The organism is Streptococcus sp. 4155, assembly GCF_013276695.1.
GTDB classification, from domain to species: Bacteria; Bacillota; Bacilli; order Lactobacillales; family Streptococcaceae; genus Streptococcus; species Streptococcus pseudopneumoniae.
In genome coordinates, this window is sequence record NZ_VMLM01000036.1 from 1 (window position 1) to 55,262 (window position 55,262).

General features: G+C 36.5%; 50 protein-coding genes, 3 tRNA genes and 2 pseudogenes. 24 read left to right on the forward strand and 31 right to left on the reverse strand.

Annotated features, from left to right (window positions below; genetic code table 11):
- Window positions 1–326: 326 nt before the first annotated feature.
- From cbpD to HT715_RS04795, 8 genes are all read right to left on the reverse strand, one after another.
- Window positions 327–1,445: a choline binding-anchored murein hydrolase CbpD gene (cbpD, locus tag HT715_RS04760; RefSeq protein ID WP_054392556.1), complete on the reverse strand. Its 1,119-nt coding sequence runs from the start codon at window positions 1,443–1,445 to the stop codon at window positions 327–329.
- An 88-nt stretch (window positions 1,446–1,533) separates the two neighbouring features.
- On the reverse strand, window positions 1,534–1,800 hold the full coding sequence (locus HT715_RS04765) for a Veg family protein (RefSeq protein WP_001278160.1): 267 nt from the start codon (window positions 1,798–1,800) through the stop codon (window positions 1,534–1,536).
- A gap of 1 nt (window position 1,801) precedes the next feature.
- Window positions 1,802–3,154, reverse strand: coding sequence for a replicative DNA helicase (gene dnaB / locus HT715_RS04770; RefSeq protein WP_000852490.1), 1,353 nt, complete (start codon window positions 3,152–3,154; stop codon window positions 1,802–1,804).
- Between the two features lie 43 nt (window positions 3,155–3,197).
- Window positions 3,198–3,650, reverse strand: coding sequence for a 50S ribosomal protein L9 (rplI, locus tag HT715_RS04775; RefSeq protein WP_000864214.1), 453 nt, complete (start codon window positions 3,648–3,650; stop codon window positions 3,198–3,200).
- Complete coding sequence (locus tag HT715_RS04780) at window positions 3,647–5,620, reverse strand: DHH family phosphoesterase (RefSeq protein ID WP_138707177.1); 1,974 nt, start codon at window positions 5,618–5,620, stop codon at window positions 3,647–3,649. The genes rplI and HT715_RS04780 overlap by 4 nt, the downstream gene beginning before the upstream one ends.
- 135 nt (window positions 5,621–5,755) lie before the next feature.
- The gene (gene raiA, locus HT715_RS04785) at window positions 5,756–6,304 is read right to left on the reverse strand and encodes a ribosome-associated translation inhibitor RaiA (RefSeq protein WP_000599099.1); all 549 of its coding nucleotides are present in this window, start codon (window positions 6,302–6,304) and stop codon (window positions 5,756–5,758) included.
- 79 nt (window positions 6,305–6,383) lie between these two features.
- On the reverse strand, window positions 6,384–7,046 hold the full coding sequence (locus tag HT715_RS04790; RefSeq protein WP_000649947.1) for a ComF family protein: 663 nt from the start codon (window positions 7,044–7,046) through the stop codon (window positions 6,384–6,386).
- Complete coding sequence (locus HT715_RS04795; protein WP_138707176.1) at window positions 7,043–8,341, reverse strand: DEAD/DEAH box helicase; 1,299 nt, start codon at window positions 8,339–8,341, stop codon at window positions 7,043–7,045. Before HT715_RS04795 ends, HT715_RS04790 begins: the two co-directional genes overlap by 4 nt.
- A 55-nt stretch (window positions 8,342–8,396) precedes the next feature.
- Here HT715_RS04795 and HT715_RS04800 point away from each other — a divergent pair, with 55 nt between their 5' ends.
- The 3 genes and pseudogenes from HT715_RS04800 (at window position 8,397) to cysK (ending at window position 10,243) form a co-directional block, all read left to right on the forward strand.
- On the forward strand, window positions 8,397–9,032 hold the full coding sequence (locus HT715_RS04800) for a YigZ family protein (protein WP_000395743.1): 636 nt from the start codon (window positions 8,397–8,399) through the stop codon (window positions 9,030–9,032).
- Window positions 9,033–9,136: 104 nt separating this feature from the next.
- A pseudogene (locus tag HT715_RS11860) lies at window positions 9,137–9,220 on the forward strand (PH domain-containing protein); the annotation flags it as partial.
- A 96-nt stretch (window positions 9,221–9,316) separates the two neighbouring features.
- On the forward strand, window positions 9,317–10,243 hold the full coding sequence (gene cysK / locus HT715_RS04805; RefSeq protein WP_023940641.1) for a cysteine synthase A: 927 nt from the start codon (window positions 9,317–9,319) through the stop codon (window positions 10,241–10,243).
- Between the two features lie 121 nt (window positions 10,244–10,364).
- Here cysK and tsf read toward each other — a convergent pair whose 3' ends face one another.
- The 12 genes from tsf to HT715_RS04865 form a co-directional block, all read right to left on the reverse strand.
- The gene (gene tsf / locus HT715_RS04810; RefSeq protein WP_023936278.1) at window positions 10,365–11,405 is read right to left on the reverse strand and encodes a translation elongation factor Ts; all 1,041 of its coding nucleotides are present in this window, start codon (window positions 11,403–11,405) and stop codon (window positions 10,365–10,367) included.
- A 78-nt stretch (window positions 11,406–11,483) separates the two neighbouring features.
- A complete protein-coding gene (gene rpsB / locus HT715_RS04815) occupies window positions 11,484–12,263 on the reverse strand; it encodes a 30S ribosomal protein S2 (protein ID WP_000268466.1) in 780 nt (259 codons plus the stop codon).
- Between the two features lie 222 nt (window positions 12,264–12,485).
- Window positions 12,486–13,673, reverse strand: coding sequence for a CHAP domain-containing protein (locus tag HT715_RS04820; RefSeq protein ID WP_023936275.1), 1,188 nt, complete (start codon window positions 13,671–13,673; stop codon window positions 12,486–12,488).
- A 93-nt stretch (window positions 13,674–13,766) separates the two neighbouring features.
- Window positions 13,767–14,261, reverse strand: a complete 495-nt coding sequence (gene mreD, locus HT715_RS04825; RefSeq protein WP_023933023.1) for a rod shape-determining protein MreD — start codon at window positions 14,259–14,261, stop codon at window positions 13,767–13,769.
- Window positions 14,261–15,079 carry a rod shape-determining protein MreC gene (mreC, locus tag HT715_RS04830; protein WP_023933021.1) on the reverse strand — a complete coding sequence of 273 codons (819 nt, stop codon included), beginning with the start codon at window positions 15,077–15,079 and terminating at the stop codon, window positions 14,261–14,263. The genes mreD and mreC overlap by 1 nt, the downstream gene beginning before the upstream one ends.
- Window positions 15,080–15,138: 59 nt before the next feature.
- Window positions 15,139–15,933 carry an energy-coupling factor transporter transmembrane protein EcfT gene (locus HT715_RS04835; RefSeq protein WP_023936273.1) on the reverse strand — a complete coding sequence of 265 codons (795 nt, stop codon included), beginning with the start codon at window positions 15,931–15,933 and terminating at the stop codon, window positions 15,139–15,141.
- Window positions 15,926–16,765, reverse strand: coding sequence for an energy-coupling factor transporter ATPase (locus HT715_RS04840; RefSeq protein WP_023936271.1), 840 nt, complete (start codon window positions 16,763–16,765; stop codon window positions 15,926–15,928). The genes HT715_RS04835 and HT715_RS04840 overlap by 8 nt, the downstream gene beginning before the upstream one ends.
- Entirely contained in the window at window positions 16,750–17,577 is an 828-nt protein-coding gene (locus HT715_RS04845) for an energy-coupling factor ABC transporter ATP-binding protein (protein WP_000835726.1), read from the reverse strand. The genes HT715_RS04840 and HT715_RS04845 overlap by 16 nt, the downstream gene beginning before the upstream one ends.
- Window positions 17,574–18,119: a CDP-diacylglycerol--glycerol-3-phosphate 3-phosphatidyltransferase gene (gene pgsA, locus HT715_RS04850; protein ID WP_000712127.1), complete on the reverse strand. Its 546-nt coding sequence runs from the start codon at window positions 18,117–18,119 to the stop codon at window positions 17,574–17,576. Before pgsA ends, HT715_RS04845 begins: the two co-directional genes overlap by 4 nt.
- 10 nt (window positions 18,120–18,129) lie before the next feature.
- Complete coding sequence (rodZ, locus tag HT715_RS04855) at window positions 18,130–18,972, reverse strand: cytoskeleton protein RodZ (RefSeq protein ID WP_023936269.1); 843 nt, start codon at window positions 18,970–18,972, stop codon at window positions 18,130–18,132.
- A 41-nt stretch (window positions 18,973–19,013) separates the two neighbouring features.
- Window positions 19,014–20,297 (reverse strand): pitrilysin family protein, encoded by a 1,284-nt coding sequence (locus HT715_RS04860; protein WP_119941839.1) that lies wholly within the window; start codon window positions 20,295–20,297, stop codon window positions 19,014–19,016.
- Window positions 20,294–21,544 carry a pitrilysin family protein gene (locus tag HT715_RS04865; protein WP_119941841.1) on the reverse strand — a complete coding sequence of 417 codons (1,251 nt, stop codon included), beginning with the start codon at window positions 21,542–21,544 and terminating at the stop codon, window positions 20,294–20,296. The genes HT715_RS04860 and HT715_RS04865 overlap by 4 nt, the downstream gene beginning before the upstream one ends.
- 158 nt (window positions 21,545–21,702) lie before the next feature.
- On the opposite strand from HT715_RS04865, the gene yaaA reads away from it, so the two are divergent.
- Window positions 21,703–22,071 (forward strand): S4 domain-containing protein YaaA, encoded by a 369-nt coding sequence (gene yaaA / locus HT715_RS04870; RefSeq protein ID WP_049487626.1) that lies wholly within the window; start codon window positions 21,703–21,705, stop codon window positions 22,069–22,071.
- Window positions 22,072–22,073: 2 nt separating this feature from the next.
- Window positions 22,074–23,165: a DNA replication/repair protein RecF gene (gene recF / locus HT715_RS04875; protein WP_119941843.1), complete on the forward strand. Its 1,092-nt coding sequence runs from the start codon at window positions 22,074–22,076 to the stop codon at window positions 23,163–23,165.
- 56 nt (window positions 23,166–23,221) lie between these two features.
- Here the strand turns inward: recF and guaB are convergent, their stop codons facing one another.
- Window positions 23,222–24,700, reverse strand: a complete 1,479-nt coding sequence (guaB, locus tag HT715_RS04880; protein WP_000073412.1) for an IMP dehydrogenase — start codon at window positions 24,698–24,700, stop codon at window positions 23,222–23,224.
- A 151-nt stretch (window positions 24,701–24,851) separates the two neighbouring features.
- Window positions 24,852–25,877, reverse strand: a complete 1,026-nt coding sequence (gene trpS / locus HT715_RS04885) for a tryptophan--tRNA ligase (protein ID WP_000165458.1) — start codon at window positions 25,875–25,877, stop codon at window positions 24,852–24,854.
- 205 nt (window positions 25,878–26,082) lie between these two features.
- On the opposite strand from trpS, the gene HT715_RS04890 reads away from it, so the two are divergent.
- On the forward strand, window positions 26,083–27,705 hold the full coding sequence (locus tag HT715_RS04890) for an ATP-binding cassette domain-containing protein (protein WP_138707175.1): 1,623 nt from the start codon (window positions 26,083–26,085) through the stop codon (window positions 27,703–27,705).
- 59 nt (window positions 27,706–27,764) lie between these two features.
- Entirely contained in the window at window positions 27,765–30,308 is a 2,544-nt protein-coding gene (locus tag HT715_RS04895; protein ID WP_172922843.1) for a YfhO family protein, read from the forward strand.
- Window positions 30,309–30,337: 29 nt separating this feature from the next.
- Here HT715_RS04895 and HT715_RS04900 read toward each other — a convergent pair whose 3' ends face one another.
- Window positions 30,338–32,977, reverse strand: coding sequence for a YhgE/Pip domain-containing protein (locus HT715_RS04900; RefSeq protein WP_172922844.1), 2,640 nt, complete (start codon window positions 32,975–32,977; stop codon window positions 30,338–30,340).
- Window positions 32,978–33,104: 127 nt separating this feature from the next.
- Here HT715_RS04900 and HT715_RS04905 point away from each other — a divergent pair, with 127 nt between their 5' ends.
- Window positions 33,105–33,647 (forward strand): TetR-like C-terminal domain-containing protein, encoded by a 543-nt coding sequence (locus HT715_RS04905; RefSeq protein ID WP_001158278.1) that lies wholly within the window; start codon window positions 33,105–33,107, stop codon window positions 33,645–33,647.
- 40 nt (window positions 33,648–33,687) lie between these two features.
- On the opposite strand, the gene HT715_RS04910 is transcribed toward HT715_RS04905, so the two are convergent.
- The 7 genes from HT715_RS04910 to rlmH all read right to left on the reverse strand — a co-directional run bounded on the left by HT715_RS04910 (window position 33,688) and on the right by rlmH (window position 36,868).
- Window positions 33,688–33,761 (reverse strand) — tRNA-Asn (locus tag HT715_RS04910).
- A 5-nt stretch (window positions 33,762–33,766) separates the two neighbouring features.
- A tRNA-Glu gene (locus HT715_RS04915) sits at window positions 33,767–33,838 on the reverse strand.
- Window positions 33,839–33,889: 51 nt separating this feature from the next.
- Window positions 33,890–34,642 (reverse strand): competence system response regulator transcription factor ComE, encoded by a 753-nt coding sequence (comE, locus tag HT715_RS04920; RefSeq protein ID WP_000866065.1) that lies wholly within the window; start codon window positions 34,640–34,642, stop codon window positions 33,890–33,892.
- Complete coding sequence (gene comD / locus HT715_RS04925; protein WP_001048117.1) at window positions 34,639–35,964, reverse strand: competence system sensor histidine kinase ComD; 1,326 nt, start codon at window positions 35,962–35,964, stop codon at window positions 34,639–34,641. Before comD ends, comE begins: the two co-directional genes overlap by 4 nt.
- 20 nt (window positions 35,965–35,984) lie before the next feature.
- On the reverse strand, window positions 35,985–36,110 hold the full coding sequence (gene comC / locus HT715_RS04930; RefSeq protein ID WP_000799687.1) for a competence-stimulating peptide ComC: 126 nt from the start codon (window positions 36,108–36,110) through the stop codon (window positions 35,985–35,987).
- Window positions 36,111–36,274: 164 nt separating this feature from the next.
- Window positions 36,275–36,348, reverse strand: a tRNA-Arg gene (locus tag HT715_RS04935).
- Between the two features lie 40 nt (window positions 36,349–36,388).
- Window positions 36,389–36,868: a 23S rRNA (pseudouridine(1915)-N(3))-methyltransferase RlmH gene (gene rlmH / locus HT715_RS04940; protein WP_000695932.1), complete on the reverse strand. Its 480-nt coding sequence runs from the start codon at window positions 36,866–36,868 to the stop codon at window positions 36,389–36,391.
- A gap of 182 nt (window positions 36,869–37,050) precedes the next feature.
- Here rlmH and HT715_RS04945 point away from each other — a divergent pair, with 182 nt between their 5' ends.
- The 16 genes from HT715_RS04945 to HT715_RS05015 all read left to right on the forward strand — a co-directional run bounded on the left by HT715_RS04945 (window position 37,051) and on the right by HT715_RS05015 (window position 53,993).
- A complete protein-coding gene (locus tag HT715_RS04945) occupies window positions 37,051–38,232 on the forward strand; it encodes a S1C family serine protease (RefSeq protein ID WP_000681604.1) in 1,182 nt (393 codons plus the stop codon).
- A gap of 57 nt (window positions 38,233–38,289) precedes the next feature.
- Window positions 38,290–39,048: a ParB/RepB/Spo0J family partition protein gene (locus tag HT715_RS04950; RefSeq protein ID WP_138707334.1), complete on the forward strand. Its 759-nt coding sequence runs from the start codon at window positions 38,290–38,292 to the stop codon at window positions 39,046–39,048.
- Between the two features lie 212 nt (window positions 39,049–39,260).
- Window positions 39,261–40,622, forward strand: a complete 1,362-nt coding sequence (gene dnaA, locus HT715_RS04955) for a chromosomal replication initiator protein DnaA (protein ID WP_023936251.1) — start codon at window positions 39,261–39,263, stop codon at window positions 40,620–40,622.
- Between the two features lie 158 nt (window positions 40,623–40,780).
- Window positions 40,781–41,917, forward strand: a complete 1,137-nt coding sequence (dnaN, locus tag HT715_RS04960) for a DNA polymerase III subunit beta (protein WP_023940601.1) — start codon at window positions 40,781–40,783, stop codon at window positions 41,915–41,917.
- A gap of 64 nt (window positions 41,918–41,981) precedes the next feature.
- Entirely contained in the window at window positions 41,982–42,176 is a 195-nt protein-coding gene (locus HT715_RS04965; RefSeq protein ID WP_119919410.1) for a DUF951 family protein, read from the forward strand.
- An 83-nt stretch (window positions 42,177–42,259) separates the two neighbouring features.
- The gene (gene ychF, locus HT715_RS04970) at window positions 42,260–43,375 is read left to right on the forward strand and encodes a redox-regulated ATPase YchF (protein ID WP_138706639.1); all 1,116 of its coding nucleotides are present in this window, start codon (window positions 42,260–42,262) and stop codon (window positions 43,373–43,375) included.
- 71 nt (window positions 43,376–43,446) lie between these two features.
- A complete protein-coding gene (gene pth / locus HT715_RS04975) occupies window positions 43,447–44,016 on the forward strand; it encodes an aminoacyl-tRNA hydrolase (RefSeq protein WP_000163938.1) in 570 nt (189 codons plus the stop codon).
- Window positions 44,017–47,526 (forward strand): transcription-repair coupling factor, encoded by a 3,510-nt coding sequence (gene mfd, locus HT715_RS04980; RefSeq protein WP_119919409.1) that lies wholly within the window; start codon window positions 44,017–44,019, stop codon window positions 47,524–47,526.
- Between the two features lie 57 nt (window positions 47,527–47,583).
- A complete protein-coding gene (locus tag HT715_RS04985; RefSeq protein ID WP_001234978.1) occupies window positions 47,584–47,850 on the forward strand; it encodes an RNA-binding S4 domain-containing protein in 267 nt (88 codons plus the stop codon).
- A complete protein-coding gene (locus HT715_RS04990; protein ID WP_000041903.1) occupies window positions 47,843–48,211 on the forward strand; it encodes a septum formation initiator family protein in 369 nt (122 codons plus the stop codon). Before HT715_RS04985 ends, HT715_RS04990 begins: the two co-directional genes overlap by 8 nt.
- Window positions 48,212–48,215: 4 nt before the next feature.
- Window positions 48,216–48,338, forward strand: a complete 123-nt coding sequence (locus HT715_RS12255) for an SP_0009 family protein (RefSeq protein ID WP_000429334.1) — start codon at window positions 48,216–48,218, stop codon at window positions 48,336–48,338.
- Window positions 48,331–49,599: a serine hydrolase gene (locus HT715_RS04995; RefSeq protein WP_001224763.1), complete on the forward strand. Its 1,269-nt coding sequence runs from the start codon at window positions 48,331–48,333 to the stop codon at window positions 49,597–49,599. Before HT715_RS12255 ends, HT715_RS04995 begins: the two co-directional genes overlap by 8 nt.
- On the forward strand, window positions 49,596–50,873 hold the full coding sequence (gene tilS / locus HT715_RS05000) for a tRNA lysidine(34) synthetase TilS (RefSeq protein ID WP_001209058.1): 1,278 nt from the start codon (window positions 49,596–49,598) through the stop codon (window positions 50,871–50,873). The genes HT715_RS04995 and tilS overlap by 4 nt, the downstream gene beginning before the upstream one ends.
- A 4-nt stretch (window positions 50,874–50,877) precedes the next feature.
- Complete coding sequence (gene hpt / locus HT715_RS05005; protein ID WP_000892175.1) at window positions 50,878–51,420, forward strand: hypoxanthine phosphoribosyltransferase; 543 nt, start codon at window positions 50,878–50,880, stop codon at window positions 51,418–51,420.
- Window positions 51,421–51,435: 15 nt separating this feature from the next.
- A complete protein-coding gene (gene ftsH, locus HT715_RS05010; protein ID WP_000744568.1) occupies window positions 51,436–53,394 on the forward strand; it encodes an ATP-dependent zinc metalloprotease FtsH in 1,959 nt (652 codons plus the stop codon).
- A gap of 119 nt (window positions 53,395–53,513) precedes the next feature.
- Window positions 53,514–53,993 carry a sigma-70 family RNA polymerase sigma factor gene (locus HT715_RS05015; RefSeq protein ID WP_000588858.1) on the forward strand — a complete coding sequence of 160 codons (480 nt, stop codon included), beginning with the start codon at window positions 53,514–53,516 and terminating at the stop codon, window positions 53,991–53,993.
- Window positions 53,994–54,289: 296 nt separating this feature from the next.
- Here the strand turns inward: HT715_RS05015 and HT715_RS05020 are convergent.
- Window positions 54,290–55,185, reverse strand: a pseudogene (locus tag HT715_RS05020) (ISNCY family transposase); the annotation flags it as partial.
- Between the last annotated feature and the right edge of the window lie 77 nt (window positions 55,186–55,262).

The following is a 55,262-nucleotide window of genomic DNA, read 5'->3' on the forward strand; positions in this document are numbered from 1 at the left end:
TCTCGTGATTTACGCATATGGGTTACGACTACCTTTTTGGACTTTAGAGTTTCTGGCCCCCTTATCCGCTATATACGCCTTACTATCACCTTCCTGTTCGTAGAGCCACGATTTCGCTATCCCTTCCTCTGACGATTCTTATTTCCAGTGTCAGACTTAAAACGGTCTATCCCCAGACCGTTTTAATCCGCTACCTCACGATAGTCAGGCTTGGGAATCGCTATTGGGTTCACCGGTAGCAGGTGCCCACCGAGGACTTACACCTCAGATGCACGACATGCCCGTCGTACCAGAAAAGAGCAGGAAAAATTTCCTACTCCAATTTTCTACACTCGTTCTCCATCACTGTTTACTCTGTAGCCATCCACCGTCGTATTAACAGCTAGGGCACCTGAAGAGTAAGAATAATACCACTTACCAGAAACTTGATACCAGCCTGTTTTCATTGCCCCTGAACTATCCAGATAATACCACGAGCCATTTTCCTTTAACCATCCTGTCTGCATTTCACCAGATAATTTCAAATAATACCAGCTAGAACCGTCTTTCAGCCAGCCTGTTGATTTAGAACCATTTGATTTGAAATGATACCAACTACCATTTATTTTCTTCCAACCGACAGTTGGACTACTATTGGATCTATAGCTAGAGCTATTTCCTGATTGATTCTGATAATTTTGTGAAGAAGTCACTCCCTCTAGCTGTATATAGCGACGACTTCCGTTATAAGCCGTATAACTCAACCACTTGTAGCCATCTTTTTCGAGAATTTGATTATAATGAACCTTCTCCCCAGGATAATAGTAATCAATCACAGTTGCGCTAGCTAGAGGTTGATTTTTGATAGCTGACTTAGTCTTAAAATAATGTGTGCCCCCTGTTGAAGCTAAGGATTGACTAGTCCCAACACTGCCACCAGCCAAATCTTTAAAATGAATAAATCCTGTCATCGTATTTGCTTTTATACTTCGTTTATTATAGGCTTCTGTATAACCATAGTTATATTCCTCGATCTCAATCTGATCTCCCATTACATTTGACACCCAGGCAACATGCCCATAAGTTCCTGCAGTAGACCAAGCAATGGAGCCAATCGTCGGTGTATTATCTACACGATAGCCTTCACGACGAGCACGATGCCCCCATTCATTCGCATTTCCATAAGCCCTTGGAATCTCAAAACCATTGACATTACTCAAACGAAAGGCTGCGAAAGAAGTACACTGACGAGAATACATGCGCCACTGATCAATCTCCTGGCTCCCATTTTTATAATAAGCAGGATAATCATCTCCACGCGCAATCGATCCATTCCCTCCAGAGTAGGCATAGACACTATCACCCGCTGCTAGCATCAATCCTACTACTAAAAAAGAAACAAGCTTTTTAACTGACATCTTCAAGTAATAACTTGTCCCTCTTGCTATAAACGGTAAAATTTTCATTCTTCCTCCTTGAAAAATAATATAAATCGAAGATTGCCTTCACTTAAACTATTCGGAGAAAAAAGAAAAAGTGAGAAAATCTCTCACTTTAGTCCAGATAATGAATCAAATTCTTTTCTGTAAGGATATCTGAGTAGGTAAAGGATTCAACGTAAACATTAGCTTGTTTATCTCCTTCAACGTTCCCAAATTCCACAATAAATAGGGATGGATAAACTTCAATTAACTTACCCAATCTATTTTTTTGGCGCTTGCGCCCATTTTCCAAAGTCATTTCAATTACATGACCCTCATGCGCCTTGATTTCCTCTTTGATTTTTTTCATCTTGGCTACATCTGTAAATGCATCTGACATCTTATGCCTCCCTCTTTGAGATACTTGAAAATTTATTGTATTCTTTTTGGAAAATCAATTCCACAGTTCCACGAGCTCCACTACGGTTTTTCTCGATAATAACTTCCACCTTATTATTTGGTATGCCTTCCTCTTCTTCACCACCACGCTCATAGTAATCGTCGCGATAAAGAAAGGCTACGATATCAGCGTCCTGCTCGATAGACCCAGATTCACGAATATCAGACAAGACTGGTCTTTTATCCTGACGTTGTTCTACACCACGAGACAACTGACTCAGAGCGATTACTGGAACCTTCAGTTCCTTGGCTAGGATTTTCAACTGACGTGAAATTTCTGAAACTTCTTGTTGGCGGTTTTCTCGCCCAGTTCCCGTGATAAGCTGCAAGTAATCTATCAAAATCAAACCTAGATTGCCCGTTTCTTGAGCCAGTTTACGAGAACGAGAACGAATCTCTGTAATTCGAATCCCTGGCGTATCATCGATATAGATACTTGCGTTTGCTAGGTTCCCTTGAGCAATGGTATATTTTTGCCACTCCTCATCGGTCAATTGACCTGTACGGATAGAATGCGACTCAACCAACCCTTCTGCCGCTAACATACGATCGACTAGACTTTCCGCACCCATTTCCAGCGAAAAGATAGCAACCGTTTTGTCCAACTTAGTCCCAATATTCTGAGCGATATTCAAGGCAAAAGCTGTCTTACCAACCGCCGGACGAGCTGCTAAGATAATCAACTCCTCTTCATGCAGACCAGTCGTCATATGATCTAAATCACGATAGCCTGTCGCAATACCTGTAATATCGGTCGTTTGTTGCGAGCGAGCTTCCAGATTTCCAAAGTTGACATTCAACACATCTCGAATGTTCTTAAACCCGCTTCGATTAGCATTTTCACTGACATCAATCAGGCCTTTTTCTGCCTGAGCAATGATTTCATCAGCTGGTTGCGACGCTTCGTAAGCTTGATTGACAGACTCTGTCAACTTGGCGATTAATCGCCGTAACATAGCCTTTTCTGCAACGATTTTAGCATAATACTCCGCATTAGCAGAAGTTGGCACAGAATTGACAATCTCAACCAAGTAAGACAAGCCACCAATATTCTGCAAATCGCCTTGATTATCAAGAATGGTACGAACCGTTGTTGCATCTATGGCATCGCCACGATCGGATAAATCGACCATAGCTTGGAAAATCAAACGATGGGCATACTTAAAAAAGTCCCGAGACTCAATATATTCTCGCACAAAAACAAGCTTACTCTCATCAATAAAGATAGCCCCCAAAACGGATTGTTCAGCTAAGATATCTTGAGGTTGTACTCGTAACTCTTCTACTTCTGCCATCAGATTTCCCTTCCTTTTACAATCTTGTCAAGAAGGTGTAAACTTATCCTTCTTTCACACGAAGATTGATTACACTTGTGATATCTTGATAGATTTTCACTGGCACATCAATCAAACCAACTGCTCGAATCGGAGCTTGTACTTGAATATGACGTTTATCAATCTTAATTCCAAATTGCTTTTGCAATTCTTCTGCAATCTTCTTATTGGTAATAGAACCAAAGGTACGACCATCTGGACCAACTTTTTCAACAAATTCTACAACCGTTTCTTCTGCTTCAAGTTGGGCTTTAATTGCTTTTGCTTCTGCAATCATCTCAGCGTGAGCTTTCTCTTCAGATTTTTGTTTACCACGAAGTTCACCTACAGCTTGAGCAGTCGCTTCTTTTGCTAGGTTCTTTTTGATAAGAAAGTTTTGCGCATACCCTGTTGGTACTTCCTTAATTTCGCCTTTTTTACCTTTTCCTTTAACATCTGCTAAAAAAATTACTTTCATTCTTCTTTCTCCTTTTCCTTTATTTCATTTAATACAATTTCTGTCAGTTTTTCACCTGCTTCTGACAAGGTTAAATCTTTAATTTGAGCTGCTGCCAAATTAAAGTGACCTCCACCGCCTAACTCTTCCATAATCCGTTGCACATTCAGTTTACTACGACTCCGAGCTGAGATGGATATAAAGCCTTGTGTATTTTTCGCAAGAACAAAACTCGCTTCAATACCTGACATAGCTAACATGGCATCTGCTGCCTTACTAATAACAACTGTATCATAGCATTTCGTGTCCTTAGCCTCTGCTATTAGTACATCTGAACCTAATTTACGCCCCTGTAAAATCAGTTCATTGACCTCACGATATTCTTCAAAATCTGTCGCAGCGATTTCTTGGATAGCAATACTATCACTTCCGCGCGTTCTGAGATAGCTAGCAACATCAAATGTCCGACTAGTCACTCGTGAGGTGAAATTTTTAGTATCCAGCATCATACCAGCCATCAAGACACTTGCTTGCATACGACTCAAACGATTTTTCTTAGAATTTTGGAACTGAATCAACTCCGTTACCAACTCACTGGCACTGCTTGCACCACTTTCGATATAAGTGATAACTGCATTGTCTGGGAAATCCTGATCCCTTCTATGGTGGTCAATAACAATGGTTTGGGTAAATAAATCATAAAAATCTTTTGATAATGTTAAGGCTGTCTTTGAATGGTCTACAAGAATCAACAAAGAACGATTGGTCACCATCCCCATTGCATCCTTAACAGACAACAACTTCGTAACTCCTTCTTTTTCTAAGAATGAAACAGCTCGTTCAATATCTGGAGACATTTGTTCTTCGTCATAAAGAGCATAGCTATTTTCAATCACATTGCTGGCGAACAACTGCATACCTACAGCAGAGCCCAAAGCATCCATATCTAAATTTCTATGCCCAACTACAAACACTTGATCCACACTACGAATCTTATCAGATATGGCTGTCATCATTGATCGAGTACGGGTACGAGTGCGCTTGATGGACGCAGCCGACCCACCGCCAAAGTAGACTGGATTTTTCGTTTCATCATTCTCCTTGACAACCACCTGGTCGCCACCACGTACTTCAGCCAAGTTCAAGTTGAGCAAAGCAACTTTCCCTATTTCATCATGATTTCCATCGCCATAAGAAAATCCCATACTTAAGGTCAAGGGAAACTGCCTCTGTTTCGACTCTTCTCTGAAAGCATCAATAACAGAAAATTTATCATTCATCAAGCCCTCAAGCACCGTATAGTCAGTAAATAGATAAAATCGATCCATACTTACCCGACGAGAAAACATCATGTATTTTTCTGAAAACTCTGATATAAAATTAGCTACAAAACTATTGATTTGACTAATATCTGACTCAGAAGTTGCATCCTCCAAATCATCATAATTATCCACAGACACAACTCCAATCACTGGTCGACTCGTTACTAATTCATCTGTTATGGCTTGCTCCCTGGATACATCTACAAAATACAAAACACCGGAAGAAGAATCCATATGAACAGCATAACGCTTCTCACCCAGCTTAGCATAAGTAGACGGATTTCCTACTGAAGCCTTGATAATCGTTTGAACAGCTTCTAAATCAAAATCGCCATCTTCCTTGGTCAAAATCAATTCAGCATAGGGATTAAACCACTCAACCTCTCCAGAAGATAAATTCAATTTCATAACACCTACAGGCATCTGTTCCAATAGAGCTGTCAAACTTTCTTCCGCTTGGTGGTTTACATACTGTATCTGTTCTACATCACTCCTTGTATAATGCACTCTCAGTTTCTTAAATAAAAAAACATAGCCTCCTACAAAAAGAAACAAAATTAAAACCGTCAACAGATTATTATTAACAAAAATAATGAAAGTGGATAAGACTCCAAACGCAATCAATCCTACTAGAATAGGAAAAATTGGACTTACATAAAATTTTTTCATTCAAAACCTCTTGGCACCCATTATACCATAATACCCCTCAAAAAGCGACTTTTTAAAAGTGTAATCAGTAATTCTATCAATTATAAGAAAAAGGTAGTTTACAATTCAGTAAACCTACCTTTACACATATTGAAATTAAGATTCTTTAACCTCTAACAAACCAATTTCACCATCCTCACGACGATAAATCACATTGGTTGTCTGATCTTCAACATCCACATAGATAAAGAAATCATGCCCCAATAAATCCATTTGTAGAATTGCTTCTTCCAAATCCATTGGTTTTAAATCAATTTGTTTTGAACGAACAACTTTAGACTGGACAACATTTGAATCTTCCACCAAAGCATCTGTAAATAATTGACCAGTTGCTACCTTATTTTTATTTTTACGCTCGATTTTTGTTTTATTTTTACGAATCTGACGTTCAATTTTATCAGTTACAAGGTCAATTGAACCATACATATCTTGAGATACATCTTCTGCACGAAGAGTAATAGAGCCAAGCGGAATCGTTACTTCCACTTTAGCAGTTTTTTCACGATACACCTTCAAGTTAACTCGAGCATCCAACTCTTGTTCAGCTTGAAAATACTTTTCGATCTTTTCGAGTTTAGAAACTACATAATCACGAATTGCTTCTGTTACTTCTAGGTTTTCACCACGTATACTATATTTAATCATATGAGTACCTTCTTTCTAAACATTTTTGTTTTTATGATTTTATTATAACGCTTTCATTCTATTTTTGCAAATTTTTTCCTCATCTTACAAGGGAAAATGTTTTTACATCCTTAGCACCAGCTTCTTCCAACAGTTTCTTGACACGATTTATAGTTGCTCCTGTAGTATAGATATCATCTATAAGTAGGATTTTTTTAGGAATAGTGACTCCACTTTTTATAAAGAAAGGAAGTTCTGTCCCCAAGCGTTCTGAACGATTTTTAGAAGAACTGGCTCTCTCTTCTCTTTTCCCTAGTAAATCCAGATACGAAAAACCTGCTGCCTCTACCAAGCCCTCAACCTGATTAAATCCTCTGTTAACATATCTATCAGGACTTAGGGGAATGACTACAAATTGATACTCTTTGTACTTTTTTAACTCCTCACTTAAAACTGAAGCAAACACTTTTCTTAAAAGGAAGTCTCCATCAAACTTATACCGACTGAAAAAATCCTTCATAGCTTGATTGTAAGTAAAAATCGCTCTATGACTGACTTCAACTCCTTCTTTACACCAAAATTGACAATCTTGACACTTTGTTGACAATCCTATTTTCATACAGTTTGGACAGTGCTCTTCTCCAATCCTCTCAAAAGTAGAATCACAATCTAAACAAAGACAGGAGGCATCATTCTTCAGAAGTAAGAGACTACTAAAAGTTAAAACAGTCTTCATAGTCTGCTCACATAACAAGCACTTCATAGACCAGCCTCCTTATTCATCATCTGAATTTCCTTAATCGCCTTCTTAATTGAAGTATTTAACCCATCATGGAAGAAAAGCAAATCTCCTGTCGGTCTATCCATACTTCGTCCAACTCGTCCACCAATTTGAATCAAACTAGACTTGGTAAACAAACGATGATTGGCCTCTACTACGAAAACATCCACACAAGGGAATGTAACTCCACGCTCCAAGATTGTCGTACTGATAAGTATTGTCAGCTCCCCATCTCGAAAAGCTTGTACTTGCTCTAATCGATCCTCTGTTACAGAAGATACAAAGCCAATTTTCTCATTTGGAAATTGCTCCTGTAAGATTTCTTTTAACTGCTCCCCTTTCTTAATTTCTGAAGCAAAAATAAGTAACGGATAACCTGTCTTTCTCTGCTTATCAATATAGGACTTTAACTTTGGCGACAAACACTTCTTATCTAAGTAGCGATTAAAATCCGATAACCAAATTGGTTTTGGAATAATCAACGGATTTCCATGAAACCGTCTCGGTAAACTCAGTCTTTTTAGTTCTCCTAAACGGACCTTTTTATCTAACTCATTGGTCGAAGTCGCTGTTAAAAAGATTCTCAATCCATTCTCCTTTACACTATTCTTGACAGCGTGGTAAAGCGTGGGATTATCAACATAAGGAAAAGCATCTACTTCATCCACTATCAGCAAATCAAAAGCTTGATAAAACTTCAATAACTGATGGGTCGTCGCAACAACTAGTGGTGTTCGAAAATAAGGTTCCGATTCTCCATGTAGCAAAGCTATTCCGCAAGAAAAATCCTGTTGCAGGCGCTTATACAGCTCCAAACAAACATCTATGCGAGGACTAGCCAAACACACTGCACCACCTCCATTAATCACTTTAGCCACTACTTGATAAATCATTTCTGTCTTTCCAGCTCCTGTTACCGCATGAACTAAGGTTGGCTTTTGCTTGTCTACTGCTTGAAGTAGTCCCTCTGACACCTTCTCTTGAAAAGGAGTTAATTGGCCGCGCCATTTGAGAACATCTTGCTTCGGAAAATCCTCCTGCGGAAAATAGTATAAAGTTTGATCACTTCTGACTCGCTTCATCAGCAAGCACTCTCGACAATAGTAAGCACCGATGGGCAAATACCATTCTTCTAGAACAGTACTATTACAACGTTGACAGAAAAGTTTCCCCTTCTCCTTTCTCATTGCTGGAAGTTTCTCCGCCAACTGACGTTCTTCTTCTGTTAATTCATTCTCAGTAAATAAACGACCGAGATAATTTGGATTTACTTTCATACTTCTTTATTCGTAAAAACTAGCACTTTAGATGATTTTTTAGTACAATTAAATCATGGAATTTAGAACAATTAAAGAGGACGGTCAAGTCCAAGAAGAAATCAAAAAATCTCGCTTTATCTGCCATGCCAAGCGTGTTTATAGCGAAGAAGAGGCTCGTGACTTCATTACTGCCATCAAAAAAGAACACTACAAAGCGACACATAACTGCTCTGCCTTTATTATTGGAGAACGTAGTGAAATTAAACGTACAAGTGATGATGGTGAGCCTAGTGGTACTGCTGGTGTTCCCATGCTTGGGGTACTAGAAAATCACAATCTCACCAATGTCTGTGTGGTTGTGACACGCTACTTTGGTGGTATTAAACTAGGCGCTGGAGGACTAATTCGTGCTTACGCCGGCAGTGTCGCCTTAGCTGTCAAAGAAATTGGCATCATTGAAATAAAGGAACAGGCGGGCATTGCTATTCAAATGTCTTATGCTCAGTACCAAGAGTACAGTAACTTTCTTAAAGAACATAATCTCATGGAGCTGGATACAAACTTTACAGATCAAGTCGATACGATGATTTATGTTGATAAAGAAGAAAAAGAAACTATTAAAGCTGCACTGGTAGAATTTTTTAATGGAAAAGTCACTTTAACTGATCAAGGTTTACGCGAAGTTGAGGTTCCTGTAAACCTAGTGTAAACAATAGATAATACAGTGTTTCACTGATATTTCCACCGCTACTTTAATTAGCAAAATAAAAAGATGCGTACCAAAATATACTAGAAAATGAAGCAATTCAAACGAAACCTGATATCGTTTTCCTTTACACCTATTTACTAGAATTAGCTGAACACAATCGCTTAAAAATTAATGGCTTAGACCTGTGATATAAAAAAATCCTATCACTTCGATAGGATTTCTATATTTTACAAATGGTATAGATAGCGTTATACTAGAAATATCTTATACAAAGAGGTATTCATATGTCTATTTATAACAACATTACTGAACTAGTCGGTCAAACACCGATTGTTAGACTCAACAACATTGTGCCAGAAGGTGCTGCAGATGTCTATGTAAAACTTGAAGCATTTAATCCTGGTTCATCTGTAAAAGACCGTATTGCCCTTAGCATGATTGAAAAAGCTGAACAAGATGGTATTCTGAAACCTGGTTCTACTATTGTTGAAGCAACAAGTGGAAACACTGGTATTGGACTTTCATGGGTAGGGGCTGCTAAAGGGTATAAAGTTGTCATCGTTATGCCTGAAACTATGAGTGTAGAACGCCGTAAGATTATCCAAGCCTATGGTGCTGAACTCGTCCTTACGCCTGGTAGCGAAGGAATGAAGGGTGCTATTGCTAAGGCTCAAGAAATCGCTGCTGAACGTGATGGCTTCCTTCCTCTTCAATTTGACAATCCAGCTAATCCAGAAGTACACGAAAGAACAACAGGAGCTGAAATACTAGCTGCTTTCGGTAAAGATGGACTAGATGCCTTTGTTGCTGGAGTGGGTACCGGTGGAACGATTTCTGGTGTTTCTCATGCACTCAAATCAGCAAATTCAAACATTCAAGTTTATGCAGTGGAAGCTGATGAATCTGCTATTCTATCTGGTGAAAAACCTGGTCCTCACAAAATTCAAGGTATCTCAGCTGGATTTATTCCTGATACACTTGATACTAAAGCCTATGATGGTATCGTTCGTGTAACATCAGATGATGCTCTTGCACTCGGACGTGAAATTGGTGGAAAAGAAGGCTTCCTTGTAGGGATTTCCTCAGCTGCAGCTATCTACGGAGCCATCGAGATTGCCAAAAAATTAGGTACAGGTAAAAAAGTCCTTGCTCTAGCACCAGATAACGGTGAACGTTATCTCTCTACAGCACTCTATGAATTTGAAGTTTAGTCTCCTAAATACAATTGGCCCTTATTATAGGGCTTTTTATTTTTACCTTGAAAATAGGAAGCTCTCCCTATAAGGATCGACTGCATAGAAAAAAGGAAGCAAATTTACTTCCTTTCTATAATTAGTTATTCAAGGCTGCTGCCATTGTAGCTGCAACTTCAGCTTCAAAGTCGTTTGCAGCTTTCTCAATACCTTCACCAACTTCAAAGCGAGCGAACTCAACTACTGAAGCGTTAACTGATTCAAGGTATGCTTCAACTGTCTTGCTGTCATCCATGATGTAAACTTGTGCAAGAAGTGTATAAGCTTGGTCAACTTTAGTGTTGTCAAGCATGAAGCGATCCATTTTACCTGGGATAATTTTGTCCCAGATTTTTTCTGGTTTGCCTTCTGCAGCCAACTCAGCTTTGATGTCAGCTTCAGCTTGAGCAATCACTTCATCAGTCAATTGTGCTTTTGATCCATACTTCAAGTGTGGAAGAGCTGGTTTGTTAACCATTGCACGACTTTCGTTATCTTGGTCGATAACGTGGTTCAATTGTGCCAACTCATCTTTAACAAATTGCTCATCCAATTCTTTGTATGAAAGAACTGTTGGTTTCATCGCTGCGATGTGCATTGAAATTTGTTTAGCAAGTGCTTCGTCTCCACCTTCGATTACAGAGATAACACCGATACGTCCACCGTTATGTTGGTAAGCTCCAAAGTGTTGTGCGTCTGTTTTTTCAATCAATGCAAAGCGACGGAATGAGATTTTTTCTCCGATAGTTGCTGTTGCAGATACGTATGCAGCTTCAAGAGTTTCACCTGAAGGCATTGTCAAAGCAAGAGCTTCTTCGTTGTTAGCTGGTTTTCCTTCAACGATTGCTTTAGCTGTTGCGTTTACTAACTCAACAAATTGAGCGTTTTTCGCAACGAAGTCAGTTTCAGCATTTACTTCAACAACTGCTGCAATGTTACCGTCAACATAAACACCAGTCAAACCTTCTGCAGCAACACGGTCAGCTTTCTTAGCTGCCTTAGCCATACCTTTTTCACGAAGCAATTCAATCGCTTTTTCGATGTCACCGTCTGTTTCTACAAGCGCTTTTTTAGCGTCCATAACACCGGCACCAGATTTTTCACGCAACTCTTTTACAAGTTTAGCTGTAATTTCTGCCATTTTGATTCTCCTATATTTTTTAAAAATAGGAGAGCCGGGCTAAGCCCCGCCCTCCTAGGTAATTACTATTTATATAAATTAAGCGTTGTCGCCTTCTACAACTTCAACGATTTCTTCAATTGAATCTGCTTGAGTTTCTGAAGCTGCAAATTCTGCTTCAACTGCTACTGCATCCTCACCTTGACGTCCTTCGATGATAGCGTCAGCCAATTTAGCTGTGATCAATTTAACAGCACGGATAGCGTCATCGTTAGCTGGGATGATTACATCAATATCATCTGGATCAGTATTTGTGTCAACCATCGCTACAACTGGGATTCCCAATTTTTTAGCTTCTTTAACAGCGATTTGCTCTTTATGTGGGTCAACTACGTACATCACATCTGGGATACGAGGCATATCTTCGATACCACCCAAGAATTTTTCAAGACGCGCACGTTGTTTGTTAAGAAGTGCAACTTCTTTCTTAGGAAGAACTTCGAAAGTTCCATCTTCTTCCATACGTTTGATTTCTTTCAAACGAGCGATACGTTTTTGGATTGTTCCCCAGTTTGTAAGAGTTCCACCCAACCAACGGTGGTTGATGAAGTATTGACCTGAACGTACTGCTTCTTCAGCAACTGCATCAGCTGCTTGTTTCTTAGTACCAACGAACAATACAACTGCATCGTTAGCTGCTGCATCACGCATGAAGTCGTATGCTTGGTCAGCATATTTTACAGTTTGTTGCAAGTCGATAACGTGGATTCCGTTACGTTCAGTAAAGATGTACTTAGCCATCTTAGGGTTCCAGCGACGAGTTTGGTGACCAAAGTGTACACCAGCCTCAAGAAGTTGTTTCATTGAAATTACTGCCATGAGTATTTCTCCTTTTTGTTTTTTCCTCTTCTTGACTTCAACTCGCAAAACGACCCAAGGGCAACTGCTTCACAATTCATCAAGAATGAGTATTATCGTTCATACGACAATTTTTATTCTACCATACTTTTTCGATATTTTCAAGCTATTTTGATGGGATTTTTAATAGTTATTGTCTCTGGTAAAATCTGAAAAGAGGGCTCTATTCGAGTCCCTCTATAATTAGTCTGCATAAATATATGTTACAAAACCTTCAGAAGTCGTTGTTGGATTGAACCATCCACGGTGATTTCCAATTGTACGATTCCCAGCATAATTTGATTCTGATACTTGGATACGTGTTGTTGATTCAACAGCTGTAACAACCGCTACGTGACCATATCCACCATCGTTCCAACATGCAATTGCTCCAACTTGAGGTGTTGAACCTGTACGGAAACCTGCTGCTGCTGCACTTGTGGCCCACTGTGCTCCATTACCCCAATAGTCTCCAGCCCAAGGTGCTAATGTTTTAACTCCCCATGTACATTCACCAATTGGATAAGTTGAAGCATTTGTACTGTATGTTGGGCGTTGTTTGACTGCCACAGGAGTATATGTTGTTGATTCCGAAGAAGCTACAGCTTGAACCTGTGCTGCAAAAGTCGTATTTCCAGAAGCAACAACTGTTTGTTGTTGACTTACTTGTTTTGCCTTATAAGCTGCTTCTGCTGCCGCAGCTGCACGAGCCTCTGCCTCAGCTGCTGCTTTTTGCTCTAATAGACTTGCTTTTTCCCCTTCAGCTGTCGCTTTCTCAGCAGCAAGACTCAATTCAGCAGCCTTTAGTTCTGCCTGTTTCGTAGTCAATGCTTGAGCATCATCAGCTAATTTTTGTTGATTAGCAATTACAGTATTGATAGCATCATTATTTGCTACTTGTTTTTCAGAAATAGCTTTTTTATCTGCCTTTTGTTGTTCTAACATTTTGTTGTTCGCAGATACGATTTCACTCATTGCAGTAACACGTGAAATAGCTTCTGTAATTGATTTTGAGTTTACAATGGTATTGATATAGCTAGTTGCAGCTCCATTTGTTTGAGCACTACGAGCTTGTTTTTCCAAAGATTGGTTACGAGAAACAATGTTTTTGGAAAGTTCTGTAATCTCACCCTCGAGTTTCTTAGATTCTGCTTGTAATCTATCATTTTCAGATTGCAAGTTAGATTGCTCTGCTTGAATCGCAGATACTTGCTCCTGAATTTGATCAACTTGTTTTTGTGCTTCTTCTTGTTGTGCTGTTAAATTACTAATTTTATTATCTTGAGCAGCAATTTTGTCATCAGTCGTTTCTGCATGGGCAGTCGTCAATACTGCTGCCTGGGAAACCATTACTGTACTTAATAAAAGCGAGGCTAAGATTTTTTTCTTCATGGCTAATAAATACTCCTTCTGTTTAAGACAATACTAGTATACCAAAAAAAATTCCAATAAACATTACGCCTTTGTTACATTTATATGTCGTTCTTATAGATAATATTTTTCAAAAATAAATTGAAAAACAGTAATCCATAAAAAATTTAAAATCATCGTCGGTACCAAGCTATAGACTATAAAAATCGACATGCTATCTACTGTCAACCCTACCATAAAAGCCAAAAGATAACTACCCATTTCAAACAGGAATGTCAGCACAATCATAGCTAGCATTCTTGTCCAACGATTCAACAAAATAACACTATTCAATTTATGAAGGAAGGCTCCCAATAAGATAAATAAGAGAGTTGCAATCCCTATTAGATGGAAAAAGTAAACATCATAAACCAAGCCTATAACAAAACAATAGACTAGATAGAGATACTCTGATACTTCTATCGTCTCAAATAAGAGAAATAGAAACAGAAAATGACTAGCCAAATGTACATGGGGGAAAAATGAGCCCAGAAGCTGGCTAATATGGGCGTCAATTAGAACAAAGAAAGGAAGCAATAAAAATACTCCAACCTGCTTCAACTGTCTCATTATGAATTCCCCACTAATTCTATCACATCCACATTATGAGTATCTGCACTCAATTTAACAGTTACTTCTCGTGTCAAATAGTCTGTACTATGCGTTGTGGCAACCACTTCACCAACAGGAATATCCGCAACATTAAAGTTTCCTAATCCACCCGTTGTCACCTTATCGCCTGAACTAATATCGCTATTACTATTTAATTGGCTAATTTTAAGAACTTCATTTTCCTTGTCGTAGCCAACAATAATACCATAAATTGTGGTAGTGCCGTGTTGAATTTTAACAGAAATCTTATCAGCATTTTCCGTATTTGTCAGAAGGTTGACCATAGTAGAGTTGTCCTCCACTTTTGAAACACTCCCAATCAAACCACCGTTTGCAATTACTAACATATTCTCAGAAGCACCTTTTGATCTACCTGCATCCAAGGTCAACTCCTGCTTCCAAGATACCGGAGAACGCATAATAACATCTGCTGCCAAAGTCTTTGTGGCTTGCAATTTAGACTTCATATCAAGCAATTGACGCAGTTGTTCATTTTCCGTCTTTAAACTTTCCGCCTCATTTGATTTGACTTCTAACTGGTAAAGCTGTTTCTTCAAACTTTCATTTTCATTATATGCTCGTGTCAAATGAGCCAAATCTGATTTGACAGAATCAAACCACCGAAAAGGTTTTTGCACAACCCTATCAACCAATGAGATTCCATCTCCTAATTTTGTCACAATTGTACTTGAATAAGTCGTCGCTAAGAGAGCTAAGACAAGCAGAACAGTGACAAAAACAATAATGACATATTTTGATTTTTTAAAACGGTTCATATCCCTACCTTTATATCAAGAACTGTTACAGTAACTTTTTTATCAATTCCTGAAAGCTACTAAGATTTTAAGAAAAATAAGCAACAACCAAGTACGATAATAACAAGAATGGTCAGCGTATCCTTTAGAGTCCATTTCAATTGTCGGTATTGACTTCTGCCTTTTCCACCCTGATAACCACGCGCTTCCATAGCGATAGCCAAGGAATCCGCACGTTTTAAACTTGTTGCAAAAAGAGGAATCAAAATGGGAATCATCGCCTTTACTTTTTGAACAATGCTTCCTTCACCAAAATCCACTCCACGCGCTTTCTGCGCATTCATAATCCGCGTCGTATCATCCATTAATGTTGGGACAAAACGTAGACTCATGGACAGCATCAATCCAATTTCATGAACTGGAACTTTCACACGCTTTAAAGGCGCTAACAAAGCTTCGACAGCTGATGCTAAACTTAAGGGCATGGTCGTTAAGGTTAACAAAGTTGAAAAGAAAATAATCAATACAAAACGACAAAAAATAATTCCAGCTTGTTGCAAAGCATAATCCGTGATTCTCACAAACGAAAACTCAAATAAAACATTCCCATTAGAAATGAAAAATAGTTGAAAAATAGTTGTGAAGGCAATCAAGAAAAACATAGACTTCAAGCCCTGAATAAAAAATGAAAGAGATACTCCTGACAAGGCAATAAATATCCCTGTCGCTATAAAAAGAATCAGATTCGTCAAGGGGTTATTAGCCCAAAACACAATCAAAATCAGTAGCATCATAGCAAGCAATTTGCTACGTGGATCCAATCGGTGAACAATCGAATCCCCTGGGATATAACGCCCTAAAATCATACTATCCATTTAGCGACTCCTTGAACTCCTCTATCTTAATCGGTAATCGTTTAAATGACACGCCTCTATCAGCCAATCGTTTACAAAAGGCCGTAATTTTAGGTACTCCCAACTGCACTTCTTCCATAAAGACAACATCTTGAAAGACATCACTTGGCTTACCACCCTTAACTAGACGTCCCTTTTCCATCACATAGACTTGATTCGCATGTTCAGCAACATCATCCATCAAATGTGTTACCAAGACGATAGTCATCCCTGACTGGTGGAGTTTTCTGAACAGGGTCATCAACTCTTTTCTCCCTAGAGGATCTAGACCAGCTGTTGGCTCATCTAAGACTAATATAGCTGGTTCCATGGCAAGTATGCCTGCAATGGCGACACGTCTCATTTGTCCACCAGACAACTCAAACGGACTACGATTAAAAAGTGATTCATCAATTCCAACCAAAGCCAGTTTCTCACGCGCAATCTGCTCCGCATCTTCCTCAGAAACTCCAAAATTTTGCGGTCCAAAAGCAACGTCTTTCAAAACCGTTTCTTCAAAAATCTGATTTTCAGCAAACTGAAATACCAAGCCAACCTGTTTTCTAATTTGACGAATATCTTTATTTTTAGAAGTCGAGGTGATTAAGGTATCAAAAACCCTCACACTCCCTTGACTTGGCACCAATAAACCATTTAAGAGTTGTAAAATAGTTGATTTACCACTACCTGTGTGCCCAATTAAAGCCGTATAAGAACCATCTTCAATCGTCAAAGAAACATCCGACAAAGCTGTTGAAGCTAAGGGAGTCCCTTCTTGATATGTAAAACTCACATTTTCTAGAGCAATTCCCATAATTTATCCTCTAGCTCACTTTCTGTCAAATAATTTTCAGGTAAATCATAGCCATTCTGGCTCAAAGAATATTTTACTTGATTGGCAAAAGGATCGTCTAATCCAATTTGATCTAAATCATTTCGAGAGAAAAGTTCTCTTGGGCTACTAGTTGATTCAATTTCCCCTTTTTTCATGACCAATACGCGGTCACTCATGGCAACTTCTTCCAAATCATGGGTAATAGAAATGACCGTCATATCATAGTCTTTCCGAATTCCCTGTACTGTCTCAATCAGTTCTCTACGCCCCTCAGGGTCCAACATACTCGTTGCTTCATCTAAGATTAAAATAGCTGGTCTTAGGGCTACAACACCTGCAATGGCCACACGTTGTTTTTGGCCACCTGATAGACGCGCCGGCTCTCTCTTTTTAAAGTCCAACATGCCAACCAAATCTAGAGCTTCCTCCACTCTCTTTTTCATTTCTTGACGAGAAAGACCCTGATTTTCCAAACCAAAGGCTACATCATCTTCAACAGTCGCTCCAACAAATTGATTGTCTGGATTTTGAAAAACCATACCGATTTGACGACGTATTTTCCAAACATTTTCCTCAGTCAACCGTTGACCATCTATTACAATCTCTCCAGATTCTGCTTCCAGTAAGCCATCAATTAATCGAACCGTCGTTGATTTACCACTACCATTATGCCCTACAATCGAAAGCCATTCTCCACGTTTCACGTGAAACGTAATATCCTTCACATCATAGTATTCTTGACTTTCCTTATAACGAAAAGAAAGATTTTTTACATCAATTATTGATTTCATTTCGAACCAAATGTCCCTTTAAATACATAGGCACTACCCTTGAAATAATCATAGCCAGAGTAGATAGTGAAAAACAAGGCCACATAAAGTAGAACTTGACCAAGCAAAGTCCAATGTAATAGCAAGAAAATAATGGCAAACATCTGACTAAAAGTTTTAATTTTTCCAGGCATTGCTGCTGCTAAAACTGTTCCACCAGTTTCAACCAATAAAAGCCTTAAACCTGTCACAGCCAACTCACGACAGATGATCACTGCAACAATCCAAGCTGGAGCCATACCTAACTCAATCAGCATAATAAAAGCCGACATAACTAGTAACTTATCCGCCATAGGATCTGCAAATTTACCAAAATTACTGACCACATTCCATTTACGAGCTAAATATCCATCTAAATAATCTGTAATACTAGCAATAGCAAAGATAATAGCTGCCACTATATGACTCTCTATCGAATTTCCTATCGTTAAAATAAAGATAAAAATAGGTATAAAGAGAATTCGACCTATTGTTAAAAGATTGGGAATTTGTTCTTTTTTCATTCGTTTTTCCTTAATTTTTAGTAAAGGTTACAGTGATTTGTCCAGTCTGAGCTGTTAATTTCGATAAATCAACAGTCTGATTATCTACTGTCAAAGCAACACCTTTTACAACACCTAAGGTAATTGTTACAGGACTTTTAGTTGCAACTGTTGCTTCTGCACTTTTCTTCTCTGGCGATAAGGTTACACCGCCCTCAAGTTCGCTTTCTGAAACGCTGACCCAACTTGTAACATCTGAAACTGCCAATTGCAATTTAACTGTTTCCTTACTTGTCTTATAAGCGATTTCTACATGATTTCCTTCACCTGATACACTTATAGCTGATTCTATACTAGAAGAACTGCTAGATGAACTACTACTTGAGGAGTGGGGAACAGAGCTAGTTGAACTTATTGAACTTGTTGATTGAACCACACTGTAATTAGAAAGAGAAGGCCCCTCTGGTTGAGTTTGAATATAGTTCCAAACATAATAGGTCACAAAAATTAAAATAGATAAGGCAAAAAGGATAAAATAAAATAAAGGTAAAAAGGATGGTTTTTTCTTATTTTTCTTACTTGAACGTCTGCGCCCTGTCAACTCGTCTTCATCAACATCTACTTCCTCATAAGTAATCATACTCCCAGAATCATAAGCATCCAAGACAATTTGGTCATCTAACTCAACAGCCCATGCATATTTTCTCAAGAAAGAACGTGTGTAAAAAGGACTTGGAAGTTGATCGAAATCATCTGCTTCCATTGCTTCCAACATATCTAACTGGATTTCTGTCTTTTTCTGCAATTCATCTAAACTCAATCCCTGATTGATTCTAGCTAATCGTAAAACCTCTCCAATTGTTTTTTTTCTCATACTTGTCATCCCTTCTTTCTAGTGTCTATTATAATAGGTTACTACGATGGGAATATTGTAAAATCAACTATGTCACCATCATCTATTAAATGATGTCCAGCATCAAGGACATCCTCTAAAGTAATTTCCTGTAAAATTTTCGGCAAATCAAAAATTGTCTCACCATTTTCAAAAGCATCATATTGCGTTGCAATAAATTCAAGAGAGTTCATGCTACTGAAAAATTCTCCAAACATCTCTCTTTTGATAATATCTAAATGATCCTCTGTAATATCTAAATCCTTTGTAAAATTACGAATGGCCTTCCTAAATTGATGGGATAAAGCAACTGGCTCTTTCGTATCCATTGTCAACATAACAAAATGAAAACGACTTGTTACTTCAATTTCAAGAGATAAGGACGCATCAATTTTACCTGATTCATAACATTTTTGAAAACGATCCGAAGTCCAACCAAACATCATTGCAAACAATAATTTTAATAAAATATGATGTCGATAGCAATCCGCTTCAGAAACTTCTCGCTTACCTCTAACTCCAATCGCTAGTTTGGGAGAAGATACTTCTATTCTCATACTATCTGTTGGCTTTACAGGCTGTAAAAACAACTTTTCTCTTGCTACTTCCTGAAAATCTGAATCTTTCAGTTCTTTGCTTTCAAAATAGTCCTGTACTCGCTCCACATCAAAATCACCAACTAAAAACAGAGACATGTTTACAGGTTTGTAAAATCTTGCAAAATTTTCTTGCAAATTAGTTAGATTTATTTGGGAAATGGACTCCTCACTTCCAACTATATCCGTCGCTAAAGGTGTACCTGGATACAAATTCGCTAAGGTTGAAAAGAATAAACACGAATCTGGATCATCTTGATACATTTCTCGTTCTTGCTGAATAATATCCTGCTCTCTTAAAATGGAATCTTCAGTAAAATGTGCTGATGTTACCAATTCATCAAGTAAATCTAAATTTTCTAAAAAATGATCCGTTGCTGAAAAAAGATAGCTTGTTTTTGTAAAGCTTGTAAAGGCATTACTATCTGCACCTAGACTCGTAAAAGCCGACATCAAATCGCTAGAATCTTCTCTCTCAAATAATTTATGTTCAAGAAAATGAGCAATTCCCGCAGGATATTCTTTTACATCTCCGTCAACTTCTGTGACAAGCGTATCTACCGAACCAAATTGTACAGTTACACTCCCGTAAACCTCTTTAAATTCCTTTTTAGGCAAAAGAGCAACTGTCAATCCGTTGGCCAAACGAGTTCGATAAATCATTTCTTTTACAGCTGGATAGTATTTTTCTTCAAAAACAACCTTTGTCATTCTATTCCTTCCATAAAGTAAATCGCCTGTAGTTTCACATTATTAGCTGCTCTACAAATAGCATCTTTGTCAACTTGCTCGAGTTTTGCAATCCAACTTTTAAAGTCTGCTGAAGATTTCCCAAGTAAGGCATTTTGATAAGCACGTTCAATCAATGAACCTTGATTATCTTGAGAAAGCAACAAAGACCGACGAATCATTTCCTTGGTCTGCTCTAGCTCAAGCTCTGTAAAATAACCTTTTTTTAAATCAAGTAATTGATTATTCATCATTTTTCGAGCCTGATTCCTATTTTCTCGATTGATACCAGCATACATTCTCAAGAATCCACTAAACAAATCGAGTTGACTTAAAATGGTATAAGCTAATCCAGCATTTTCACGGACATTTGTAAAGAGCTTAGAGTGAGCAAATCCACCAAGTAAACCATTCATTACAATCATGGGTAAATGTTGCTCATCGCCATATTCAGCAGAGCAATAATATCCCAACTCTAAAATAGACTGTCCCACATTTTTCCGAACCATACCTTCCTGAAGGATATTGGAATAAGGTTGACAATACTGAACCTTCACATCTCCTTTTCGACCTTTAAAGCCAAATGATTCTAATACATTTTGAGTTTCAACCTCATTAAAATCACCTAGGAAAAAGAAATCTATTCGATCATTGGCTAAAAATTCTTGGAAACAAGAATAAGAACTTTGTGGAGTTTCAGCTAAAATACGATTTCGTAAATCACTATATTCCAATTGAAGACGTTCATCATGAAAAAACAATTTATCCAATTCTTTATGTGCAAAATAAAAAGAATCATCCATATCAGCTGCTAAACTTGCTAGCAATTGTTTTTTCTCAATTTCAAATAAGGCCGGATCAAACCCATTATCAACTACTACGGGTGAAAAAAGAGTTTCTTTTACAAGTTCCAAAATCTGAGAGGTTAGCACGTTTTTCCTACTTAAAAACTCATCACGAACATAGGTAAATGTCAATTCTATAATGTGGCTTTGCCCTCTTCTGAAACAATTGGTTGACATATCTGTACCGTATAGACTGGCCAAGTGTCTCCTCAAATCTTGAGAAGTGGGGTACATCTGGTTGGCAGTTTCTAGCATACTCGCACTCAACATGCGACCTGCAATCGTATCAAGAGATAATGGAGCTGTAAAACGCACGGTAATTTTGTTCGTTTTAAACTTTTTTGATTGGATAAAATATGTTGAAATTCCATGCACTAACTCCATGATTTACCTCCTTATATACAGACTTCTATTATATCACGAAAACCTGAAATTTTCTTGTTCTCTGTAACACTTTTGAAATAAAAATCGCTTACATTTCTCCCTATTTCTCTCACTATTTTTAGGAAAATATGGTATAATACCAAAGATTGAGGTGAATTATGGAATACAAATTATTTGAAGAATTTATTACCCTCCAAGCACTACTCAAAGAACTTGGAATTACACATAGCGGAGGAGCTATCAAATCCTTTCTCTCTGAACATTCTGTTTACTTTAATGGGGAATTAGAGAGTCGTCGTGGTAAAAAACTTCGTATTGGTGATAAAGTTGACATCCCTGACATGAATATTGACATCTTGTTGACACAACCTACTTCTGAGGAGCAAGAGGAATACCAAGCTGATAAAGTTGAAAAAGAACGAATTGCTAAACTTGTTAAGGAGATGAATAAGGGTGTAAAAAAAGATAAATCAAAACCTACTTCATCACCCAAAAGCAAACAAGCTCCGCGATTCCCTGGTAGATAATCATGTGGCTACAATACCTATCTCTCAAGACTTTTCGTAACTATAAAGAGACGAAAATAGACTTTAATCCTAAATTAAATATCTTTTTAGGACGCAATGCACAAGGAAAAACAAATATGTTAGAGGCTATCTATTTTTTAGCCTTAACACGTAGTCATCGAACTCGAACAGATAAAAATCTCATTCATTTTGATGAGGAACAACTTCATCTTTCAGGTCTCGTTCAGAAAAAAACTGGATCCATTCCTCTAGAAATCGAACTAACACAAAAAGGCCGTGTGACAAAAGTTAATCACTTAAAACAGGCACGACTTTCAGATTATGTAGGACACATGAATGTTGTCTTATTTGCTCCTGAAGATTTACAACTAATTAAGGGAGCACCTTCGGTTCGACGAAAATTTATTGATATGGAGCTTGGGCAAATTAAGCCAATCTATTTATCAGATTTAACCAATTATAATCACATCCTAAAACAAAGAAACACTTATCTAAAATCAGCTCAAACAATAGATGAAACCTTCCTTTCAGTGTTGGATGATCAGTTAGTTGATTATGGATGTCGTGTGATGAATCACCGCTTAGATTTCATAAAAAAACTAGAGCATTTTGGTCGTAAGACACATTTTGAACTTTCTAATCAGATTGAAGAGTTGTCAATATCCTATCAATCTTCTGTAAAGATAACTGACAAGGAAGACTTATCCGAATCTTTCAAAATTGCTTTAGAAAAAAGTAGATCCAGAGATTTATTTAAAAAGAATACTGGTGTTGGTCCTCATCGAGATGATATTTCTTTTTATATAAATGGGATGGATGCTAGTTTTGGAAGTCAAGGTCAACATCGTAGTCTCGTCCTCTCTATAAAATTAGCAGAAATTGAGTTAATGGAAAGTATTACTACAGAATCTCCAATATTACTACTTGACGATGTTATGAGCGAACTTGACAACACTAGACAACTAAAATTATTAGAAACGATTTCTCATTCAATCCAAACCTTTATCACAACAACAAGCTTAGATCATCTCCAAAATCTACCAGAAAATCTAAGTATCTTCACTATTCAGGATGGTAAAGTTACTGTAAATTAAAATTGACACTATCGTAAAAGAACTCCTGTTTTCACGGGAGTTCTTTTCATTGTTTTTTACATAGAATAATTTGGCGCCTCATTAGTAATTTGTACATCATGAGGATGGCTCTCTTTCAAACCAGCACCAGACATTTCAATAAATTGAGCATTATCGTGTAGTTCTTTAAGGTTAGCTGCACCACAGTAACCCATACCAGAGCGAATACCACCAATCATTTGGAAGACAATATCAGCTGCCGCTCCTTTATAAGCAACACGACCTTCAATTCCTTCTGGAACGAGTTTGTTTGCTTCATTGACAGAACCTTGGAAGTAACGATCGCTTGAACCTTTCTTCATAGCAGCAATTGATCCCATACCACGGTAAGTCTTAAACTTACGTCCTTGGAAGATTTCAGTTTCGCCTGGAGCTTCATCAGTTCCAGCAAACATTGATCCAAGCATAACTGCATTTCCACCTGCAGCAAGGGCTTTTACAATATCTCCAGAATACTTGATTCCACCGTCAGCAATGATCGTTTTACCATATTCACGCGCAACAGCTGCAGCATCGTAGATAGCTGTTACTTGCGGAACACCAACACCAGCAATCACACGAGTAGTACAGATAGAACCTGGGCCAATACCAACCTTGACAACATCTACACCTGCTTCATAAAGGGCACGTGCACCTTCAGCAGTAGCAATATTTCCAGCAATCAAAGTACGATCTGGGAAGTGAGCACGAATCTCAGCAATTTTACGCAAGACACCTGCAGAATGACCATGTGCAGTATCAATAACAATCGCATCCGCTCCTGCCTCAAAAAGAGCCTCTGCACGTTCAAATGTATCTGAAGTAACACCTACTGCACCTGCAACTAGAAGACGACCAAACTCATCTTTAGCAGCATTTGGAAACTCAATAACTTTTTCAATATCTTTGATAGTAATCAAGCCAGAAAGACGACCTTCTTCATCTACCAACGGAAGTTTTTCAATACGGTGTTCTTGAAGAATATTCTCAGCTGTTGCAAGGTCTGTACCCACAGGAGCAGTAACAAGATTTTCACTAGTCATATGGTTTGAGATTGGTTGGTTATAATCTGAAATAAAACGAAGATCTCGGTTTGTCAAAATACCAACCAATTTACGATTTTCAAGTGTTTCAACAACTGGAACACCACTGATGCGGTAACGACCCATAAGCTCATCTGCTTCAGCAATTGTATGTTCAGGTGTCAAGAAGAACGGATCAATAATAACTCCATTTTCAGAACGTTTTACCTTACGAACCTCGTCTGCTTGTTGAGCAATTGACATGTTTTTATGGATAACTCCGAGACCGCCTGCACGAGCAATAGCAATAGCCATTTGACTCTCTGTAACTGTGTCCATGGCAGCGGTAATAATTGGGATATTTAAAGTCAGATTATCTGCCAATTTAGTTGTTAAATCTGCATCGTTAGGCAACACATGACTTTCAGCTGGAATAAGTAATACATCATCAAAGGTAAAACCTTTTTTCAAAAATTTAGTGTCCCAATTAGACATTCGAAGTTTCCTCTTTTCTTTCTTTTTGAGCTTGACTCTTTTTATATTGTATCTATCATACCATTCTATAAAAATTTGTCAAATGTTACAGGGGTAAATAAAAAACTATCTTTTCTTCGAGATAGAAATGATAGTTTCTTGTAAAATAAACTTAGTTAAAGTAATGAAGTCCCATTGCTCCTTTAACCTCAGATAGGGTTTGACCTGCAACTTCACGCGCTCTTTCACTACCTTTTTGAAGCATATTATAAACTTCTCCCATATCCTTAGCAAATTCGATACGGCGCTCACGAATAGGACCCAGTTCACGTTCTAATATTTCAAGTAGATAACGCTTGGTCTTCACATCACCAAGACCACCTCGTTGATAATGTTCTTTCATTTCAGCAATTTCTTGAGCATCTTCTGGGCGACCAAAAACATCTAGATAATGGAAAACCATATTTCCTTCAATTTTACCTGGATCCTCAACGCGGATATGATCTGGGTCTGTATACATACTCATTACTTTTTTACGCAAAGTATCCGCATCATCAGCTAAATAAATACCGTTATTGAGTGATTTAGACATTTTAGCATTCCCATCTAAACCAGGCAAACGCCCTGCTCTCTCATTTTCTGGATAAATACCTTCCGGTTCTACCAAGACATCACAGTTATATGCATTGTTAAAAGAACGAACAATTTCACGAGTTTGCTCAATCATTGGTTTCTGATCTGTCCCAACAGGAACATAGTTAGCCTTGAAAGCTGTGATGTCAGCTGCTTGAGCTATTGGATAGACCAAGAATCCTGTCGGAATGCTTTCTCCAAATCCTTTCTGAGCAATTTCTGTCTTGACAGTTGGATTACGCTCCAGACGTGCTAATGAAACCAGATTCATATAATACATAGACAACTCAGCCAGCTCTGGAATCTGGCTTTGAATAAAGATAGTTGATTTACTTGGATCCAATCCAACTGCAAGATAATCCAAAGCCACATTTCCGATAGACTCTACAATGGTTTGAGGATCTTTGGCATGATCTGTCAAGGCTTGTTGGTCAGCCAAGAACACAAACATATCATACTTATCCTCTTCCTGTAATAATACTCGATTTTTGAGACTTCCAACATAATGTCCAATATGCAATTTTCCTGTTGGACGGTCTCCTGTTAAAATAATGGGTTTAGTCATTTTGTTCTCCTTCGATATAGTCCCTTCAATTATAGCATTTTTTTAATGAAATAACCGCAATTTATCAAAATAAATCAACCTTACTATTCACGGATTTGTGTAAAGTATGCTGTAAAATTAATTTACACAAAATTGACAGATAAAAATTTGAATATTTCCGTATTTTCTAGTAGAATAAATATATTACACATATAGGAGAAAAACATTGCTTACAGTATCTGATGTTTCACTACGTTTTAGTGATCGCAAACTTTTTGATGATGTCAATATCAAATTTACAGAAGGAAATACTTACGGATTAATTGGTGCTAATGGTGCCGGAAAATCTACCTTTTTAAAAATTTTAGCTGGAGATATCGAACCTACTACTGGTCACATCTCTCTTGGTCCAGATGAACGTCTCTCTGTTCTTCGTCAAAATCACTTTGACTATGAAGATGAACGTGCCATTGATGTCGTTATCATGGGAAATGAAAAACTTTATAGCATCATGAAAGAGAAAGATGCCATCTACATGAAGGAAGATTTCTCAGATGAGGATGGAGTGCGTGCTGCCGAACTCGAAGGAGAGTTTGCCGAGCTTGGAGGTTGGGAAGCAGAAAGCGAAGCTTCTCAACTACTTCAAAACCTAAACATTCCAGAAGAATTGCACTATCAAAACATGAGCGAATTGGCCAACGGTGAGAAAGTAAAAGTTCTCCTCGCCAAAGCACTTTTTGGTAAACCTGATGTTCTTCTTTTGGACGAGCCTACCAACGGTTTGGATATCCAATCGATTACTTGGTTAGAAGACTTCTTGATTGACTTTGATAACACCGTTATCGTAGTATCCCACGACCGTCACTTCTTAAACAAAGTATGTACTCACATGGCCGACCTTGACTTTGGAAAAATCAAACTCTATGTCGGAAACTATGACTTCTGGAAGGAATCTTCTGAACTCGCTGCTAAATTGCTAGCAGACCGTAATGCCAAAGCAGAAGAAAAAATTAAACAATTGCAAGAGTTCGTTGCTCGTTTCTCTGCTAATGCTTCTAAATCAAGACAAGCAACATCACGTAAGAAAATGCTTGATAAGATTGAACTTGAAGAAATTGTACCATCTAGTCGTAAATATCCATTTATCAACTTTAAAGCGGAACGTGAGATTGGTAATGATCTCTTGACAGTAGAAAATCTAACTGTAAAGATTGACGGTGAGACTATTTTAGATAATATCAGCTTTATCTTGCGTCCAGGTGATAAGACAGCTCTTATTGGTCAAAATGACATCCAAACGACTGCATTGATTCGTGCAATCATGGGGGACATTGACTATGAAGGAACTGTCAAGTGGGGAGTTACCACTAGTCAATCTTATCTGCCAAAAGATAACTCAGCTGATTTTGCAGGAGGAGAATCAATACTTGACTGGTTGAGTCAATTCGCAAGTAAAGAAGAAGATGATAATACTTTCCTACGTGGTTTCCTCGGCCGTATGCTCTTCTCTGGAGATGAAGTTAACAAACCTGTAAATGTCTTATCAGGGGGAGAAAAAGTTCGTGTCATGCTTTCAAAACTCATGCTTTTAAAATCAAATGTCCTTGTACTTGATGATCCAACAAATCACTTGGACTTGGAATCTATCTCAAGCTTGAATGATGGATTGAAAAACTTTAAAGAATCAATCATCTTTGCCAGCCATGACCACGAGTTTATTCAAACTCTAGCTAACCATATCATTGTCTTGTCTAAAAATGGCGTCATTGACCGTATCGATGAAACCTATGATGAATTCCTAGAAAATGCAGAAGTACAAGCAAAAGTTAAAGAACTTTGGAAAGACTAAAAAAATTCAAAACTCAGTTGGGTTAACCAGCTGAGTTTTCTAACATTTTATGAGGTAACATGAAATTATTTTTTAAAACATATTGGATCTATTTTGTTTCTTTCATCATTCCTGTAGTAATGATGATAGGAGTATATCTATCTCAAGGTATCTACTGGAATAGCGACAAATCTCCTCTATTAGGAGATGGCTTTCATCAATACGTTATTTTTGATATAGCTCTAAGAAATATCCTACATGGAAATAGTAGTCTGTTTTACACCTTTACAAGTGGTCTAGGGCTAAACTTCTATGCTCTATCTAGTTATTACTTGGGTAGTTTTCTTTCACCTCTGGTTTACTTTTTTGATCTAACGAATATGCCAGATGCTGTCTATCTGACCACTCTCTTAAAATTTGGATTGATTGGTCTGTCAACCTTTTTTAGTTTGAATAAATTGTTTCAATCTATCCCTCAGACTTTAAAACTAGCCTTATCTACTTCCTATACTCTGATGAGTTTCACTGTCAGTCAATTAGAGATAAAAACCTGGCTAGATGTTTTTATCTTGATTCCTTTAATTATAACTGGTTTACATCTACTGATAACTGAAAAGAAACTCCTATTGTACTTTACAAGTCTGTCAATCTTATTTATTCAAAATTATTATTTTGGATATATGACAGTATTGTTTCTTATTTTCTGGTATCTCTGTCAAATTTCGTGGGACTTTAAGACTCGAAAATCATCTGTTCTTGATTTCATAGTTATCTCCTTTTTAGCTGGTATGGCTAGTTTGATTATGACTCTTCCCACTCTGTTTGATTTACAGACACATGGGGAAAAATTGACTGAAGTTACAAAGTTTCAAACTGAAAGTAGCTGGTATCTTGATCTCTTTGCTAAGCAATTCATTGGTTCCTTTGACACAACAAAGTATGGGGCCATCCCAATGATTTTTGTTGGACTACTTCCCTTTATTTTGACCATTTTATTTTTTACGCTGAAATCTATTAAGTTTCACGTGAAACTCATATATGTAATATTCTTTGCATTTCTAATTGCAAGCTTTTACATAGAAGCTCTTGACTTATTTTGGCAAGGTATGCATACTCCAAATATGTTTTTACATCGCTATTCTTGGATTTTCTCTACCTTGTTAATTTACACAGCAGCGGAAGTCTTAAATCGTCTGAAAGAAATTAAAATCTGGAATTTTTTAGTTTCGCTTTTTCTTATAGTAACAGGATTTTTAGCTACCATCTATCTAAAATCACATTATTCTTTTTTAACAGATTTGAATATTCTACTGACTCTTGAATTTTTAGTTGTCTATTCTCTTTTACTCCTTGCAGTTATCAAAAAGTTTATCTCTGTAAATCTATTTGCCATTCTAATCTCTTTATTTATAATGGTTGAAATAAGTTTAAATGCTTCATCTCAAATAGACGGAATTGCTAAAGAATGGGGATTTGCTTCTCGAAGTGCATATAATCGAGATATCCCAGCTATGAAATCTTTCTCAACATATATTGGAAATCAATTTACTCGTACTGAAAAACTAGAGACTCAAACAGGAAATGACAGTATGAAATTCAACTACAATGGAATATCTCAATTTTCATCTGTTCGAAATCGTTCAGCAAGCTCTACTTTGGATAAACTTGGGTTTAAATCCTCTGGGACTAATCTCAATCTACGCTATGCAAATAATAGTATTTTGGCTGATAGTTTATTTGGTATCCAGTACAATATCTCAGACAGTCCTAGTGATAAGTATGGTTTTAAAGATATCTATCAAAAAGATAATCTTACCCTATATGAAAATCAATTCTCTCTTCCGATTGCCTTTGCTAGTCAATCTGTTTACAATGATGTCAAGTTCAATGAACATACTTTAGATAATCAAGCCTCGTTTTTAAATCAACTTGCTAACGTCGATTTTGATTATTTTTCTACAATCCCTTATGACAAAACAGAAAATACTAATGATTTGATTATTGTCACAAGTTCTTCAAATGAGGATGCAGCAATCCAGTATCAAATTGAAGTGCCAGAAAACAGCCAAGTTTATCTTTCTTTCACAAACCTTCACTTTTCTAATGATAAACAAAAAAAGGTTGACATCCTTGTAAATGGAGAAAAGAAAACTTTTACAACTGATAATATCTTCTCCTTCTTTAATCTAGGCTATACAAAAGAGAAAAAAACTTTCAATATCAATGTTAGTTTCCCTGGAAATTCACAAGTATCATTTGAATCTCCTACCTTCTACCGTTTAGATACCAAAACATTCACCGAGGCAATTCAAAAAATTAAAGAACAACCTGTCACAGTATCAACTTCTAAAAACAAGGTCTTTGCTACATATGATGTTAAACAAGATACGTCCATTTTCTTCACCATTCCTTATGACAAAGGTTGGTCTGCCTACCAAGATGGTAAGAAAATAGAAATTAAACAAGCTCAAACTGGATTTATGAAAGTTGAGGTTCCCAAGGGGAAAGGAACTATTACACTCTCCTTCATTCCCAATGGTTTTATTACTGGAGCAATTTGTTCCTTTACTTCTCTCTTACTATTTGGAACCTATAATCACAGACGAAAGTCATCTAAGGCATAAAAAATCGACCAATTAATCGGTCGATTTTTTTAATCTTCTTCCATTTTCTTAGGTTGATAGGCTAGCATACCTAAACCAGTAAATAGAGCTAGTATGGCATCTAGGAAAATGACTTGCTGATGAATATTTCCTGTCATAGAGATTGTTTGTCGTAATCCCGAAACTGAATAACTCATTGGTAACCAAGGACTAATAGTTCTAAAGAAATCATTTGTCAAGGCAAGTGGATAAGTACCGGCACTTGATGCTAACTGTAATAAAAGCAAAATAAGTGAGAAGAAAGCTCCTATACGGCTATTCCATGTTGTTAATGCGGTCACCATGGACATGAATACTAAACTTGTTAGGATAATGAGAATAAATGTTCTCATCTCATGATTAGCCGTTAGACCAATAAGATGAACTCCTCCATATACCAAAATTCCTGCCAAAACAGCTATAATACCATTTATTTCAGCCCGAGATTTCAACCAAGCCCAACGGCTCTCTGGATGACGTCCTGAAGGCAGCTTCGCAAAGATCATATTCGTTGATATTGCTGCAACAAAGAGAGCAACTGATATCATATAAGGAGCCATTGCAATTCCATTTACAGGAACTTGGTCATTGTCTGTTTTGGAAAGATTGAGTGGATTTGACAAAATATCTGCATTTTGAGATTCCGTAGATGCTGATTTGAGTTGATCACTAGCATTACTTAGTCCTTGTCCTAAAGAAGCAACTCCTGTCTGTAAACCTTCCAATCCAGAAGTTAACTTTGTTCCACCTTCTGCTAATTTCCCAGCTCCATCTGCCAATTTATTAGCTCCACTTTCTAATTGAGAAGCACCTGAAAGTAACTGACTGGATTTGTCAGCTAGTCGGCTAGATCCTGACTGCAATTTATCAACTCCTGCTATCAATTCTTGACTCTTTTGATTCAATTGGTTAGAGCCAGTTGATAATTTTTCAATACCAGATACTAATTCTGGAGTTTTTTCAACTAATTGACTAACTCCTGCTGTCAAGCTAGAAGATTTTTGTGTCAAGGTGTTTGAGCCTGAAACTAGTTGATCCAAACTACCTGTCAAGGTGGCATTTTTTTCACTTAGTTTACTTGCTCCCTGAGAAACTTTATCAACACCTGTAGTATATGCGTTTACACCTGATGCAATCGACTGACTATCAGGAACTAATTTGCTAGTAACAGCTCCTTGTATCTCTGTTAATCCACTTGACAATCTTGTCAAAGAAGTAGAAGCAAGCGGTAATACTTGATTAGCTTGATTTTTTAAAGTCGCAAGATTAGAAGATTGATTTTGTAAGTTTTCTAAACTTCCCTGTAAACCTTTAACTACAGCTACAATTGACTGTGCTGATTGAATACTATCAGTCGAATTTTGAGATACAGAAGCACTTATTTCAGCTTGTTGCTCACTTGTCAAAGATTGATAAGCTGCTGTCGATTGAATATTGGCTAATGTAGTCGCTTTAGCAGACTGAGCACTTGCTAACATTTGATTAGAAAGAGATACTATACTTGATAAAACAGAATCTAATTGTTTTGTATCTCCAACATCAATATTTTGAATGGCTTGATTTAACTGATTCAGACCAGAAGATAATTGATTAATTTGATCTTTTTTCCCAGACGAAGCATCTAACTTGCTAGAAAGTTGTTGAATCCCTTCACTTAATTGCTCCACCCCTATTCGAAGTGTAGCTGATTGATTAGATAACTGATTAGCACCTGTTGCAAGACTTCCCACTCCATTGGTGTAGGCACTAACACCAGATGAAAATTGATTAAGACCAGCATTAAGCTGAGAAACACCGCCAGTATAGGATTCTACACCAGAATATAACTGATTGATTCCTCCTACTAATTCAGGACTTTTAGAAGATAATTGACCTAATCCGCTATCTAATTGACTCACTGCACCAGTATATGTAACTAAACCACTATTAAAATTCCCTAAGCCAAGATGAAGTTGTTCAACACCAGAGACATAAGAGGATAATCCTTTAGTAAACTGCTCCGTTCCATTTGAAAATGTTAAACTTGAAGCTGCTAAAGAGTGTAGGTTAGTAGTTAATGTTTGACTTCCTGCCACTAACTGATTCGCTACATCAGTTAGTTTTTCACTTCCAGAATCTGCTTGGCTCATACCATCCTTTAAATAGACCATTTTGTTGAATAAAGCTTTAGTATAGGTCTCGGTTACATTGGTAGAAACACTCTGCTTTAATTGTGTCATAGCAGAATCGCTCATCTTGCTGGCAATAAAACTATGACCACTTGAAGTCTGATAATCGATTTGCATTTGCTCTGGATAATCCATTAAAATAGAAGCTGCTTTTTCAGATAAATCACTTGGTAAAGTCACTACCATATAGTAATCGCCATTTTCTAAACCCTTCTTACCTTCTTCATCTACAAAATGAAAATCCAAGGTTTTATTTTCTTTTAAATTGGACACCATGTCTTTTCCTATAGACATGCTATTACCATTATAGGAAGCCTCTTTATCATTATTGACAACTGCCACAGGTAAGTCAGACAATTGCCCATATGGATCCCACATTGATGACAAAAATATGATATTGTACAGAGCTGGAATAAGAGAAATCCCTATCATGACAATAATAAAGGTTGGTTTTTTAAAAATTGCTTTCCATTCTTTAAACATAGTTTCTCCTTTTTTAAACATATTGTCTAAAATTTTGATATAATAGATTATACAATAAAAAATCTAAATTACAATATAAAAAATCCATTTTTAGACATATAGTCTAATTTGTTTACAAGGAGGAAATATGCAAGAAAGTAACAAACGCTTAAAAACAAAGCGAACTATTGAAAATGCTATGGTACAATTACTAATGGAACAGCCATTTGATCAAATTTCTACTGTCAAGTTAGCAGAAAAATCCAGAATTAGCCGTTCCAGCTTCTATACGCACTATAAGGATAAGTATGATATGATTGAGCACTATCAAAGCAAGCTATTTCATACATTTGAATATATTTTTCAAAAACATGCTCATCACAAAAGAGACGCTATTTTAGAAGTTTTTGAATATCTAGAGTCAGAACCACTTCTGGCTGCCCTTCTTTCTGAAAATGGGACTAAAGAAATCCAAAATTTCTTACGAAATAAACTTCATATCATGCTCAGTACAGATTTACAAAAGCGATTTATGCAACTGAATCTAAATACCACTGAATTAGAATATAGTAGCATCTATCTAACTCATGCACTTTTTGGTGTCTGCCAAACTTGGATTGCACATGGAAAAAAAGAAAGTTCTCAAGAAATAACAAACTTCCTTATGAAAATGCTTGGTGATACAAATTGATACAAAAAGAGGAACACAGCTGTGTTCCCTTTTATCTATACTCCGCCAGTAGGACTCGAACCTACGACATCATGATTAACAGTCATGCGCTACTACCAACTGAGCTATGGCGGATAAAATAGTCCGTACGGGATTCGAACCCGTGTTACCGCCGTGAAAAGGCGGTGTCTTAACCCCTTGACCAACGGACCTTCTATCTGTAGCAGATATAACCATTATATCAATTTCTTGCTAATTGTCAATCACTTCTGAGATTTTTTCTCTAAAATATCTTTTAATTTTCTAATTTTTAATCTTGAAATAGGACAACGATGATCTTCATAGAAAACAATTTCTAGATTTTTTCGATCAATCTCTCTAATATTGCCTATATTTACCAAAAATGACTTATGAGGAGAATAAAATCGCTGAGTATGTTTGTCCTTTTCCTGAATATCTGTCATAGTACCGTAAAACTCTTTGGCAAAATTCTTACCAATAATACGTAATTTATGAGAGACTCCTGTCGTTTCAATATACAAAATATCATGGTAAGGGATTTTTAAATCATTTCCCTTGTAATTGTAGTCAAAATAATCCACCACATCTTCATTTTCAAGTAACATACTCTTCGTGTAAAAGATATTTTGCTCAATTCTCTTCTTAAACATCTCATCGTTGATATCCTTATCAACAAAATCTAGGGCTGATACCTGGTATTTATAGGTTAGAGTCGCAAACTCTGATCGACTGGTGATAAAGACGATAATAGCGTAAGGATTGTAATGACGAATGAGCTGAGCCACTTCAAATCCCTTTTTCTCAATTCCATGAATATCAATATCTAGGAAATAAAGCTGATTTACTTCATCGTTTTCAATGTATTCTTCAAATTCACGGACTTTTCCCGTTGTCTTGTATGATATTGGAATATTCGATTCTTTCGAAATTTCATCCAATATTCTCTCTAGTCTCACTTGATGTTCAATAACATCTTCTAAAATTAAAACTTTCATTCAAATTCCCTCTTACATCTAATGATTTGTCTAAATGTACTGCCTTCCATCTCTGTTTCTAAAATAATATTGTTGTACTTATCTAGTAGTTCCTTCACATTATTTAATCCGACTCCGCGATTTCTTCCCTTAGTGGAGAATCCTAAGGCAAATAGATTTCCTGAAGGAGTCATCGTCATTTTACATGAATTCTGAATCACAATCACTGTTTCAGTTTCCATCTTAATAACTGCTACTTCCATCTGCTTTTTATAACTATCAGCCGATCCTTCGACAGCATTGTTCAATAAAACACTCATAATACGAACCAAATCCAATAGTTCAATTGGGAGCTTGGTAATCGTATCTTTTACTTCCAGTGTAAACTCTACACCATTATTTCGAGCATAGACAATGGACTGAGCAACCAAACTTCGTAAAGCTGAATCTTCTATGTTGTTCAAATCAAAGTAAGTGTACTTATCTGAACGCAGTTTGTGATTAGCTTTGACCAAAACTTCATTGTAAACTCTGTCAATTTCTTGTAAATCACCACTGTCAATTGCCATCTGCATGCTGACAAGCATTCCAGCATAGTCATGTCGAAAACCACGGATTTCATTATACAGTCCGACAATTTCGTCTGTATAGTTTTGTAAATGTTTCTGTTCAAATTTCTTCTGCTTCAAAGCAATCTCTTTTTCCATTTGTTCTTTATGCGAATTCATTGCAAAGAAGGTCAAAAGTAACGAGATAAAAACAATAGATGACAAAATACTTCCAAAACTATTCAAATGTTTAACCGTACTTACCATATCTGAAACGAAAGATACAATATGGAGCAGTAGTAAGGCAAAAAATACTTTTTTCAAGAAAGGATAGAGGTAGTCTTTGTCAAAATAGGCTAGTTCCAAATGGAAATAATGAATGATTTTTAAGACAACAAAATAGGTCAACACCGTTACAACGAAAAAGAATGGGGCATGATATTGTGAAACAAAATTGTCTCCTGTTATAGAAGAGAAAGTTACGGACAGAAAGTTATGAGTGCTCTCATATAAAAGAGATAGTAGTAAACTTAGGAATAGTCCTCTATCCCTCTCATACTGTTTAATCCATCGAAAATAGGAATATAGGCCCAAAGGAAATAAAAATCTTTCAATCACTATTTCATCTAAATATAGAAGATAAAAGGAAAGTTCAAGTACTGCTTCTACTAGTAATGTATAGAGACCAAAAAAATATAGTTCCTTTGATTTTATTTGACCTTTACAAATTAAACGGTAACTGTGACTAATAATTAAAAAATGACCAATAACTGTCCCAAATCCAAATAAATTCATTACTCTTTCCCCTTATTTTATTACTTTTTTCTTGGGAAAATAAAATCACGGAGGATTTTTGGAAGTCTCATTTCCCCACCTTTAATCTTTTGCAAGTCTTTTTCCTTCAAGGCTACAAACTGTTCCAATTTAACTGTGTTTTTCATAATAAAATCTCCTAAAATGTTTTTTCTTGTAAGCTAACTTACAAAAACCATTATACAAAATGGAATTTCGTTTTAGATAAAATTCTCTCAACTGTCATTTTTTTCTCCCAAAGTGTACTTTTTTAAGAAAAAAGCCGGGAAAATTCCCAGCTTTGCTATTATATTGATCCCAGCAGGATTCGAACCTGCGACCGTTCGCTTAGAAGGCGAATGCTCTATCCAGCTGAGCTATGAGACCTAACACAATTATTCTACCAAAAATTCAATTAAAAGTCAATTTATTTATGATAGGGTGATCCCTGCTGAATCGTAAAAGCGCGATAGATTTGTTCAACAAGAACTAGTCTCATTAACTGATGGGGCAAGGTTAGGCGACCAAAACTGACAGAAAGATTGGCTCTATTTTTTACAGCTGATGACAATCCTAAACTTCCCCCAATAATAAAGGTAAGAGTAGAAAATCCTTTTATAGAAGCTTCTTCTAACTGCTTACTAAATTCTTCTGAAGAGAACATTTTCCCTTCAATAGCTAATGCAATAACAAAATCACGGTCAGCAACTTTTGATAAAATTCTCTGACCTTCTATTTCTAAAATCTTTTGATTTTCTGATTCACTGGCCTTATCTGGTGTTTTTTCATCTGATAACTCAATCATTTCAAACTTAGCAAATCTAGAAATTCGTTTTGAATACTCTGCGATACCATCTTTTAAATACTTTTCTTTCAGTTTCCCAACTGTTACAACTTTAATTTTCATGACTCTATTCTAACATATTCTCTATTTTTTCACATCTTATTCACAAAATAAAAAATAGATTTCAATTAAGAAAATCACAGCTTCAAAAGAGTTATCCACAGTTTGTGTAAAACTTTTGTGTTTAAGTTATAATTAAGCTAGTCAGTTTATACTTTCAGTAATTCAAACATATGGAGGCAAATATGAAACATCTAAAAACATTTTACAAAAAATGGTTTCAATTATTAGTCGTTATCGTCATTAGCTTTTTTAGTGGAGCCTTGGGTAGTTTTTCAATAACTCAACTAACTCAAAAAAGTAGTGTAAACAACTCTAACAACAATAGTACTATTACACAAACTGCCTATAAGAACGAAAATTCAACAACACAGGCTGTTAATAAAGTAAAAGATGCCGTTGTATCCGTTATTACTTATTCAGCAAATAGACAAAATAGCGTATTTGGCAATGATGAGACTGATACAGATTCTCAGCAAATCTCTAGTGAGGGATCTGGCGTTATTTATAAAAAGAATGATAAAGAAGCTTACATCGTCACCAACAATCACGTTATAAATGGCGCTAGCAAAGTAGATATTCGATTATCAGATGGGACTAAAGTACCTGGAGAAATTGTCGGAGCGGATACTTTCTCTGATATTGCTGTCGTCAAAATCTCTTCAGAAAAAGTGACAACAGTAGCTGAGTTTGGTGATTCTAGCAAGTTAACCGTAGGAGAAACTGCTATTGCCATTGGTAGTCCGTTAGGTTCTGAATATGCAAATACTGTCACTCAAGGTATCGTATCTAGTCTTAATCGAAATGTATCTTTAAAATCTGAAGATGGACAAGCCATTTCTACAAAAGCCATCCAAACTGATACTGCTATTAATCCAGGTAACTCTGGTGGCCCACTGATCAATATCCAAGGACAGGTTATCGGAATTACCTCAAGTAAAATTGCCACAAATGGAGGAACATCTGTAGAAGGTCTTGGTTTTGCAATCCCTGCAAATGATGCTATCAATATTATTGAACAGTTAGAAAAAAACGGAAAAGTGACGCGTCCAGCTTTGGGAATCCAGATGGTTAATTTATCTAATGTGAGTACAAGCGACATCAGAAGACTCAATATTCCAAGTAATGTTACATCTGGTGTAGTTGTTCGTTCGATACAAAGTAATATGCCTGCCAATGGTCACCTTGAAAAATACGATGTAATTACAAAAGTAGATGACAAAGAGATTGCTTCATCAACAGACTTACAAAGTGCTCTTTACAATCATTCTATCGGAGACACCATTAAGATCACTTACTATCGCAACGGTAAAGAAGAAACTACATCTATTAAACTTGACAAGAGTTCAGGTGATTTAGAATCTTAATTGACATCTATGTAAAGAAAGCTTTACATAAGAGAAAAGATGTGTTAGTGTAGAATCATGGAAAAATTTGAAATGATTTCTATCACAGATATACAAAAAAATCCCTATCAACCCCGAAAAGAATTTGATAGAGAAAAACTAGATGAACTAGCACAGTCTATCAAAGAAAATGGGGTCATTCAACCGATTATTGTTCGTCAATCTCCTGTTATTGGTTATGAAATCCTTGCAGGAGAGAGACGCTATCGGGCTTCACTTTTAGCTGGTCTACGGTCTATCCCAGCTGTTGTTAAACAGATTTCAGACCAAGAGATGATGGTTCAGTCCATTATTGAAAATTTACAGAGAGAAAATTTAAACCCAATAGAAGAAGCACGCGCCTATGAATCTCTCGTAGAGAAAGGATTCACCCATGCTGAAATTGCAGATAAAATGGGCAAGTCTCGTCCATATATCAGCAACTCCATTCGTTTACTTTCCTTGCCAGAACAGATTCTCTCAGAAGTAGAAAATGGCAAACTATCACAAGCCCATGCGCGTTCCCTAGTTGGGTTAAATAAGGAACAACAAGACTATTTCTTTCAACGGATTATAGAAGAAGATATTTCTGTAAGGAAGTTAGAAGCTCTTCTGACAGAGAAAAAACAAAAGAAACAGCAAAAAACGGATCATTTCATACAAAATGAAGAAAAACAGTTAAGAAAACTACTCGGATTAGATGTAGAAATTAAACTATCTAAAAAAGACAGTGGAAAAATCATTATTTCTTTTTCAAATCAAGAAGAATATAGTAGAATTATCAACAGCCTGAAATAAGGCTGTTCTTTTATTTTTTTATCTCACAAGGTTATCCACTATGTTTTTCGATAAAAAGCTTAATAAATCAATAATTTCTTCTTTTATCCCCAACCTGTGGATAAAGTTTGGTAACATTGTGGATTATTTTTCACAGCTTGTGGAAAATTCTTGCTATCTATGGTAAAATATCTCTAGTATTAAACTTTTAAATAGTAAAGGAGGAGAAAAGATTGAAAGAAAAACAATTTTGGAATCGTATATTAGAATTTGCACAAGAAAGACTGACTCGATCCATGTATGATTTCTATGCTATTCAAGCTGAACTCATCAAGGTAGAGGAAAATGTTGCCACTATATTTCTACCTCGCTCTGAAATGGAAATGGTCTGGGAAAAACAACTAAAAGATATTATTGTAGTAGCTGGTTTTGAAATTTATGACGCTGAAATAACTCCCCACTATATTTTCACCAAACCTCAAGATACGACTAGCTCACAAGTTGAAGAAGCTACAAATTTAACTCTTTATGACTATAGTCCAAAGTTAGTATCTATTCCTTATTCAGATACGGGATTAAAAGAAAAGTATACCTTTGATAACTTTATTCAAGGGGATGGAAATGTTTGGGCTGTATCAGCCGCTTTAGCTGTCTCTGAAGATTTGGCTCTGACCTATAACCCTCTTTTTATCTATGGAGGACCAGGCCTTGGTAAGACTCACTTATTAAACGCTATTGGAAATGAAATTCTAAAAAATATTCCAAATGCACGTGTCAAATACATACCTGCTGAAAGCTTTATTAATGACTTTCTTGATCACCTAAGACTTGGGGAAATGGAAAAATTTAAAAAAACCTATCGTAGTCTTGATCTTTTGTTAATCGATGATATCCAGTCACTCAGCGGAAAAAAAGTCGCAACTCAGGAAGAATTTTTCAATACCTTTAACGCCCTTCATGACAAGCAAAAACAGATTGTCCTAACCAGTGATCGTAGTCCAAAACATTTAGAAGGGCTCGAGGAGAGGCTTGTCACGCGCTTTAGTTGGGGATTGACACAAACTATCACACCCCCTGACTTTGAAACACGCATTGCCATTTTACAAAGTAAAACGGAACATTTAGGCTACAATTTCCAAAGTGATACTCTAGAATACCTAGCTGGGCAATTTGATTCAAATGTTCGAGATCTTGAGGGAGCCATAAACGACATCACTTTAATTGCCAGAGTAAAAAATATCAAGGATATCACTATTGATATTGCTGCAGAAGCTATTAGAGCTCGAAAACAAGATGTTAGCCAAATGCTCGTCATCCCAATTGACAAAATCCAAAATGAAGTTGGTAACTTCTATGGAGTTAGTGTCAAAGAAATGAAGGGAAGCAGACGCCTTCAAAACATTGTGTTAGCCCGTCAAGTAGCCATGTATTTATCTAGAGAACTAACAGATAATAGTCTTCCAAAAATTGGGAAGGAATTTGGTGGAAAAGATCATACAACAGTTATTCATGCCCATGCTAAAATTAAATCTTTGATTGATGAAGACGATAATTTACGCTTAGAAATTGAATCAATCAAAAAGAAAATCAAATAAGTTGTGGATAACTTTTACTTTATTATCTTTTTTATCCACATTTTTTAAACAAGCCAAAAAACTTGATATGACTTGTTTAAAGTCTGTTTTCCACAGATTTCACAGACTCTATTATTACTATTATCCTTCTAATACTAAAAATAAATAAAGGAGAATCCATGATTCATTTTTCAATTAATAAAAATTTATTTCTACAAGCCTTAAATACAACTAAAAGAGCTATTAGTTCTAAAAATGCCATTCCTATTTTATCAACTGTCAAAATTGACGTGACCAATGAAGGTGTTACTTTAATTGGTTCAAATGGTCAAATTTCAATTGAAAATTTTATTTCTCAAAAAAATGAAGATGCTGGTCTATTAATTACTTCTTTAGGTTCGATCCTTCTTGAAGCTTCTTTCTTTATCAATGTGGTATCTAGCCTACCTGATGTAACTCTTGATTTTAAAGAAATTGAACAAAATCAAATTGTTTTAACCAGCGGCAAATCAGAAATTACCTTAAAAGGAAAAGATAGTGAACAGTATCCACGAATCCAAGAAATTTCAGCAAGCACTCCTTTGGTTCTTGAAACAAAATTGCTCAAGAAAATTATCAATGAAACAGCTTTTGCTGCAAGTACACAAGAAAGTCGTCCAATTTTAACAGGTGTTCATTTTGTATTGAGTCAGCATAAGGAGCTAAAAACAGTGGCAACAGACTCTCATCGTCTAAGCCAGAAAAAATTAATGCTTGAGAAAAATAGTGATGATTTTGATGTCGTGATTCCTAGCCGTTCTCTACGCGAATTTTCAGTGGTATTTACAGATGATATCGAAACTGTAGAGATTTTCTTTGCCAATAACCAAATCCTCTTTAGAAGCGAAAATATTAGCTTCTATACTCGTCTCCTAGAAGGAAACTATCCTGATACAGATCGCTTGATTCCAACAGACTTTAACACTACTATTACTTTTGATGTGGTAAACTTACGCCAGTCAATGGAGCGTGCTCGTCTTTTATCAAGTGCGACTCAAAATGGTACTGTGAAACTTGAAATTAAAGGTGGTATTGTTAGCGCCCATGTTCACTCTCCAGAAGTTGGTAAAGTAAACGAAGAAATAGATACTGATCAGGTTACTGGTGAAGATTTGACCATTAGTTTCAACCCAACTTACTTAATTGATTCTCTTAAAGCTTTAAATAGCGAAAAGGTTACCATTAGCTTTATCTCAGCTGTTCGTCCATTTACTCTTGTGCCAGCAGATACTGACGAAGACTTCATGCAGCTCATTACACCAGTTCGTACAAATTAAGTGAAAGAGGTTGAGCTTAGCTCGCCTCTTTTATGATATAATCGAAAAAGAAAAGGAGAATAGTATGTATCAAGTTGGAAATTTTGTTGAAATGAAAAAACCACATGCTTGCACCATCAAGTCAACAGGTAAAAAGGCCAATCGTTGGGAAATTACACGTGTAGGAGCAGATATCAAAATCAAATGCAGTAATTGTGACCATGTTGTCATGATGGGGCGCTATGATTTTGATCGAAAAATGAATAAAATTATTTACTGAACCCCCTTAGTTAGAGGGTTAGCAAGTTTTCCCTTTTTGTGTTATAATATTAGGGATTGAAATGAAAACGGAGAATGAGAAATATGGCTTTGACAGCAGGTATCGTTGGTTTGCCAAACGTTGGTAAATCAACACTATTTAATGCAATTACAAAAGCAGGAGCAGAGGCAGCAAACTACCCATTTGCGACGATTGATCCAAACGTTGGAATGGTTGAAGTTCCAGATGAACGCCTACAAAAACTAACTGAAATGATTACTCCTAAAAAGACAGTGCCAACAACATTTGAATTTACAGATATTGCAGGGATTGTAAAAGGAGCTTCAAAAGGAGAAGGGCTAGGGAATAAATTCTTGGCCAATATTCGTGAAGTAGATGCGATTGTTCACGTAGTTCGTGCTTTTGATGATGAAAATGTGATGCGCGAGCAAGGACGTGAAGACGCCTTTGTAGATCCACTTGCCGATATTGACACCATTAACCTAGAATTGATTCTTGCTGACTTAGAATCGGTGAACAAACGATATGCGCGTGTAGAAAAGATGGCACGTACGCAAAAAGATAAAGAATCAGTAGCTGAGTTTAATGTTCTTCAAAAGATTAAACCAGTCCTTGAAGATGGGAAATCAGCTCGAACTATTGAATTTACAGATGAGGAACAAAAGGTTGTAAAAGGTCTTTTCCTTTTGACGACTAAACCAGTGCTCTATGTTGCTAATGTTGACGAGGATGTGGTTTCAGAACCTGACTCTATCGACTATCTCAAACAAATTCGTGAATTTGCAGCGACAGAAAATGCTGAAGTAGTCGTCATTTCTGCGCGTGCTGAGGAAGAAATTTCTGAATTGGACGATGAAGATAAAAAAGAGTTTCTTGAAGCCATTGGTTTGACAGAATCAGGTGTAGATAAGTTGACGCGTGCAGCTTACCACTTGCTTGGATTGGGAACTTACTTCACAGCTGGTGAAAAAGAAGTTCGCGCTTGGACTTTCAAACGTAGTATGAAGGCTCCTCAAGCAGCTGGGATTATCCACTCAGACTTTGAAAAAGGATTTATTCGTGCAGTAACCATGTCATATGAGGATTTAGTGAAATACGGATCTGAAAAGGCCGTAAAAGAAGCTGGACGCTTGCGTGAAGAAGGAAAAGAATATATCGTTCAAGATGGCGATATCATGGAATTCCGCTTTAATGTCTAAAAAATTAATAAATGGTGTCAATTAGGTTGGAAAAAAATTCCAACCCTTTTGGCTTTTGAAAGGAAAAATAAATGACCAAATTACTTGTAGGCTTGGGAAATCCAGGAGATAAATATTTTGAAACAAAACACAATGTTGGATTTATGTTGATTGACCAACTAGCGAAAAAACAAAATGTCACTTTTACACATGATAAGATATTTCAAGCTGACCTAGCATCCTTTTTCCTAAATGGAGAAAAAATTTATCTTGTCAAACCAACGACATTTATGAATGAAAGTGGAAAAGCGGTTCATGCTTTATTGACTTATTATGGTTTGGATATTGAAGATTTACTCATCATTTACGATGATCTTGACATGGAAGTTGGAAAGATTCGTTTAAGAGCAAAAGGTTCAGCAGGTGGTCATAATGGTATCAAGTCTATTATTCAACATATTGGAACCCAAACCTTTAATCGTGTTAAGATTGGAATCGGAAGACCTAAAAATGGCATGTCAGTTGTTAACCATGTTTTGAGTACCTTTGACAAGGATGATTATATCGGTATTTTACAGTCTATTGACAAGGTTGACGACTCTGTAAACTACTATTTACAAGAGAAAAACTTTGAAAAAACGATGCAGAGGTATAACGGATAAATGGTGACCTTATTAGATTTATTCTCAGAAAATAATCAGATCAAAAAATGGCATCAAAATTTAACAGATAAGAAAAGACAACTGATACTTGGTTTATCAACGTCTACTAAGTCTCTTGCAATTGCAAGCAGTTTAGAAAAAGAAGATAAGATTGTATTGTTGACGTCAACTTATGGAGAAGCAGAAGGACTTGTTAGTGATCTTCTATCTATCTTGGGTGAGGAACTTGTCTATCCATTTTTGGTAGATGATACTCCTATGGTGGAGTTTTTGATGTCTTCACAAGAAAAAATCATTTCACGGGTTGAAGCCTTGCGTTTTTTGACTGATTCATCTAAGAGAGGGATTTTAGTTTGTAATATCGCAGCAAGTCGATTGATTTTACCGTCTCCCAATGTATTCAAAGATAGTATTGTAAAAATCTCACTTGGTGAAGAATATGATCAACACGCGCTTATCCATCAGTTAAAGGAAATTGGCTATCGAAAAGTTACACAAGTACAAACTCAAGGCGAATTTAGTCTGCGAGGAGATATTTTAGATATTTTTGAAATATCCCAGTTAGAACCTTGCCGAATTGAGTTTTTTGGTGATGAAATTGATGGTATCAGGTCATTTGAAGTAGAAACACAATTATCGAAAGAAAATAAGACAGAACTCACAATCTTTCCAGCTAGCGACATACTTTTGAGAGAAAATGATTATCAACGAGGTCAGTCAGCTTTAGAAAAACAGATTTCAAAAACGTTATCACCTATTTTAAAATCATACTTAGAAGAAATTCTTTCAAGTTTTCACCAAAAACAAATGCATTCTGATTCACGGAAATTTTTATCTTTATGCTATGATAAGACATGGACTGTATTTGATTATATTGAAAAAAACATACCAATATTCTTTGATGATTATCAAAAATTGATGAATCAGTATGAAGTCTTTGAAAGAGAATTAGCGCAGTACTTTACAGAAGAATTACAGAATAGTAAAGCATTTTCTGATATGCAGTATTTTGCTGATATTGAACAAATCTATAAAAAACAAAGTCCGGTGACTTTTTTCTCTAATCTTCAAAAGGGACTAGGAAATCTCAAGTTTGACCAAATTTATCAATTTAATCAATATCCTATGCAGGAGTTTTTCAATCAATTTTCTTTTTTAAAAGAAGAAATTGAACGATACAAAAAAATGGATTACACTATTATCCTGCAATCTAGCAATTCAATGGGAAGTAAAACATTGGAGGATATGTTAGAGGAATATCAGATTAAATTGGATTCCAGAGATAAGTCAAGAATCTATCAACAATCTGTAAACTTAATTGAGAGTAACCTAAGACATGGTTTTCATTTTGTAGATGAAAAGATTTTATTGATAACTGAACATGAGATTTTTCAAAAGAAATTGAAACGTCGTTTTCGAAGACAGCATGTTTCAAACGCAGAGAGATTAAAAGATTACAATGAACTTGAAAAAGGAGATTACGTTGTTCACCATATTCATGGGATTGGTCAATATCTAGGAATTGAAACAATTGAAATCAAGGGGATTCACCGTGATTATGTTAGTGTTCAATACCAAAACGGGGATCAAATCTCTATCCCAGTAGAACAGATTCATCTACTGTCTAAATATGTTTCAAGTGATGGGAAAGCTCCAAAGCTCAATAAATTAAATGACGGTCATTTTAAAAAGGCCAAGCAAAAGGTTAAGAACCAGGTAGAGGATATAGCTGACGATTTAATTAAACTCTACTCTGAACGTAACCAGTTGAAGGGTTTTGCTTTTTCAGCTGATAATGAAGATCAAGATGCCTTTGATGATGCTTTCCCTTATGTTGAAACGGATGATCAACTTCGTAGTATTGAGGAAATCAAGAGAGATATGCAGGCTTCTCAGCCAATGGATAGACTTTTAGTTGGGGATGTTGGTTTTGGAAAGACTGAAGTTGCTATGCGTGCAGCCTTTAAGGCAGTCAATGATCACAAACAGGCTGTCGTCTTAGTTCCGACGACGGTTTTAGCGCAACAGCACTATACAAATTTTAAGGAACGATTCCAAAATTTTGCAGTTAATATTGATGTATTGAGTCGCTTTAGAAGTAAAAAAGAGCAGACTGAAACACTTGAAAAATTAAAAAACGGTCAAGTTGATATTTTGATTGGAACCCATCGTGTTTTGTCAAAAGATGTTGTGTTTGCTGATTTGGGCTTGATGATTATTGATGAAGAACAACGATTTGGTGTCAAGCACAAGGAAACCTTGAAAGAGTTGAAGAAACAAGTGGATGTCCTAACTTTGACCGCTACTCCAATCCCTCGTACCCTCCATATGTCTATGTTGGGAATCAGAGATTTGTCTGTTATTGAAACTCCGCCGACTAATCGTTATCCTGTTCAGACATATGTTTTGGAAAAGAATGATAGTGTCATTCGTGATGCTGTTTTGCGTGAAATGGAGCGTGGAGGTCAAGTTTACTACCTTTACAACAAAGTTGACACGATTGACCAGAAGGTTTCAGAATTACAGGAGTTGATTCCAGAGGCTTCGATTGGTTATGTTCATGGTAGAATGAGTGAAATCCAGTTGGAAAATACTCTACTAGACTTTATTGAGGGACAATACGATATCTTGGTGACGACTACCATTATTGAGACAGGGGTGGACATTCCAAATGCCAATACTTTGTTTATTGAAAATGCGGACCATATGGGTTTGTCAACCTTGTATCAGTTAAGAGGAAGAGTCGGTCGTAGTAATCGTATTGCTTATGCCTATCTCATGTATCGTCCAGAAAAATCAATCAGTGAAGTCTCTGAAAAGAGATTAGAGGCAATCAAAGGATTTACAGAATTGGGCTCTGGATTTAAGATTGCTATGCGAGATCTTTCGATTCGTGGAGCAGGGAATCTCCTAGGAAAATCCCAGTCTGGTTTCATTGATTCTGTTGGTTTTGAATTGTATTCACAGTTACTAGAGGAAGCTATTGCTAAACGAAACGGTAATGCTAACGCTAACACAAGAACCAAAGGGAATGCTGAGTTGATTTTGCAAATTGATGCCTATCTTCCTGATACTTATATTTCTGACCAACGACATAAGATTGAAATTTACAAGAAAATTCGTCAAATTGACAGCTGTGTCAATTATGAAGAGTTACAAGAGGAGTTGATAGACCGTTTTGGAGAATACCCAGATGTAGTTGCTTATCTTTTAGAGATTGGTTTAGTCAAGTCATATTTGGACAAGGTCTTTGTTCAACGTGTGGAAAGAAAAGATAATAAAATTACAATTCAATTTGAAAAAGTCACTCAACGACTGTTTTTAGCTCAAGATTATTTTAAATCTTTATCCGCAACGAACTTAAAAGCAGGCATCGCTGAGAATAAGGGATCAATGGAGCTTGTATTTGATGTCCGAAATAAGAAAGATTATGAAATTTTAGAAGGTCTGCTGATTTTTGGAGAAAGTTTATTAGAGATAAAAGAGTCTAAGAAAGAAAATTCCATTTGATATTTTTCTTCTATAAAGTAGATAAAAATGGTACAATAATAAGTTGAGGTAATAAGGATGAGATTAGACAAATATTTAAAAGTATCACGAATTATCAAGCGTCGTACAGTCGCAAAGGAAGTAGCAGATAAAGGCAGAATTAAGGTTAATGGAATCTTGGCCAAAAGTTCAACGGATTTGAAAGTTAATGACCAAGTTGAAATTCGCTTTGGCAATAAGTTGCTACTTGTAAAAGTACTGGAGATGAAAGATAGTACAAAAAAAGAAGATGCAGCAGGCATGTATGAAATTATCAGTGAAACACGGGTAGAAGAAAATGTCTAAAAATATTGTACAATTGAATAATTCTTTTATTCAAAATGAACACCAACGTCGTCGCTACCTGATGAAAGAACGACAAAAACGGAATCGTTTTATGGGGTGGGTATTGATTTTGATTATGCTATTATTTATCTTGCCAACTTTTAATTTAGCGCAGAGCTATCAGCAATTACTCCAAAGACGTCAGCAATTAGCAGACTTGCAAACTCAGTATCAAACCTTGAGTGATGAAAAGGATAAGGAGACAGCATTTGCTACCAAGTTGAAAGATGAGGATTATGCTGCCAAATATACACGAGCGAAGTACTATTATTCTAAGTCGAGGGAAATAGTTTATACGATTCCTGACTTGCTTCAAAGGTGATAAAATGGAAAATTTATTAGATGTAATTGAGCAATTTTTGAGTTTATCAGATGAAAAGCTGGAAGAATTGGCTGATAAAAATCAATTATTGCGTTTACAAGAAGAAAAGGAAAGGAAGAATGCGTAAATTCTTAATTATTTTGTTGCTACCGAGTTTTTTGACCATCTCAAAAGTCGTTAGCACAGAAAAAGAAGTCGTCTATACTTCGAAAGAAATTTATTACCTTTCACAATCTGACTTTGGTATTTATTTTAGAGAAAAGCTAAGTTCTCCTATGGTTTATGGAGAAGTTCCTGTCTATGCGAATGAAGATTTAGTAGTGGAATCTGGAAAATTGACTCCTAAAACAAGTTTTCAAATAACCGAGTGGCGCTTAAATAAACAAGGAATTCCGGTATTTAAGCTATCAAATCATCAATTTATAGCTGCGGACAAACGATTTTTATATGATCAGTCAGAGGTAACTTCAACAATAAAAAAAGTATGGTTAGAATCTGACTTTAAACTGTATAATAGCCCTTATGATTTAAAAGAAGTGAAATCATCCTTATCAGCTTATTCGCAAGTATCAATCGACAAAACCATGTTTGTAGAAGGAAGAGAATTTCTACATATTGATCAGGTTGGATGGGTAGCTAAAGAATCAACTTCTGAAGAAGATAATCGGATGAGTAAAGTCCAAGAAATGTTATCGGAAAAATATCAGAAGGATTCATTCTCTATTTATGTTAAGCAACTGACTACTGGAAAAGAAGCAGGTATCAATCAAGATGAAAAGATGTATGCAGCTAGCGTTTTGAAACTCCCTTATCTCTATTATGCGCAAGAAAAAATAAATGATGGTCTTTATCAGTTAGATACGACTGTAAAATACGTATCTGCAGTCAATGATTTTCCAGGTTCTTATAAACCAGAGGGAAGTGGTAGTCTTCCTAAAAAAGAGGATAATAAAGAGTATTCTCTCAAGGACTTAATCACAAAAGTATCTAAAGAATCTGATAATGTAGCTCATAATCTATTGGGTTATTACATTTCAAACCAATCTGATGCCACATTCAAATCCAAGATGTCTGCCATTATGGGAGATGATTGGAATCCAAAAGAAAAATTGATTTCTTCCAAGATGGCCGGGAAGGTCATGGAAGCTATTTATAATCAAAATGGATTTGTGCTAGAGTCTTTGACTAAAACAGATTTTGATAATCAGCGAATTGCCAAAGGTGTTTCTGTGAAGGTAGCTCATAAAATTGGGGATGCGGACGAATTTAAGCATGATACGGGTGTTATCTACGCAGATTTTCCATTTATTCTTTCTATTTTCACTAAGAATTCTGATTATGATACGATTTCTCAGATAGCCAAGGATGTTTATGAGGTTCTAAAATGAGAGAACAAGATTTTTTAAATCATTTTCTCAAGAGAGGATATTTTAAAAAGCATACTAAGGTGGTGCTAGCTCTTTCTGGTGGATTAGATTCTATGTTTCTATTTAAGGTATTGTTTACTTATCAAAAAGAGTTAGAGATTGAATTGATTCTGGCTCATGTGAATCATAAGCAGAGAATTGAATCAGATTGGGAAGAACAGGAATTAAGGAAGTTGGCTGCTGAATTTGGACTTCCTATTTATGTCAGCAATTTTTCAGGAGAATTTTCAGAAGCGCGTGCACGAAATTTTCGCTATGATTTTTTTCAAGAGGTCATGAAAAAGACAGGTGCGACAGCCTTAGTCACTGCCCACCATGCGGATGACCAGGTGGAAACGATTTTGATGCGCTTGATTCGAGGTACTCGCTTGCGCTATCTATCAGGAATTAAGGAGAAGCAAGTAGTCGGAGAGATAGAAATCATTCGTCCCTTCTTGCATTTTCAGAAAAAAGACTTTCCATCAATTTTTCACTTTGAAGATACATCAAATCAGGAGAATCATTATTTTCGAAATCGTATTCGAAACTCTTACTTACCAGAATTGGAAAAAGAAAATCCTCGATTTAGGGATGCAATCTTAGGCATTGGCAATGAAATTTTAGATTATGATTTGGCAATAGCTGAATTATCTAACAATATTAATGTGGAAGATTTACAGCAGTTATTTTCTTACTCTGAGTCTACACAAAGAGTTTTACTTCAAACTTATCTGAATCGTTTTCCAGATTTGAATCTTACAAAAGCTCAGTTTGCTGAAGTTCAGCAGATTTTAAAATCTAAAAGCCAGTATCGTCATCCGATTAAAAATGGCTATGAATTGATAAAAGAGTACCAACAGTTTCAGATTTGTAAAATCAGTCCGCAGGCTGATGAAAAGGAAGATGAACTTGTGTTACACTATCAAAATCAGGTAGCTTATCAAGGATATTTATTTTCTTTTGGACTTCCATTAGAAGGTGAATCAATTCAACAAATACCTGTTTCACGTGAAACATCCATACACATTCGTCATCGAAAAACAGGAGATGTTTTGATTCAAAATGGGCATAGAAAAAAACTCAGACGTTTATTTATTGATTTGAAAATCCCTATGGAAAAGCGAAAATCTGCTCTGATTATTGAGCAATTTGGTGAAATTGTCTCAATTTTGGGAATTGCGACCAGTAATTTGAGTAAAAACACGAAAAATGATATAATGAACACTGTACTTTATATAGAAAAAATAGATAGGTAAAAAAATGTTAGAAAACGATATTAAAAAAATTCTCGTTTCACACGATGAAATTACAGAAGCTGCTAAAAAATTAGGTGCTCAACTCACTAAAGACTATGCAGGAAAAAATCCAATCTTAGTCGGGATTTTAAAAGGATCTATTCCTTTTATGGCTGAATTGGTTAAACATATTGATACACATATTGAAATGGACTTCATGATGGTTTCTAGCTACCATGGTGGAACAGCAAGTAGTGGTGTTATCAATATTAAACAAGATGTGACTCAAGATATCAAAGGAAGACATGTTCTATTTGTAGAAGATATCATTGATACAGGTCAAACTTTGAAGAATTTGCGAGATATGTTTATTGCAAGAGAAGCAGCTTCTGTTAAGATTGCAACCTTGTTGGATAAACCAGAAGGACGTGTTGTAGAAATTGAGGCAGACTATACCTGCTTTACTATCCCAAATGAGTTTGTAGTAGGTTATGGTTTAGACTACAAAGAAAATTATCGTAATCTTCCTTATGTTGGAGTATTGAAAGAAGAAGTGTATTCAAATTAGAAAGAATAATTTTTAATGAAAAAACAAAATAATGGTTTAATTAAAAATCCATTTCTATGGTTATTACTTATTTTTTTCCTAGTTACAGCTTACCAGTATTTTAGTACAGGTAGTGTTGCAGGGAAAAGTGAGCAAATTAATTATACAGAATTGGTAAAAGAAATTACCGATGACAATGTAAAAGAATTAACCTACCAACCAAATGGCAGTGTTATCGAAGTTTCGGGTGTTTATAAAAATCCTAAAACAAGTAGAGAAGAAACAGGCATTCAGTTTTTCACGCCATCTGTTACTAAGGTAGAGAAATTTACCAGCACTATTCTTCCTGCAGATACTACCGTATCAGAATTGCAAAAACTTGCTACTGACCATAAAGCAGAAGTAACTGTTAAGCATGAAAGTTCAAGTGGTATGTGGATTAATCTACTCGTATCCATTGTGCCATTTGGAATTCTATTCTTCTTCCTATTCTCTATGATGGGAAATATGGGAGGAGGAAATGGCCGTAATCCAATGAGTTTTGGACGTAGTAAGGCTAAAGCTGCAAATAAAGAAGATATTAAAGTAAGATTTTCAGATGTTGCTGGAGCTGAGGAAGAAAAACAAGAACTAGTTGAAGTTGTTGAATTCTTAAAAGATCCAAAACGATTTACAAAACTTGGGGCTCGTATTCCAGCAGGTGTCCTTCTGGAGGGACCTCCGGGAACAGGTAAAACTTTGCTTGCTAAAGCAGTCGCCGGAGAAGCAGGTGTTCCATTCTTGAGTATCTCAGGTTCTGATTTTGTAGAAATGTTTGTCGGAGTTGGAGCTAGTCGTGTTCGTTCTCTTTTTGAAGATGCCAAAAAAGCAGCGCCAGCTATCATCTTTATCGATGAAATTGATGCTGTTGGTCGCCAACGTGGTGTCGGCCTCGGTGGAGGAAATGATGAACGTGAGCAAACCTTGAACCAACTCTTGATTGAGATGGATGGTTTTGAGGGAAATGAAGGGATTATCGTCATTGCTGCGACAAACCGTTCAGATGTACTAGACCCTGCCCTTTTACGTCCAGGACGTTTTGATAGAAAAGTATTGGTTGGTCGCCCTGATGTTAAAGGTCGTGAAGCAATCTTGAAAGTTCATGCTAAGAACAAGCCTTTAGCAGAAGATGTTGATTTGAAATTAGTGGCTCAACAAACTCCAGGCTTTGTTGGTGCTGATTTAGAGAATGTCTTGAATGAAGCAGCCTTGGTTGCTGCTCGTCGCAATAAATCGATAATTGATGCTTCAGATATTGATGAAGCAGAAGATAGAGTGATTGCTGGACCTTCTAAGAAAGATAAGACAGTTTCACAAAAAGAACGTGAATTGGTTGCCTACCATGAGGCAGGACATACCATTGTTGGCCTAGTCTTATCGAATGCCCGCGTTGTTCATAAGGTTACAATTGTACCAAGAGGCCGTGCAGGCGGATACATGATTGCACTTCCTAAAGAAGATCAAATGCTTCTATCTAAAGAAGATATGAAAGAGCAATTGGCTGGCTTAATGGGTGGACGTGTAGCTGAAGAAATTATCTTTAATGTCCAAACTACAGGAGCTTCAAACGACTTTGAACAGGCGACACAAATGGCGCGTGCAATGGTTACAGAGTACGGTATGAGTGAAAAACTTGGCCCAGTACAATATGAAGGAAATCATGCTATGTTTGGTGCACAGAGTCCTCAAAAATCAATTTCAGAACAAACAGCTTATGAAATTGACGAAGAGGTTCGTTTATTATTGAATGAAGCACGAAATAAAGCTGCTGAAATTATTCAGTCAAATCGTGAAACTCACAAGTTGATTGCAGAAGCACTATTGAAATACGAAACATTGGATAGTACACAAATTAAATCTCTCTATGAAACAGGAAAGATGCCTGAAGCAGTAGAAGAGGAATCTCATGCATTATCTTATGATGAAGTAAAGTCAAAAATGAATGATGAAAAATAACCCAAAGAGAGGCAAGACCTCTCTTTTTTGTGCAGTTGAGGAGCTAAAGGGTGCAGAATGGATGAAATGTACCAAAAGTGTTTCTAATCTGTTAGACTGTATCTAGAAAGGGGAAAATTATGATTAAAGAATTGTATGAAGAAGTCCAAGGGACTGTGTATAAGTGTAGAAATGAATATTACCTTCATTTATGGGAATTGTCGGATTGGGACCAAGAGGGAATGATATGTCTATATGAATTGATTAGTAAAGAAGAAGGATTAGTAGAAGATATCTCTCGTTTAAGGAAATATTTTAAGACTAAGTTTCGGAATCGAATTCTAGACTATATCCGTAAACAAGAAAGCTACAAACGAAGATATAATAAAGAACCATATGAAGAAGTAGGTGAGATTAGTCATCGTATAAGCGAGGGAGGTCTGTGGATAGATGACTATTATCTCTTTTATGAAACACTAAGAGATTATAGAAACAAACAAAGTAAAGAGAAACAAGAAGAGCTAGAACGCATTTTAAGAAATGAACGATTCCGAGGGCGTCAAAGAGTGTTAAGAGACTTACGTATTGTGTTTAAAGAGTTTGACATCCGTAGCCGGTAAGAAGCAATGCAAAAAAATGAAAAAAATAGGAAAAGATGTGTCAATCGAAAGTGATGATGCCCCAAAAAATGGTGAGATTGAGGGCAATTATTTTGCTTTCATTTGACACGAGGAACCCTTGAAGCTGTTTTTTCAGCTAAACCAAGGCTAGTCTTAGCCTTGGCTCTCTAGCCTCACAACTCCAAGCCTCTTATCAAATGAAATGCTTGTCTTAGACTCCTTACTTTCTCTCTCCTAAATGTAAGGGATAGAGTGATTTCCTTTAAGGAACAGCTTCCCATTTAGCGAGAAATAGATTATACTTGTAGCTGAGGAGAATGAAGCTCCTCACTAGTAAACTCTTCATAATCCTTTTTATTTTTCTGAAGATATTGTTTGAAAGATGTGAGTTTCCACGGATGGGTTTGTGGAGGGACATACTTGCGTCTTTCTTTTTTTGTTCTGGTTCTGATTCAAAGTTTTTCGAATAGAGTTCATGAACTAGTAGCTCCTTTGTGTGATAGATCTTGTCAGCGATATTGAGGTAGATGTCACCGTCAACTTCTTTTATAACGAATGCTTTCGTCTTTCTGCTGAAGTAGACTTCTTTTCCTTGTTCAACAGGGATATAGCAACGATTTTGGAATCGGATATGGTGTCCACTATCGACGACTCTCTCCGCCAGTCTAGCCAGAATGAGATTTCGTTCAGAGGGCTTAGGAGCCTCCTCAAAGACAGAGAGTTTTGTCTTGTTTCCAAACTGTTCATTAAAGGTTTGAATGTAGGAAAGAAGGAAAGTATTGGCTTCTTCCAAGGTATGAATATTGTTTCGTTCCAGTTCAATAGGCAGGCGAGATTGTAGTGCCTGATTGAGTCTTTCGACTCTCCCTTTAGCTTGAGGGATAGCGGTTGTCTCAAGGAGAATCCCCAGTTGGTGACAGGCGTATCCGAATTGTGTATGGGTATCGTCCTCCATTTTCTTAGAGTTGGAGATTTGATAGGTAAAGACTGTTCTTTTATCTGTTTTGATTTGAAGGGGAATGCCGTGGTTGTCTAAAATTTGTTCGAGGACATGATAGTAAGCATTCAAGGTCTCTTGTTTATCAAAATAAGCCCCTAGGATATTGCCAGAAGCATCATCAATGGCTAGGTGTAAGTTAGAGGTTTCTGCTCCAAACCAGGCATGAGGGCTAGCCTCCATTTAGATGACTTCTCGCCAAAAAATTGTAAAAAGTTTAAAAAAAATTTTAAAAAGGTGTTGACAAAGTTTGAAAAGACTGTATAATAGTA

Coding starts and splice junctions, on each gene's coding strand:
- cbpD (WP_054392556.1), bottom strand. CDS start 1,445: ATGAAAATTTTACCGTTTATAGCAAGAGGGACAAGTTATTACTTGAAG.
- HT715_RS04765 (WP_001278160.1), bottom strand. CDS start 1,800: ATGTCAGATGCATTTACAGATGTAGCCAAGATGAAAAAAATCAAAGAG.
- dnaB (WP_000852490.1), bottom strand. CDS start 3,154: ATGGCAGAAGTAGAAGAGTTACGAGTACAACCTCAAGATATCTTAGCT.
- rplI (WP_000864214.1), bottom strand. CDS start 3,650: ATGAAAGTAATTTTTTTAGCAGATGTTAAAGGAAAAGGTAAAAAAGGC.
- HT715_RS04780 (WP_138707177.1), bottom strand. CDS start 5,620: ATGAAAAAATTTTATGTAAGTCCAATTTTTCCTATTCTAGTAGGATTG.
- raiA (WP_000599099.1), bottom strand. CDS start 6,304: ATGATTAAATATAGTATACGTGGTGAAAACCTAGAAGTAACAGAAGCA.
- HT715_RS04790 (WP_000649947.1), bottom strand. CDS start 7,046: ATGAAGTGCTTGTTATGTGAGCAGACTATGAAGACTGTTTTAACTTTT.
- HT715_RS04795 (WP_138707176.1), bottom strand. CDS start 8,341: ATGAAAGTAAATCCAAATTATCTCGGTCGTTTATTTACTGAGAATGAA.
- HT715_RS04800 (WP_000395743.1), top strand. CDS start 8,397: ATGGAATTTAGAACAATTAAAGAGGACGGTCAAGTCCAAGAAGAAATC.
- cysK (WP_023940641.1), top strand. CDS start 9,317: ATGTCTATTTATAACAACATTACTGAACTAGTCGGTCAAACACCGATT.
- tsf (WP_023936278.1), bottom strand. CDS start 11,405: ATGGCAGAAATTACAGCTAAACTTGTAAAAGAGTTGCGTGAAAAATCT.
- rpsB (WP_000268466.1), bottom strand. CDS start 12,263: ATGGCAGTAATTTCAATGAAACAACTTCTTGAGGCTGGTGTACACTTT.
- HT715_RS04820 (WP_023936275.1), bottom strand. CDS start 13,673: ATGAAGAAAAAAATCTTAGCCTCGCTTTTATTAAGTACAGTAATGGTT.
- mreD (WP_023933023.1), bottom strand. CDS start 14,261: ATGAGACAGTTGAAGCAGGTTGGAGTATTTTTATTGCTTCCTTTCTTT.
- mreC (WP_023933021.1), bottom strand. CDS start 15,079: ATGAACCGTTTTAAAAAATCAAAATATGTCATTATTGTTTTTGTCACT.
- HT715_RS04835 (WP_023936273.1), bottom strand. CDS start 15,933: ATGGATAGTATGATTTTAGGGCGTTATATCCCAGGGGATTCGATTGTT.
- HT715_RS04840 (WP_023936271.1), bottom strand. CDS start 16,765: ATGGGAATTGCTCTAGAAAATGTGAGTTTTACATATCAAGAAGGGACT.
- HT715_RS04845 (WP_000835726.1), bottom strand. CDS start 17,577: ATGAAATCAATAATTGATGTAAAAAATCTTTCTTTTCGTTATAAGGAA.
- pgsA (WP_000712127.1), bottom strand. CDS start 18,119: ATGAAAAAAGAACAAATTCCCAATCTTTTAACAATAGGTCGAATTCTC.
- rodZ (WP_023936269.1), bottom strand. CDS start 18,972: ATGAGAAAAAAAACAATTGGAGAGGTTTTACGATTAGCTAGAATCAAT.
- HT715_RS04860 (WP_119941839.1), bottom strand. CDS start 20,297: ATGACAAAGGTTGTTTTTGAAGAAAAATACTATCCAGCTGTAAAAGAA.
- HT715_RS04865 (WP_119941841.1), bottom strand. CDS start 21,544: ATGGAGTTAGTGCATGGAATTTCAACATATTTTATCCAATCAAAAAAG.
- yaaA (WP_049487626.1), top strand. CDS start 21,703: ATGGAATACAAATTATTTGAAGAATTTATTACCCTCCAAGCACTACTC.
- recF (WP_119941843.1), top strand. CDS start 22,074: ATGTGGCTACAATACCTATCTCTCAAGACTTTTCGTAACTATAAAGAG.
- guaB (WP_000073412.1), bottom strand. CDS start 24,700: ATGTCTAATTGGGACACTAAATTTTTGAAAAAAGGTTTTACCTTTGAT.
- trpS (WP_000165458.1), bottom strand. CDS start 25,877: ATGACTAAACCCATTATTTTAACAGGAGACCGTCCAACAGGAAAATTG.
- HT715_RS04895 (WP_172922843.1), top strand. CDS start 27,765: ATGAAATTATTTTTTAAAACATATTGGATCTATTTTGTTTCTTTCATC.
- HT715_RS04900 (WP_172922844.1), bottom strand. CDS start 32,977: ATGTTTAAAGAATGGAAAGCAATTTTTAAAAAACCAACCTTTATTATT.
- HT715_RS04905 (WP_001158278.1), top strand. CDS start 33,105: ATGCAAGAAAGTAACAAACGCTTAAAAACAAAGCGAACTATTGAAAAT.
- comE (WP_000866065.1), bottom strand. CDS start 34,642: ATGAAAGTTTTAATTTTAGAAGATGTTATTGAACATCAAGTGAGACTA.
- comD (WP_001048117.1), bottom strand. CDS start 35,964: ATGAATTTATTTGGATTTGGGACAGTTATTGGTCATTTTTTAATTATT.
- comC (WP_000799687.1), bottom strand. CDS start 36,110: ATGAAAAACACAGTTAAATTGGAACAGTTTGTAGCCTTGAAGGAAAAA.
- rlmH (WP_000695932.1), bottom strand. CDS start 36,868: ATGAAAATTAAAGTTGTAACAGTTGGGAAACTGAAAGAAAAGTATTTA.
- HT715_RS04945 (WP_000681604.1), top strand. CDS start 37,051: ATGAAACATCTAAAAACATTTTACAAAAAATGGTTTCAATTATTAGTC.
- HT715_RS04950 (WP_138707334.1), top strand. CDS start 38,290: ATGGAAAAATTTGAAATGATTTCTATCACAGATATACAAAAAAATCCC.
- dnaN (WP_023940601.1), top strand. CDS start 40,781: ATGATTCATTTTTCAATTAATAAAAATTTATTTCTACAAGCCTTAAAT.
- HT715_RS04965 (WP_119919410.1), top strand. CDS start 41,982: ATGTATCAAGTTGGAAATTTTGTTGAAATGAAAAAACCACATGCTTGC.
- ychF (WP_138706639.1), top strand. CDS start 42,260: ATGGCTTTGACAGCAGGTATCGTTGGTTTGCCAAACGTTGGTAAATCA.
- pth (WP_000163938.1), top strand. CDS start 43,447: ATGACCAAATTACTTGTAGGCTTGGGAAATCCAGGAGATAAATATTTT.
- mfd (WP_119919409.1), top strand. CDS start 44,017: ATGGTGACCTTATTAGATTTATTCTCAGAAAATAATCAGATCAAAAAA.
- HT715_RS04985 (WP_001234978.1), top strand. CDS start 47,584: ATGAGATTAGACAAATATTTAAAAGTATCACGAATTATCAAGCGTCGT.
- HT715_RS04990 (WP_000041903.1), top strand. CDS start 47,843: ATGTCTAAAAATATTGTACAATTGAATAATTCTTTTATTCAAAATGAA.
- HT715_RS12255 (WP_000429334.1), top strand. CDS start 48,216: ATGGAAAATTTATTAGATGTAATTGAGCAATTTTTGAGTTTATCAGAT.
- HT715_RS04995 (WP_001224763.1), top strand. CDS start 48,331: ATGCGTAAATTCTTAATTATTTTGTTGCTACCGAGTTTTTTGACCATC.
- tilS (WP_001209058.1), top strand. CDS start 49,596: ATGAGAGAACAAGATTTTTTAAATCATTTTCTCAAGAGAGGATATTTT.
- hpt (WP_000892175.1), top strand. CDS start 50,878: ATGTTAGAAAACGATATTAAAAAAATTCTCGTTTCACACGATGAAATT.
- ftsH (WP_000744568.1), top strand. CDS start 51,436: ATGAAAAAACAAAATAATGGTTTAATTAAAAATCCATTTCTATGGTTA.
- HT715_RS05015 (WP_000588858.1), top strand. CDS start 53,514: ATGATTAAAGAATTGTATGAAGAAGTCCAAGGGACTGTGTATAAGTGT.